Source organism: Cryptosporangium phraense, from assembly GCF_006912135.1.
GTDB classification, from domain to species: Bacteria; Actinomycetota; Actinomycetes; order Mycobacteriales; family Cryptosporangiaceae; genus Cryptosporangium; species Cryptosporangium phraense.
Map to the genome: position 1 here is coordinate 1 of NZ_VIRS01000038.1, position 57,069 is coordinate 57,069.

The 57,069-nt window shown below is 71.7% G+C and carries 53 protein-coding genes and 1 pseudogene (1 of these 54 only partly in view); 16 read left to right on the forward strand and 38 right to left on the reverse strand.

Annotated features, from left to right (window positions below):
* A partial coding sequence (locus FL583_RS33895) for a CHAT domain-containing protein (RefSeq protein WP_142708979.1) occupies positions 1-1,388 on the forward strand: 1,388 nt, incomplete at its 5' end.
* Here the strand turns inward: FL583_RS33895 and FL583_RS33900 are convergent.
* From FL583_RS33900 to FL583_RS33915, 4 genes are all read right to left on the reverse strand, one after another.
* Positions 1,320-2,420, reverse strand: coding sequence for an acyl-CoA dehydrogenase family protein (locus FL583_RS33900; RefSeq protein ID WP_142708980.1), 1,101 nt, complete (start codon positions 2,418-2,420; stop codon positions 1,320-1,322). The two genes, FL583_RS33895 and FL583_RS33900, sit on opposite strands and share 69 nt — an antisense overlap.
* Entirely contained in the window at positions 2,417-3,601 is a 1,185-nt protein-coding gene (locus FL583_RS33905; RefSeq protein WP_142708981.1) for an acyl-CoA dehydrogenase family protein, read from the reverse strand. Before FL583_RS33905 ends, FL583_RS33900 begins: the two co-directional genes overlap by 4 nt.
* Before the next feature lie 122 nt (positions 3,602-3,723).
* A complete protein-coding gene (locus tag FL583_RS33910) occupies positions 3,724-5,283 on the reverse strand; it encodes a DHA2 family efflux MFS transporter permease subunit (RefSeq protein WP_142708982.1) in 1,560 nt (519 codons plus the stop codon).
* 200 nt (positions 5,284-5,483) lie between these two features.
* A complete protein-coding gene (locus FL583_RS33915) occupies positions 5,484-6,389 on the reverse strand; it encodes a DMT family transporter (protein WP_142708983.1) in 906 nt (301 codons plus the stop codon).
* Between the two features lie 377 nt (positions 6,390-6,766).
* Here FL583_RS33915 and FL583_RS43210 point away from each other — a divergent pair.
* A pseudogene (locus FL583_RS43210) lies at positions 6,767-7,567 on the forward strand (Hsp70 family protein); the annotation flags it as partial.
* 335 nt (positions 7,568-7,902) lie between these two features.
* Here the strand turns inward: FL583_RS43210 and FL583_RS43215 are convergent.
* Positions 7,903-8,250, reverse strand: coding sequence for a pentapeptide repeat-containing protein (locus FL583_RS43215; protein ID WP_142709033.1), 348 nt, complete (start codon positions 8,248-8,250; stop codon positions 7,903-7,905).
* On the opposite strand from FL583_RS43215, the gene FL583_RS43220 reads away from it, so the two are divergent.
* Entirely contained in the window at positions 8,249-9,130 is an 882-nt protein-coding gene (locus FL583_RS43220) for a WD40 repeat domain-containing protein (RefSeq protein ID WP_240746908.1), read from the forward strand. The genes FL583_RS43215 and FL583_RS43220 overlap by 2 nt on opposite strands.
* A 69-nt stretch (positions 9,131-9,199) precedes the next feature.
* On the opposite strand, the gene FL583_RS33950 is transcribed toward FL583_RS43220, so the two are convergent.
* Positions 9,200-10,504, reverse strand: a complete 1,305-nt coding sequence (locus tag FL583_RS33950) for an MATE family efflux transporter (protein WP_142708984.1) — start codon at positions 10,502-10,504, stop codon at positions 9,200-9,202.
* Positions 10,501-11,340 (reverse strand): class I SAM-dependent methyltransferase, encoded by an 840-nt coding sequence (locus tag FL583_RS33955; protein WP_142708985.1) that lies wholly within the window; start codon positions 11,338-11,340, stop codon positions 10,501-10,503. Before FL583_RS33955 ends, FL583_RS33950 begins: the two co-directional genes overlap by 4 nt.
* A gap of 381 nt (positions 11,341-11,721) precedes the next feature.
* Here FL583_RS33955 and FL583_RS33960 point away from each other — a divergent pair, with 381 nt between their 5' ends.
* Entirely contained in the window at positions 11,722-12,357 is a 636-nt protein-coding gene (locus tag FL583_RS33960) for an alpha-ketoglutarate-dependent dioxygenase AlkB (protein WP_142708986.1), read from the forward strand.
* 1,029 nt (positions 12,358-13,386) lie between these two features.
* On the opposite strand, the gene FL583_RS33970 is transcribed toward FL583_RS33960, so the two are convergent.
* A complete protein-coding gene (locus FL583_RS33970) occupies positions 13,387-14,079 on the reverse strand; it encodes a hypothetical protein (protein ID WP_142708987.1) in 693 nt (230 codons plus the stop codon).
* 141 nt (positions 14,080-14,220) lie between these two features.
* Here FL583_RS33970 and FL583_RS33975 point away from each other — a divergent pair, with 141 nt between their 5' ends.
* Entirely contained in the window at positions 14,221-15,111 is an 891-nt protein-coding gene (locus tag FL583_RS33975; protein WP_142708988.1) for an HhH-GPD family protein, read from the forward strand.
* A gap of 100 nt (positions 15,112-15,211) precedes the next feature.
* Here the strand turns inward: FL583_RS33975 and FL583_RS33980 are convergent, their stop codons facing one another.
* The 9 genes from FL583_RS33980 to FL583_RS34020 form a co-directional block, all read right to left on the reverse strand.
* Positions 15,212-17,737: an ATP-dependent Clp protease ATP-binding subunit gene (locus FL583_RS33980; RefSeq protein ID WP_142708989.1), complete on the reverse strand. Its 2,526-nt coding sequence runs from the start codon at positions 17,735-17,737 to the stop codon at positions 15,212-15,214.
* Positions 17,738-18,047: 310 nt separating this feature from the next.
* Positions 18,048-18,401 (reverse strand): histone-like nucleoid-structuring protein Lsr2, encoded by a 354-nt coding sequence (locus tag FL583_RS33985; RefSeq protein ID WP_142709035.1) that lies wholly within the window; start codon positions 18,399-18,401, stop codon positions 18,048-18,050.
* A gap of 111 nt (positions 18,402-18,512) precedes the next feature.
* The gene (gene lysS, locus FL583_RS33990) at positions 18,513-20,030 is read right to left on the reverse strand and encodes a lysine--tRNA ligase (protein WP_142708990.1); all 1,518 of its coding nucleotides are present in this window, start codon (positions 20,028-20,030) and stop codon (positions 18,513-18,515) included.
* A 26-nt stretch (positions 20,031-20,056) separates the two neighbouring features.
* Complete coding sequence (locus FL583_RS33995; protein ID WP_142708991.1) at positions 20,057-20,692, reverse strand: TetR/AcrR family transcriptional regulator; 636 nt, start codon at positions 20,690-20,692, stop codon at positions 20,057-20,059.
* Positions 20,693-20,694: 2 nt separating this feature from the next.
* A complete protein-coding gene (locus FL583_RS34000) occupies positions 20,695-21,459 on the reverse strand; it encodes a type III pantothenate kinase (protein WP_142708992.1) in 765 nt (254 codons plus the stop codon).
* Between the two features lie 2 nt (positions 21,460-21,461).
* Positions 21,462-22,313 (reverse strand): carboxylating nicotinate-nucleotide diphosphorylase, encoded by an 852-nt coding sequence (nadC, locus tag FL583_RS34005; RefSeq protein WP_142708993.1) that lies wholly within the window; start codon positions 22,311-22,313, stop codon positions 21,462-21,464.
* A complete protein-coding gene (locus tag FL583_RS34010; protein ID WP_142708994.1) occupies positions 22,310-23,947 on the reverse strand; it encodes an L-aspartate oxidase in 1,638 nt (545 codons plus the stop codon). The genes nadC and FL583_RS34010 overlap by 4 nt, the downstream gene beginning before the upstream one ends.
* Positions 23,944-24,783 carry a pantoate--beta-alanine ligase gene (gene panC, locus FL583_RS34015; RefSeq protein ID WP_142708995.1) on the reverse strand — a complete coding sequence of 280 codons (840 nt, stop codon included), beginning with the start codon at positions 24,781-24,783 and terminating at the stop codon, positions 23,944-23,946. Before panC ends, FL583_RS34010 begins: the two co-directional genes overlap by 4 nt.
* 11 nt (positions 24,784-24,794) lie before the next feature.
* Positions 24,795-25,700 (reverse strand): Rossmann-like and DUF2520 domain-containing protein, encoded by a 906-nt coding sequence (locus FL583_RS34020; protein WP_142708996.1) that lies wholly within the window; start codon positions 25,698-25,700, stop codon positions 24,795-24,797.
* Between the two features lie 171 nt (positions 25,701-25,871).
* Here FL583_RS34020 and FL583_RS41260 point away from each other — a divergent pair, with 171 nt between their 5' ends.
* Positions 25,872-27,071: a DoxX family membrane protein gene (locus FL583_RS41260; RefSeq protein ID WP_205752710.1), complete on the forward strand. Its 1,200-nt coding sequence runs from the start codon at positions 25,872-25,874 to the stop codon at positions 27,069-27,071.
* 166 nt (positions 27,072-27,237) lie between these two features.
* Positions 27,238-28,110, forward strand: a complete 873-nt coding sequence (locus FL583_RS34035; RefSeq protein ID WP_142708997.1) for a hypothetical protein — start codon at positions 27,238-27,240, stop codon at positions 28,108-28,110.
* Between the two features lie 16 nt (positions 28,111-28,126).
* Here the strand turns inward: FL583_RS34035 and FL583_RS34040 are convergent, their stop codons facing one another.
* Complete coding sequence (locus FL583_RS34040) at positions 28,127-29,542, reverse strand: sensor histidine kinase (protein WP_142708998.1); 1,416 nt, start codon at positions 29,540-29,542, stop codon at positions 28,127-28,129.
* Positions 29,539-30,216 carry a response regulator transcription factor gene (locus tag FL583_RS34045; protein ID WP_142708999.1) on the reverse strand — a complete coding sequence of 226 codons (678 nt, stop codon included), beginning with the start codon at positions 30,214-30,216 and terminating at the stop codon, positions 29,539-29,541. Before FL583_RS34045 ends, FL583_RS34040 begins: the two co-directional genes overlap by 4 nt.
* 140 nt (positions 30,217-30,356) lie before the next feature.
* On the opposite strand from FL583_RS34045, the gene FL583_RS34050 reads away from it, so the two are divergent.
* From FL583_RS34050 to FL583_RS34065, 4 genes are read left to right on the forward strand one after another with little or no spacing between them, the layout of a single operon-like run.
* Positions 30,357-31,463: a LolA family protein gene (locus FL583_RS34050; protein ID WP_142709000.1), complete on the forward strand. Its 1,107-nt coding sequence runs from the start codon at positions 30,357-30,359 to the stop codon at positions 31,461-31,463.
* Complete coding sequence (locus FL583_RS34055; protein WP_142709001.1) at positions 31,460-32,443, forward strand: ABC transporter ATP-binding protein; 984 nt, start codon at positions 31,460-31,462, stop codon at positions 32,441-32,443. Before FL583_RS34050 ends, FL583_RS34055 begins: the two co-directional genes overlap by 4 nt.
* Before the next feature lie 58 nt (positions 32,444-32,501).
* On the forward strand, positions 32,502-33,350 hold the full coding sequence (locus tag FL583_RS34060) for an ABC transporter permease (RefSeq protein ID WP_142709037.1): 849 nt from the start codon (positions 32,502-32,504) through the stop codon (positions 33,348-33,350).
* Positions 33,314-34,303 (forward strand): SAM-dependent methyltransferase, encoded by a 990-nt coding sequence (locus FL583_RS34065; RefSeq protein ID WP_142709002.1) that lies wholly within the window; start codon positions 33,314-33,316, stop codon positions 34,301-34,303. The genes FL583_RS34060 and FL583_RS34065 overlap by 37 nt, the downstream gene beginning before the upstream one ends.
* Here the strand turns inward: FL583_RS34065 and FL583_RS42070 are convergent.
* Together FL583_RS42070 and FL583_RS34075 are read right to left on the reverse strand one after the other, a co-directional pair.
* Positions 34,271-35,617 carry a Rid family hydrolase gene (locus FL583_RS42070; protein ID WP_240746905.1) on the reverse strand — a complete coding sequence of 449 codons (1,347 nt, stop codon included), beginning with the start codon at positions 35,615-35,617 and terminating at the stop codon, positions 34,271-34,273. The genes FL583_RS34065 and FL583_RS42070 overlap by 33 nt on opposite strands.
* 238 nt (positions 35,618-35,855) lie before the next feature.
* Positions 35,856-37,085 carry a cytochrome P450 gene (locus FL583_RS34075; RefSeq protein ID WP_142709003.1) on the reverse strand — a complete coding sequence of 410 codons (1,230 nt, stop codon included), beginning with the start codon at positions 37,083-37,085 and terminating at the stop codon, positions 35,856-35,858.
* Positions 37,086-37,176: 91 nt separating this feature from the next.
* On the opposite strand from FL583_RS34075, the gene FL583_RS34080 reads away from it, so the two are divergent.
* Positions 37,177-38,268, forward strand: a complete 1,092-nt coding sequence (locus FL583_RS34080; protein ID WP_142709039.1) for an NADH-quinone oxidoreductase subunit D — start codon at positions 37,177-37,179, stop codon at positions 38,266-38,268.
* 6 nt (positions 38,269-38,274) lie between these two features.
* Here the strand turns inward: FL583_RS34080 and FL583_RS40530 are convergent, their stop codons facing one another.
* The 14 genes from FL583_RS40530 to dacB form a co-directional block, all read right to left on the reverse strand.
* Positions 38,275-40,113 (reverse strand): hypothetical protein, encoded by a 1,839-nt coding sequence (locus tag FL583_RS40530; RefSeq protein ID WP_170324011.1) that lies wholly within the window; start codon positions 40,111-40,113, stop codon positions 38,275-38,277.
* A 234-nt stretch (positions 40,114-40,347) separates the two neighbouring features.
* Complete coding sequence (locus FL583_RS34100) at positions 40,348-41,100, reverse strand: ATP-binding cassette domain-containing protein (protein WP_142709007.1); 753 nt, start codon at positions 41,098-41,100, stop codon at positions 40,348-40,350.
* Between the two features lie 105 nt (positions 41,101-41,205).
* On the reverse strand, positions 41,206-42,339 hold the full coding sequence (locus tag FL583_RS34105; RefSeq protein WP_142709008.1) for an ABC transporter permease: 1,134 nt from the start codon (positions 42,337-42,339) through the stop codon (positions 41,206-41,208).
* A 46-nt stretch (positions 42,340-42,385) separates the two neighbouring features.
* Complete coding sequence (locus FL583_RS34110; protein ID WP_170324012.1) at positions 42,386-42,670, reverse strand: hypothetical protein; 285 nt, start codon at positions 42,668-42,670, stop codon at positions 42,386-42,388.
* A 4-nt stretch (positions 42,671-42,674) separates the two neighbouring features.
* Complete coding sequence (locus FL583_RS34115; RefSeq protein WP_142709010.1) at positions 42,675-43,169, reverse strand: DUF3180 domain-containing protein; 495 nt, start codon at positions 43,167-43,169, stop codon at positions 42,675-42,677.
* Positions 43,170-43,175: 6 nt separating this feature from the next.
* Entirely contained in the window at positions 43,176-43,682 is a 507-nt protein-coding gene (gene folK / locus FL583_RS34120; protein ID WP_142709011.1) for a 2-amino-4-hydroxy-6-hydroxymethyldihydropteridine diphosphokinase, read from the reverse strand.
* The gene (gene folB / locus FL583_RS34125; RefSeq protein ID WP_142709012.1) at positions 43,679-44,038 is read right to left on the reverse strand and encodes a dihydroneopterin aldolase; all 360 of its coding nucleotides are present in this window, start codon (positions 44,036-44,038) and stop codon (positions 43,679-43,681) included. The genes folK and folB overlap by 4 nt, the downstream gene beginning before the upstream one ends.
* Positions 44,035-44,835, reverse strand: a complete 801-nt coding sequence (gene folP / locus FL583_RS34130) for a dihydropteroate synthase (RefSeq protein WP_142709040.1) — start codon at positions 44,833-44,835, stop codon at positions 44,035-44,037. The genes folB and folP overlap by 4 nt, the downstream gene beginning before the upstream one ends.
* Before the next feature lie 23 nt (positions 44,836-44,858).
* Entirely contained in the window at positions 44,859-45,470 is a 612-nt protein-coding gene (gene folE / locus FL583_RS34135) for a GTP cyclohydrolase I FolE (protein ID WP_170324015.1), read from the reverse strand.
* A gap of 26 nt (positions 45,471-45,496) precedes the next feature.
* A complete protein-coding gene (gene ftsH / locus FL583_RS34140) occupies positions 45,497-47,680 on the reverse strand; it encodes an ATP-dependent zinc metalloprotease FtsH (RefSeq protein ID WP_142709014.1) in 2,184 nt (727 codons plus the stop codon).
* Between the two features lie 183 nt (positions 47,681-47,863).
* Positions 47,864-48,430 (reverse strand): hypoxanthine phosphoribosyltransferase, encoded by a 567-nt coding sequence (hpt, locus tag FL583_RS41265; RefSeq protein ID WP_142709041.1) that lies wholly within the window; start codon positions 48,428-48,430, stop codon positions 47,864-47,866.
* 22 nt (positions 48,431-48,452) lie between these two features.
* Positions 48,453-49,427 (reverse strand): tRNA lysidine(34) synthetase TilS, encoded by a 975-nt coding sequence (tilS, locus tag FL583_RS41270; RefSeq protein ID WP_142709015.1) that lies wholly within the window; start codon positions 49,425-49,427, stop codon positions 48,453-48,455.
* Positions 49,428-49,434: 7 nt separating this feature from the next.
* Positions 49,435-50,514 (reverse strand): zinc-dependent metalloprotease, encoded by a 1,080-nt coding sequence (locus tag FL583_RS34155; RefSeq protein ID WP_142709016.1) that lies wholly within the window; start codon positions 50,512-50,514, stop codon positions 49,435-49,437.
* A 37-nt stretch (positions 50,515-50,551) separates the two neighbouring features.
* Positions 50,552-51,895 carry a D-alanyl-D-alanine carboxypeptidase/D-alanyl-D-alanine endopeptidase gene (gene dacB, locus FL583_RS34160; protein WP_170324014.1) on the reverse strand — a complete coding sequence of 448 codons (1,344 nt, stop codon included), beginning with the start codon at positions 51,893-51,895 and terminating at the stop codon, positions 50,552-50,554.
* Positions 51,896-52,028: 133 nt separating this feature from the next.
* Here dacB and FL583_RS34165 point away from each other — a divergent pair, with 133 nt between their 5' ends.
* Genes FL583_RS34165 through FL583_RS34175 form a run of 3 tightly spaced genes read left to right on the forward strand, consistent with a single transcriptional unit; the run spans position 52,029 to position 54,053 of the window.
* A complete protein-coding gene (locus FL583_RS34165; protein WP_142709018.1) occupies positions 52,029-52,556 on the forward strand; it encodes an inorganic diphosphatase in 528 nt (175 codons plus the stop codon).
* Between the two features lie 24 nt (positions 52,557-52,580).
* Positions 52,581-53,105 carry a GNAT family N-acetyltransferase gene (locus tag FL583_RS34170; protein ID WP_142709019.1) on the forward strand — a complete coding sequence of 175 codons (525 nt, stop codon included), beginning with the start codon at positions 52,581-52,583 and terminating at the stop codon, positions 53,103-53,105.
* Positions 53,106-53,156: 51 nt separating this feature from the next.
* Positions 53,157-54,053, forward strand: coding sequence for an endonuclease domain-containing protein (locus FL583_RS34175; protein ID WP_142709020.1), 897 nt, complete (start codon positions 53,157-53,159; stop codon positions 54,051-54,053).
* A gap of 46 nt (positions 54,054-54,099) precedes the next feature.
* Here the strand turns inward: FL583_RS34175 and FL583_RS34180 are convergent, their stop codons facing one another.
* Genes FL583_RS34180 through FL583_RS34190 form a run of 3 tightly spaced genes read right to left on the reverse strand, consistent with a single transcriptional unit; the run spans position 54,100 to position 56,606 of the window.
* Complete coding sequence (locus tag FL583_RS34180; RefSeq protein ID WP_142709021.1) at positions 54,100-54,852, reverse strand: SDR family oxidoreductase; 753 nt, start codon at positions 54,850-54,852, stop codon at positions 54,100-54,102.
* A gap of 12 nt (positions 54,853-54,864) precedes the next feature.
* A complete protein-coding gene (locus tag FL583_RS34185; RefSeq protein WP_142709022.1) occupies positions 54,865-55,815 on the reverse strand; it encodes a quinone oxidoreductase family protein in 951 nt (316 codons plus the stop codon).
* A complete protein-coding gene (locus tag FL583_RS34190; RefSeq protein ID WP_142709023.1) occupies positions 55,815-56,606 on the reverse strand; it encodes an SDR family oxidoreductase in 792 nt (263 codons plus the stop codon). The genes FL583_RS34185 and FL583_RS34190 overlap by 1 nt, the downstream gene beginning before the upstream one ends.
* 78 nt (positions 56,607-56,684) lie before the next feature.
* On the opposite strand from FL583_RS34190, the gene FL583_RS34195 reads away from it, so the two are divergent.
* Positions 56,685-57,069, forward strand: the 5' end (the start) of a protein-coding gene (locus tag FL583_RS34195) for an acyl-CoA dehydrogenase family protein (protein ID WP_142709024.1). The gene runs 827 nt beyond the window's last position; 385 of the gene's 1,212 nt are visible here — the first part of the coding sequence; the start codon lies at positions 56,685-56,687; its stop codon lies off the right edge, out of view.

A 57,069-nucleotide genomic window follows, 5' to 3' on the forward strand; every position in this document is an offset into this window, starting at 1 on the left:
GCGCCGGCCTCGGCGCCGCCGACCTCCGCGTCGGCGCCGGCCAGCACCGCATCGCGCTGGCCGGCCTCGGCCTGCGGATCGCGGTCGCGAGCGGACGACCGGCCCGCATCCTCACCTGGGCCGAACACAACCGCGCCTCCCACCTCCTGCTCCCCCCGCTCCGCCCCCCGGACGACGACGACTACGCCACCGACCTCGCGGCCTGGCGCGCCGCGGCGTCCGAAGTGAGCGCGGTTCGAACGGCGGGCGGCGACCCGGCCGCAGCGCTGAGACAGCAGGTGGCGGCCGAGCGCCGGATCCGGGACCGCACCCGGCGGCAGCCCGGCACCGTCGGCGGCGCGGCGCAGCCGGTCGCCCTCGACGCGCTCGGCGCGGCGCTCGGCGACGCGGCGCTGGTGGAGTACGTGGCCGTCGACGGCGAGTTGCACGCGCTCTGGGTGACCGCCGGCGCGGCCGGGTTCGTCCGGCTCGGGCCGGGCGCGCCGGTGCGCGACCTGGTCGACCGGCTGCCGTTCGCGCTGCACCGGATGACCGGCGGCCGCACCGCGTCCGCGGCCCGCCGGTTGCTCGACGACGCCGCCCGCCGTCTCGACGCCGCGCTCCTGGCGCCGCTGGCCGCCCGGATCGGCGACCGTCCGCTGGTCGTGGTGCCGATCGGCCGCCTCCAGTCGCTCCCCTGGGCGCTCCTCCCGTCGTGCGCCGGTCGTCCGGTGACCGTCGCCCCGTCCGCCACCACCTGGGTCAACGCGAGAGCCGATCGGCGCGGTGGCCACCGCGCCGTCGTCGCGGCCGGTCCCGGCCTGCCGGGCGCCCGGACCGAGGCGGACGCGGTAGCCGCGATCCACCGCACGACGGCCCTGTCCGGGCCGGCCGCGACCGCCGAAGCCGTCCTCGACGCGCTGGCCGGAGCCGACGTCGCCCACCTGGCCGCGCACGGACGCGTGCACCAGGAGCACCCGCTGTTCTCGTCGCTGCTGCTCACCGACGGCCCGCTGACCGGGTACGACCTCGAGCGGCTCCGGCCGGTGCCCCGGCTGGTCGTGCTGGCCGCCTGCGACACCGGGCGGCACGTCGTCCGGGCCGGGGACGAGCTGCTCGGGCTCACCGCGACCCTGCTCGGACGGGGGGCGCAGCAGGTCGTCGCGTCGGTCGTGCCGGTCGCCGACGCGCGCACCGGCCCGCTGATGGCCGCGCTGCACACCCGGCTGGTGGCCGGCGACACCGCGGCCGCGGCTCTGGCGTCGGCCCAGCAGGACGCCCGGGACGACGAAGCCCTGGCCGCGGCCGCGGGCTTCGTCTGTCTCGGCGGGGAGTTCTCCTTACAGACCGAAGCGCTGCGCGAGCAGCTCCCGGTGGGAGATCGGGTCACCGAACAGCAGCTCGGCTGACTTCGCGCGCTTGAAGTACAGGTGGGCCGGGTGCTCCCAGGTGAACCCGATCCCGCCGTGGACCTGAATGTTCTCGGCCGCGACCGAGAAGTACGCCTCGCTCACGTACGACTTGGCCAGCGACGCGATCACCGCGAGCTGACCGTCGCCGGTCGCCGCCACCGTGGCCGCGTGATAGGCCGCCGAACGCGATCCCTCGACCGCGACGAGCATGTCCGCGCACCGGTGCTTGATCGCCTGGAACGACCCGATCGGCCGCCCGAACTGCAGGCGCTCCTTGGCGTAGGTCGTGGCCTGCTCGAGCACCGCCCTGGCCCCGCCGACGCTCTCGTTCACCAGCGCGACGCAGGCCAACTGCAGCACTCTCTGCAGCACCTCGTCGGCCGAGCCCTCCGCGCCGATCAGGCGGGCCGGGGTGTCGTCGAACGTCAGGTCGGCCTGCTTGCGGGTGAGGTCCATCGTCGGGAGCCGGGTCGGGGTCAGCCCGTCCGCGCCCTTCTCGACCGCGAACAGCGACGGGCCGGCGTCGGCGCAGGCCACGACCAGGATCAGGTCGGCCAGCGCCCCGTCGAGGACGAAGTGCCTGCTGCCGTCGAGCGTGTAGCCGGCCGGAGTGCTGGTGGCGGTGACCGCGCCGTCGGGCTGGCCGGAGTCGTTCGAGTAGGCCAGCGTCGCGATCGTCTCGCCGCTCGCGATGCCCGGCAGCAGATCCTTCTTGGCCTCTTCGTCGTCGGACTCGAGCAGTGCGCTCGCCGCGAGCACGGCCGAGGCGAAGAACGGCGCGCAGAGCAGGCGCGCGCCCATCTCCTCGAGCACCAGGCACAGCTCGGCGAAGCTGAACCCGGACCCGCCGTACTCCTCCGGGATGTACAGGCCCTGCAGGCCGAGCTGGGTGCCCATCAGGTTCCACACGGCCGGGTCGTAGCCGTCGTCGGTCTCCATCAGGCGGCGCACGGCCGCCTCGTCGGAGTGACGGTCGAGGAAGCTCCGGACCGTGGCCCGCAGTTCCTCCTGTTCCGGGGAGAAGCTCATCGCGGCACGTCCTTCCAGGCGACGCCCTTGTCGACCCGGACGTCGCCGGGCAGGCCGAGCACTCGTTCACCGAGGATGTTGCGCAGGATCTCCGACGTCCCGCCCTCGATCGTGTTCGCGCGGGACCGGAGGAACGTCGTCTGCGTGGACGGGATCCCCATGCTGCCGTAGGGCAGCGTCGGACGGCGCATCTCGTGGGCGGGCAGCAGCGCACCGGCCGGGCCGAGCAGGTCGTTCTGGAACTCGGCCGCGCGCTGGTTGAACTCGGCGCTGGTGAGCTTCAGGACCGACCCCTCCGGCCCGGGCTTGCCGCGGTTGCCGCCGGCCGCGGCCCGGACCGCGGTGAGGTAGTTGACGTTCGCCTCGATCCAGAGCTGGATCGCCTGGTCGCGCCGGACCGGGTTGCCCTCGCCGCGGGCGGCGGCGACGCGGTAGCTCTCGAGAAGGCCGGCGCCGGGTTCCTCCCGGGTGGCGATCGCTCCGCCGAGCGAGACCCGCTCGTTCATCAGCGTCGTGGTGCCGACCCGCCAGCCCGCGCCGACGTCGCCGAGACGGTCGCCGTCGGGGATCCGGACCCCGTCGAAGAACACCTCGTTGAACTCGGCGTCCCCGGTCAGCTGGCGCAGCGGCCGGACGTCGACGCCCGGCGCGTGCATGTCGACGACGAACGCGGTGATGCCGTTGTGCTTGGGGACGGTCGGGTCGGTGCGGGCCAGGATCAGGCCGCGGTGCGAGAGGTGCGCGAAACTCGTCCATACCTTCTGGCCGTCGAGGATCCAGTCGTCGCCGTCGCGGCGGGCCCGGGCGGCCAGCCCGGCGACGTCGGAGCCGGCCGACGGCTCGCTGAACAGCTGGCACCAGATCTCTTCGCCAGTGTAGAGCGGGCGCAGGTAGCGGGCGCGCTGCTCGGGGGTGCCGTGGGTGAGCAGGGTCGGGCCGCACATCCCGATGCCGATCGGGTTGTACGCGCCCGGGACGGGTGCCCCGGCCTCGGTGAGCCGCTGCTCGACCAGCCCCTGTAACGCCGGTTCGGCGTTCGACCCGCCGTCGGACGGATCGACCCAGACCCAGGCCAGGCCGGCGTCGAAGCGGGCGGCGAAGAACTCGTGCGGATCGGTGGTGGCGGGGGGATGGTCGCGTAGTAAGGCGTCGATGGCGGCGGTGAGTTCCTCGGGGGACATCAACGTCTCCTCTCCCGGCTTGGCGGGTATGTACCCGTCCGCCCGAAGTTAACAGACGTTCCGCGTCTACCTATGCGAAAGGCCCCCGCGCATGCGCGCGGGGGCCTGTCCGACCGGGATGCCTAGTGGATCATCACGGGCGGGGCGCCTTCGGCTTCGGCGGCGTCGTCGTCGAGGTGCGACTCCTCGCGCTTGCGCGGGAGGAAGAGCGCGGCCACGACCGTCACCGCGATCAGCGCGAGCGCGACCCAGTAGACGTGCGCGAACGCCTCGGCCGCCTGGGCCAGACCCTTGGCGACGACCGACGGGCCACCGATCTGGTCGACGATCCGCGGGTCACGCTGCGAGGCGATCGCCGGCAGCGCCAGAGCGCGGTCCTTCAGACCGTTGGTCAGCAGCACCGACATCAGGGCGACGCCGACGGAGCTGGCGATCTGCTGGGTGATGTTCAGCAGCGTGGAGCCGCGCGCCACCTCGTGGTGGGTGAGCGTCTTCAGCGCGGACGTCATGATCGGCATCATCGTGAGGCCCATACCGAGACCCATGACGAACAGCCAGGCGATGAGCACGCCGTAGGACGTCGTCGACGTGATCTGGGTCAGGCCACCCATCGCGATCAGGATGAACAGCAGACCGAACGGAACGATCCGGCCGACCGGCATCTTGTCGGACAGCGTGCCGGCGATCGGCATCGTCACCATCGCGCCGAGACCCTGCGGAGCCACGAGCAGACCGGCCATCAGCACCGACTCGCCGCGGATCTGCTGGAAGTACGTCGGCACCAGCAGCAGGCCGCCGAAGAACGCGACCGCGAACAGGAACATCGTCAGGATGCTGACCGCGAGGTTCCGGTTCTTGAACAGCCGCAGGTCGAGCAGCGGGTGCTTCGGCTTGAACGAGTACGCGATGAACGACAGGATCAGCACGATGCCGACCAGGGCCGGGATCCACACCTTGGCCGCGGTGACCGTGCCCTTCTCCGGGATCGACGAGACGCCGTAGAGGAACAGGGCCAGACCCGGCGACATCATCAGCATGCCGAGGAAGTCGAACGACTCGGACGGCTGCGCGTTGTCCTTCGGCAGCACGACCTGCGAGTAGATCAGCGCGCCGATACCGATCGGGACGTTGATCAGGAAGATCCAGTGCCAGCTGGCGGCGTCGATCAGCCAGCCGCCGAGGATCGGGCCACCGATCGGGCCCAGCAGCATCGGCACACCGAGGATCGCCATCAGACGGCCCATGCGCTTCGGGCCGGCGGCCCGGGTCATGATCGTCATGCCCAGCGGCATCAGCATGCCGCCGCCCAGGCCCTGGAGCACCCGGAAGCCGATCAGCGCGTTGATGTCCCACGCGGCGGCGCAGAGCGCGGAGCCGATCGTGAACAGCGCGATCGCGGTCATGTACAGCCGCTTGGTGCCGAAGCGGTCGGCCGCCCACCCGGTGAGCGGGATGACGGTGGCGAGCGCCAGCGTGTAGCCGGTGACCGTCCAGGCCACCGTCGCGTAGCTGAGCGGCGCGTCCGCGCTACCGAACTCGGTCTGGAACGTCGGCAGTGCGACGTTCACGACCGTGATGTCGAGAATCGACATGATCGCGCCGAGGACGACGACCCCAGCGACCTTGAGTATGTCCGGTGTGATCTTGTCGTCGTTGGCCGAAGCCGTGGTGACGTCTGCCATGAGTAGTTCTTTCCCTCGAGCGGTCCGCAGGGCAGCTACAGAATTTTACGGTCGTTCAATTATTACTGCATCGATGCACTGAACGGAAATAGAATTAAGCCGCCGATGCGTACGGCAGGCGACCCAACCGTGAACCAACCGGGCCGGTCGGACGGCTATTCCGCAGCGTGAGCGTTCCTTGCATCACACAAGCAAAGACGCTACCCCACGGGTGTTTCGAGCGGGTTCCCGCCCCTGTGCACCTCGGGCGTCACTACGTCACGTGATGTCGCCAGCACCGACCCGACGAGGATCAGCCCGAACGCGACCACGATCAGCGCGTCCAGCGGCTCCCCCAGCACGAGGACGCCCGCCAGAACCGCGACCGCCGGGTTGACGTAGGTGAAGACCGTCGCCCGGGCCGGACCGACCTCCCGAATGAGTGCGAAGAAGACCAGGAACGCCAGCGCCGTGCAGATCAGGCCCAGTCCGGCGATCGCCCAGAGGACGTCCGCGTCCGGACGCTGCTGGGGCCACGTGACGATCGCGGCCGGGGTGTAGATGAGTGCGACGGTGCTCAGCGATATCGCTGTCATCGGCAGGCCGGGCACGTCGTTGAGGTATCGGGCCATGATCAGCGGCGCGATCGCGTAGCCGAGCGCGGTGAGCAACACCTCGACGATCGGCCAGGCGTCTCCCCCGCCGAGCTTCGGCGAGACCAGCACGGCGACGCCGGCCAGGCCGGTGACCAGGCCGATCCGCCGCTTCCAGGTGAGCCGCTCGGTGCCTCCGGTGAGCCGCACGACGATCGCCCCGATGACCGGCACCGTCGCGATGATCAGGCCGGCCAGCGAGCTCGGCAGCGTCCGCTCGGCGTCCGTGAGGAAGAACCAGGGACCGACCATCTCGCAGATCGTGAACGCGAGCAGCGGACGCCAGTGCACGGCGACGGCCCGCAGCGCGCCGTTGCGGAACGCGAACGGGAGCAGGAGCAGACCGCCGATGGCGGTCCGGGCGAAGACCAGGAACGGAACCGAGACGCCTTCGACCGCGACTTTGATCATCAGGTACGGAATGCCCCAGACGACGGCCATGATGACGAACAGAACCCAGCCACGTCGTGTCACCGGACGACGGTAGGTGCCGTTGGTCGCGCCGGCCAACCGTGTTCTCTGCCGAGTTCCGTCACTATCCGGACAGCGACCGCCCTCGCGGGAGCGCCTAGGGTTGCGGCGTGGCTGGCGGCTCTCGACTCGGCGTGGACTTCGGAACATCGAACACGGTGGCGGTACTCGCCCGGCCCGATGGACGGATCAACCCGGTTCTGGTCGACGGTCAGCCCCAGCTCCCGTCCGCGGTCTGCGCGTCCGACGCCGACCTGCTGGTCGGACGGGCCGCTCTGCACACCGCCCGGCTGCGCCCGGAGGCGTTCGAGCCGAACCCGAAGCGCCGGATCGACGACGGCGAGGTGCTGCTCGGGACGACCGGGTTCCCGGTCGTCGACGTGTTCGCGGCCGTGCTGGGCCGGGTCGCCGACGAGACCCGGCGAGTGACGGGTCTCTCCGCTCCGGACGAGGTCCGGATCACCCACCCGGCGGTGTGGGGCAGCGCCCGGCGGGACCTGCTGCGGCGGTCGGCGGTGGCGGCCGGATGGCCGTCCGGGTCGATCGGGCTGGTGCCCGAGCCGGTCGCCGCGGCGGCGGCGTTCGCCGAGGTCCACGGCGCGCGGCTGCCGGTCGGTGGCAACGCGCTGGTCTACGACCTGGGTGGCGGGACGTTCGACGCGACCGTGCTGCGCCGGTCCGCGTCGGGTTACGACGTGCGGGCGACGGACGGATTGCCGGACGCCGGTGGGCTGGACATCGACCACGCGATCCTGACGTACCTGGGCGCGGTCGTGGCCAGGCGGAACCCGGACGCGTGGCGGGCGCTGACGTCGCCCCGGACCGCGGCCGAGCGGCGGGCGCGCTGGCTACTGCACGACGACGTGCGGTCGGCGAAGGAGCTGCTGTCGTCGGCGTCGTCGACGTTGATCCCGGTTCCGCTGATCGACGACGAGGTGCCGCTGACCCGGAACGAGCTGGACCAGCTGACCCGGCCGCTGCTCGAGCGGACGATGGTGTCGGTGCAGGGGGTGCTGCGCGAGGCGGGGTTGACGCCGGGCGATCTGTCGGCGGTGTTCCTGGTCGGGGGGTCGACGAGGATTCCGCTGGTGGCGACGATGTTGCACCGGGCGTTGGGGGTGCCGGCGACCGTTCTGGAGCAGCCGGAACTGATCGTCGCCGAGGGAGCGCTCCAGGTCGGAACCCTCACCCCACCCGCGACCGGACCCCACGCTCCCGCGACCGCGCCACACGCTCCCGAGACCGGGCCCTACGCTCCGGCGACCGCGCCACACGGGCGTGGAGCCCCGCATGCGGGCGGGGCCGCGCCCCATGCGGCCGGGGCCGCGCCCCATGCGGCAGGGGCCGCGCCGCACCCGGCCGGGGCGGCGCCCGCCGGGCCGCCGTGGCCCGCCCATCACCAGCCTCCTGCACAGCAGCCGGGGCTTTCGCAGGCGGGGCAGCATCAGTACGGGCCGCCGAGCGGGTTCCATCCTCAGCCGAGCGGGTTCCATCCTCAGCCGAGCGGGTTCCATCCTCAGCCGCCCCGCCCCCAGCCGAGCGTCTTCCGCCGCCTGCGGCCCCAGCCGCATCCGGTGTTCCCGCCACCGGAGACCCAGGCCGCACCCGGCATCGCCCGCCACGAGCGCGACATCCGCGGCGCCGAGGCCGCCCCCGCCCCCGCCCCGACGCCGCCCACCGCCGCCGCCGGGCCGATCGACGCCCCACCCAGCGCCGCCCCACCCAGCGCCACACCCGTCAGCGCCGCACCCGTCAGCGCCACACCCGTCAGCGCCGCACCCGTCAGCGCGGCCCCGGTCAGCGCCGCCCCGGCAAGCGCCACCCCAACCGGCGCCGCCGGGTCCGGCGGCGCGTCGCGCACCATGCAATCCCCCGTCGAATTCCGCGGCCACGACGACGCGGTCTCCTCCGTCGCGATCAGTCCCGACGGCACCCGCCTGGCCACCGCGAGCGCCGACCGCACCGTCCGGATCTGGGAAACCCTCACCGGCCGCCAGATCGTCCGCCTCACCGGCCACACCGGCCGAATCAACGGCATCGTCTCGAGCCCCGACGGCACCCGCCTGATCAGCGTCGCCGACGACCACACCGCCCGAATCTGGGACCCGGCCACCGGCCGCGAGCTCAAGACCCTGGACGCCCACTCCGACATGGTCCGCGCCGTCGCCGCGCACCCGGACGGCCGCCGCATCGCCACCGGCAGCTTCGACCGCAGCGTCCGTATCTGGGACTACCGCACCGGAGAGCTGACCAGCACCCTCACCGGACACACGGACGTCGTCCGAGCCGTAGCGTTCCATCCGGACGGACGCCGGATCGCAACCGGGAGCTTCGACGAGACGGTCCGGATCTGGGACCTCGAGACCGGAAGGCAGCTCGCCGTCCTCACCGGGCACGGTCTCGTGCACGCGGTCACGTTCAGCCCCTTCGGACGCCTGCTAGCCACCGCCGGCGTCGACGGCACCGCCCGGCTCTGGCACGCCGACACCGGACGCCCGGCCGCCGACCGCCTGGCCGGGCACGACGGCGCGGTCACCGCGGTCGCGTTCAGCCCGGACGGCCGGCTGCTCGCCACGGCCGGTATCGACGGGACCGCCCGGCTCTGGAGCCCGGCGACCGGACGGGCCACCGCCCCACCGCTCACCGGCCACACCGCCGGCCTCACGACCGTGCTCATCGCCCCGGACGGCCGAGCCCTGGTCACCGCCAGCCACGACGGCACGGCCAAACTCTGGCCCCTCTGACCCGAGGCCCGGCCGCCCGAGGCCCGGCCGCCCGAGGCCCCGCGGCCCCGCGGCCCCGCGGCCCCGCGGTCAGAGCGTCGCTCCCACCCGGAGCCACCGCCCCGACCACGTCCGCCACACCATCCCGACGAACCGCACCGCGATGAACACCGCGAGCCCGGTCCACACCCCGGCCAGCCCCCACCCGTACACCGCCGCGGCCAGCGTCACCGGCACGAACCCCAGCAGCGCCGACCCGACCGTCACGTTCCGGATGTACGCGTTGTCCCCGGCCCCCAGCAGCACCCCGTCCAGCGCGAACACCACGCCCCCGACCGGCACCATCCCGACCAGGAACGGCCACAGCACCCCGAGCTGCTCCCGCACCGCAGCATCCGAAGTAAAGACCCCGGGCACGACGAACCACCCCAGCGCGAACACCACCGCGAACGCCAGCCCGGCCACGACCCCGAACCGGCTCACCCGCCAGGCCGTGCTCTTCGCCGCCCCGACGTCGCCGCCGCCCAGGGCCGCCCCGACCAGCGACTGCGCCGCGATCGCGAACGAGTCGAGCAGCAACGCGGCCAGGTTCCAGAGCTGCAGCCCGACCTGGTGTGCGGCGAGCTGGGCCGCACCGGCCCGCCCGGCCACCGCGGCCGCGGTGAGGAACGCGGCCTGGAACGCCGCCGACCGGACGATCAGGTCCCGGCTGACCACCAGCTGACGTCTCATCACCGACCAGCGCGGCCCGAGCGGCACCCGCTCGCGCACCAGCGCCCACAGGCACACGCCGCCGCCGAGCCACTGCGCCAGCACGTTGGCCCAGGCCGACCCGGCCAGCCCGAGTCCGAGCGGATACACGAACACCGGCGACGCGGCCGCCGACACGATGTTCGCGACCACCACGATCACGACCGGCGTCCGGGTGTTCTGCACCCCGCGCAGCCAGCCGTTGCCCGCGAACACCAGCAGGATCCCCGGCAGCCCCAGCACCGCGATGCGCAGCCACCCCTCGGCGGCCCCGGCCACGTCCGTATCGCCGGCGATGGCCCGGGTCACCCACGGCGCCAGCACCTGCCCGGCCACGATCCCGGCCCCGCCGATCAGCAACGCCAGCCACGACGCCTGCACGCCCTCGCCGACGGCGGCGTCCCGCTGCCCGGCGCCGAACCAGCGGGCCGCGCGCCCGGTGGTGCCGTAGGCCAGCGACGTGCCGACGATCGCCAGTAGACCCATCAGCGTCCCGCCGGCCCCCAGCCCGGCCAGCGCCACCCGACCCAGGTGACCAACCACCGCGGTGTCCACCAGCAGGAACAACGGTTCCGCGGCCAGCACGACGAACGCCGAAGCCGCCAGCCGGACGACCCGCCCCGCGCCGGGCTCCCCGCCGGTCATTCCGGCTTGCGCGCCTGCAAGGTGTAGGTGAGCGGCGCCCGCCACGGCCGGTCCGCCATCCGGCGCTCGTCCCCCTCGAGACGCTCCATCTTCCCCGGGAACGGCTCCCACGGCACCGAGTCGTGCTCGACCAGCTGCGTCAGCACCAGCCCCTGGTCCAGCAGAGCGGTGACCACCTCGCCCAACCCGTGGTTCCAGTTGTGCACCGTGTTGTGGGTGAACGTCGCGTCGGTCTGGACGTAGGTGTCGTCGTCGTGCCACACCAGCGGCTCTTCCCGCTCGAAGTAGGGGTACTCGAGCACGAGGGATCCGTCCGGCCTGGCGTCGTCCAGAGCCCAGAGGACCGGGTGGCCCTCCCGCATGAACAACCGTCCCCCGGGCCGGAGGAGCTCGGCCACGATGGCGGCCCACCGGCGCACGTCGGGGAGCCAGCAGAGCGCGCCGACGCCGGTGAAGACGAAGTCGAACCGCCCGGCGCCGAGCGCGGGAACCGCCTCGTACACATCGGACTGGACGAACTCGACCTTCGCGCCCGTCTCGGCGGCCAGCTCACGGGCCTGCGACAGCGACTCGCCGGAGAAGTCCAGGCCGGTCATGCGCGCGCCCAGGCGGGCCAGCGACAGCGTGTCGGTCCCGATGTGGCACTGCAGGTGCAGGCCGTCGAGACCGGAGAGGTCACCCAACCGGGGCAGGTCGAACTGAACGACGTGGCTCAGGAACGTCGGATCGACCCGGAAACGGTCGACGGAGTAGTCGTCCGAGGCCGCGTGCGCCGCCGCCCGGTCGTCCCAGCTGGCCCGATTGAGTGCGCGATAGTCCTCGCCGTTTGCTGTCACGACACGAAAATGTCACACCGGTCACAGCGTTTATCGGCCGGTACCCGGTAGACCCGCTTCGGTCGGCGCCGGCGCGAGCGTGGTGACCGCGGTCAGCGTCGGCACGATCGGCTTCTTCGCGCTGCGCGACCAACTGGTCCACTGGGGCCATTCGGCCGTGGCCGGCCCGCATCGTCGCCGCGGTCGCCCCGGTCGACGCCGCCGCCGGTACCGAGCTGCTGGCCCGCTGGTTCGCGGCCCAGGGACTCTGGCCGTCCGAGGCCCCGGAGGTGTTCCGGCTGGCCTTGGCCGGCGAAGGGTTGGAGGCTCCCGAGCTGCCCGGCTGGACGCCACAGCACTAACTTTCGCACCTGTGTTCGAAGATTGCAGTAGGCTGGGCTCATGACCGCGATTGCGTATCAGCCGTCGATCCTGGAACTCGCGGACACCGACGCGCGGCTCGGCCCGCTCGCCGGTCGGGTCCGGCGGCACGAACTCTCGGCCGGCGCCTGGGTCGACCATCTGCCCGGCTGGGTCCGCGGCTCCGACGCGGTGTTCCAGACGCTGCTGTCCGACGTCGAGTGGCGCGCCGAGCGTCGCGAGATGTACGACCGCGAGGTCGACGTCCCGCGCCTGCTCCGCTGGTACGACGGTCACGAGACGCTCCCGCACCCGCTGCTCACCGACGCCCGCGAAGCGCTCACCAAGTACTACGCGCCCGAACTGGGCGAGCCGTTCGTGACGGCGGGCATGTGCCTGTATCGAGACGGCCGAGACAGCGTCGCCTGGCACGGCGACACGCTGGGCCGCTCGGCGAGGCAAGACACGATGGTCGCCATAGTCTCGTTCGGCGCCCCGCGCCCGTTGATGCTCCGCCCGCGGGGCGGCGGCTCGAGTCTGCGCTTCCCGGTGGGGCACGGGGATCTGATCGTGATGGGCGGCTCGTGCCAGCGGACGTGGGAACACGCGGTCCCGAAGACCACGAGGGCCGCGGGCCCGCGGGTGAGCGTGCAGTTCAGGCCGGTAGACGTAGCGTAACCGCGGCCGCGGGCCGGGACGGGCGGCCGGGGCCGGGCGGGCCGGGGCGGCCGGGGCCGGGGCGGTCGAAGCCGGGGCGGTCGAAGCCGGGGCGGTCGAAGCCGGGGCGGTCGAAGCCGGGGCGGTCGAGGCCGGGGCGGTCGAGGCCGGCGGGTGCGGTGGGGCGGCGGGGTCTGTTGTGGGTGGCTGGGGTCGCGGGCCGGGACCAGGTGGGTCGGGGCTTGGGCAGCGGGTCTGGTCGTGGGTGGCTTGGGTCGGCGGCCGGGTTTCGGCTGGGGATCGGCTAGACACATGTCCGGGCCTCGGTAGCTGAACTCGGCCAGACCCTTGGTGTCACGCCCGCTACCGCGGGCCCGGGGCTGTCGCCAGGGTGCTCGCCGCTGGGCTCACCGTCTCTGGCCGAAGGGCCGGCCGGACTACACGACCGCTAAAGCAGACCCCGCAGCACCGCAACCATCCCTGCACGGGCACCATCTCGCACGGGTGTCGCCCCAGCACTGAGCCACGATTCTGACTGCGCACCAGGGGCCCGCACCGGGCCAGCCAATAGTTGCGCGCACACCGGCCTTCCGGGGCCGATCATGACCCGCACCCAACCCGCCAGCGTCTGCGGCCCGGTCCGCGCTGAACCCGTACACCCGGCGCTAACCCCAACCGAGCCACCCCACCCGACCACGCGAGACTGACAGCACCGCCCAGCCAGATCCATATCGACGCCAACAGGCTCGGATGGATCCCTGCCAGCGGCTGAAACCCACCCCCGCACAAATCCGCAGCCATCGGCTACGTCAACATCGCCGCCGCCGTAGACGGCCACTCCCATCACGCCGAAGCTCTCCGAGCAGAGAAGCCACCACTCGCACCGGACCCCTCAACTCGCCGACCAAGCCTCCGCCGGAAACCCGCGGCTTCCCCCACCGTTGCCACGGAACGGACCCACCGGCGGCCCTACGTCAGCAACTGGCACCGCCCCCCGGCGCTTGCCACTCGGCCAAAGCGCCATCATCAGGTCGTGGCGCAACAGCCCGCTCACGGGTTGACGGTGAACGTCACGGCTCTGCTTTCCAAGGTGCCCAGGCGCGCAACCAGCTGATATTTACCCGGGGCCACCGGAGCCCCGGTCACACAATTCTTCGAGGACGTCGTCCCGCCCCACTTGATGTAGTAATTCAGCGTCTCGCCGGGCACGATCTTGCGCTCGACCGTCGCGCCGGCGGCGTCGGCCCTCGAGCTGCAATCGTCGGACGACCAGACCTGCTTGGCCCCGGACAGGATCTTCAACTCCTGCTCATTCGAGCCGACATCCCGGCGGCACGCGGCCGTCGACGAGTTCTTCACCACCAGCCGCATCTGCGCGAACTCCCCGATCCGCACCGCCCCGTCCGACGGCACCGCGGTGAGCGTCAGGGCCGAGTCGGGGCACGCAGCCGAATCAGTCGCCGAGCCACCGGCCGCGGTGTCGGGCGCCGTCGTCGCCGAGTCGGGCGACTCCTCGCTCGGCGCCGAGCCGGCCGCGGACTCCCCCGGATCGGGCGAGCTGCCACCGGCCGCGGGCGCGGCACTCGTCGGATCAACGCCGGCGAGCTTCGCCTCGCCGCCGTCCGAACCGCGCACGACCAGGCACGACGCAAACGCGAGCAGGATGACGAGCAGCGGAACGAAGATCAGGAGGCGCCGGCGCCAGTAGACGCCCGAGGGGTGGGGTCCGACCGTCCAGTTCATGGTGGTGGAACGGTATCGCTCCGGGGCCGCTGATGCGTGACGGCACGCCGCAGGTCTCGACCCGACGTAGAGACCATCGCAGCATCGATGTCCAATTTGTCGGTTTCGTTGAGCGGAAGCGGTCTGGCACGATCACCAGTGATGTCAACGCTTCCCTTCGTTGCGCACGTCCTCGACTGGTACGACGAGAACGCCCGGGATCTCCCCTGGCGCACCGCGGACGCCAGCCCCTGGGGCGTCCTCGTCAGCGAGATCATGCTGCAGCAGACGCCCGTGTCGCGCGTCCTCCCGGCCTGGCAGGCATGGATGTCGCGCTGGCCCACGCCAACCGCGATGGCCGCCGACGAGCCCGGCGAGGCCGTCCGGATGTGGGGGCGGCTCGGCTACCCGCGACGAGCGCTGCGCCTGCACGAGTGCGCGGTAGCGATCACCACCCGGCACGACGGCGAACTACCGACCGACCTGGACGCGCTGCTGGCACTGCCCGGCGTCGGGGCGTACACGGCCCGGGCCATCGCCTCGTTCGCGTACGGGCAGCGGCACGCGGTCGTCGACACCAACGTCCGAAGGGTGCTGAGCAGGGTCGTCACCGGGGTCGCCGACACCGCGCCCGGGTCGGCCGCGCGCGACCTCGCCCTGGCCGAGCCGCTGGTGCCGGACGACCCCGCGGTGGCGGCCAAGTACGCGGTGGCGGTGATGGAGCTGGGCGCGCTGGTGTGCACGGCCCGGGCTCCCCGCTGCGCCGACTGCCCGGTCGTCGACGACTGCGCCTGGTTCCGGGCCGGCAAGCCGGCCTACGACGGGCCGGCCAAGCGTCCGCAGGGGTACGCGGGCACCGACCGCCAGGTGCGCGGACGCCTGCTCGCCGTGCTCCGGGACGCCACCGGCCCCGTACCCCAGGGAGCGCTAGACGTGGTGTGGAACGAGCCGGTCCAACGTGCCCGCGCCCTGGACGGCCTGGTCGCCGACGGCCTGGTCGACCCGCTCCCCGACGGCACCTACGCCCTGCCCGGAGCGGCCCGCGCCAATTGACGACTTTCCGGGGTTCTGGGCCGCCCCAGAACCCCGGAAAGTCGTCAAATGCCGGAGGGGCGGACCGCCTACGGCGGCCCGCCCCTCCGAAAAAGCAGCCTTACTCGGCGGCCGTCTCGCCCGAGGCGATCTCGGCGGTCACCGCGTCGGGCAGCGGAGCCGGCTTGTCGGCCCCACGGAACGTGAACTCGCCCTTGGTGCGGTCGGTCTCGTCCGTCCCCGTCACGTCGACGACCACGATCTGACCGGCCGACAGCTCGCCGAAGAGGATCTTCTCCGACAGCGTGTCCTCGATCTCGCGCTGGATCGTCCGGCGCAGCGGCCGAGCACCCAGCACCGGGTCGTAGCCCTTGGCGGCGAGAAGCTTCTTCGCGCCGTCGGTGAGCTCGAGCCCCATGTCCTTGTTCTTCAGAGCCGTGTCCACGCGGTTCAGCATGAGGTCGACGATCTCGACGATCTCGTCCTCGGTGAGCTGGTGGAAGACGATCGTGTCGTCGATACGGTTGAGGAACTCGGGCCGGAAGTGCTGCTTCAGCTCGTCCTGGACCTTGAGCTTCATCCGCTCGTAGTTGCTGGACGTGTCGTTGCCCGACTGGAAGCCGAGCGACACGGCCTTGGCGATGTCGCGGGTTCCCAGGTTCGAGGTCAGGATCAGCACCGTGTTCTTGAAGTCCACGATGCGGCCCTGGCCGTCGGTCAGGCGACCGTCTTCCAGGATCTGCAGGAGCGTGTTGAACACGTCCGGGTGAGCCTTCTCGACCTCGTCGAAGAGGACCACGGAGAACGGCTTGCGGCGGACCTTCTCGGTCAGCTGGCCACCCTCGTCGTAACCGACGTAGCCGGGAGGCGCACCGACGAGCCGGGACACCGTGTACCGGTCGTGGAACTCCGACATGTCGAGCTGGATCAGCGCGTCCTCGTCGCCGAACAGGAACTCGGCCAGCGCCTTCGAGAGCTCGGTCTTACCCACACCGGACGGGCCGGCGAAGATGAACGAACCACCGGGACGCTTCGGGTCCTTCAGGCCGGCCCGGGTACGCCGGATGGCCTGCGAGACCGCCTTGATCGCCTGCTCCTGGCCGACGACCCGCTTGTGCAGCTCGTCCTCCATGCGCAGGAGACGGCTGGTCTCCTCCTCGGTGAGCTTGAAGACGGGGATGCCGGTCCAGTTCGCCAGCACCTCGGCGATCTGCTCGTCGTCGACCTCGCTCACGACGTCGAGGTCACCGGCCTTCCACTCCTTCTCGCGCTGCGCCTTCTGGCCCAGCAGCTGCTTCTCCTTGTCGCGGAGCGACGCGGCCTTCTCGAAGTCCTGCGCGTCGATCGCGCTCTCCTTCTCGCGCCGGACGCCCGCGATGCGCTCGTCGAACTCCCGCAGGTCTGGCGGAGCGGTCATCCGCCGAATCCGCATCCGCGCGCCGGCCTCGTCGATCAGGTCGATCGCCTTGTCGGGCAGGAAGCGGTCGGAGATGTACCGGTCGGCCAGCGTCGCCGCGGCGACCAGGGCACCGTCGGTGATCGAGATGCGGTGGTGCGCCTCGTAGCGGTCACGCAGACCCTTGAGGATCTCGATCGTGTGCGCCAGCGACGGCTCGCCGACCTGGATCGGCTGGAACCGGCGCTCGAGAGCGGCGTCCTTCTCGACGTACTTGCGGTACTCGTCGAGCGTCGTGGCGCCGATCGTCTGCAGCTCGCCCCGGGCCAGCATCGGCTTCAGGATCGAGGCGGCGTCGATCGCGCCCTCGGCGGCACCCGCACCCACCAGGGTGTGGATCTCGTCGATGAACAGGATGATGTCGCCGCGGGTGCGGATCTCCTTGAGCACCTTCTTCAGGCGCTCCTCGAAGTCACCGCGGTAGCGCGAACCGGCAACCAACGCGCCCAGGTCGAGCGTGTAGAGCTGCTTGTCCTTCAGCGTCTCGGGCACCTCGCCCTTGACGATGGCCTGCGCCAGCCCCTCGACGACCGCCGTCTTGCCGACGCCGGGCTCGCCGATCAGCACCGGGTTGTTCTTGGTGCGGCGGGACAGCACCTGCATGACCCGCTCGATTTCCTTCTCCCGACCGATGACCGGGTCGAGCTTCTGCTCGCGCGCGGCCTGGGTCAGGTTGCGACCGAACTGGTCGAGGACGAGCGAGGTGGACGGCGTGCCTTCGGCCGGGGCACCGGAGCCGGCCGGCTCCTTGCCCTGGTAGCCCGACAGCAACTGGATCACCTGCTGACGAACCCGGTTGAGGTCCGCCCCCAGCTTCACCAGGACCTGAGCGGCTACGCCCTCGCCCTCGCGAATCAGGCCGAGCAGGATGTGCTCGGTACCGATGTAGTTGTGGCCCAGCTGCAGCGCCTCGCGGAGCGACAGCTCGAGCACCTTCTTGGCCCGCGGGGTGAACGGGATGTGCCCGCTCGGCGCCTGCTGGCCCTGCCCGATGATCTCCTCGACCTGCTGGCGGACACCCTCCAGCGAGATCCCCAGGGACTCGAGCGCCTTGGCCGCGACGCCCTCACCCTCGTGGATGAGGCCGAGCAGGATGTGCTCGGTGCCGATGTAGTTGTGGTTGAGCATCCGGGCTTCTTCTTGAGCCAGGACGACAACACGCCTCGCGCGGTCGGTAAACCTCTCGAACATCCCTCGTTAGCTCCTCACGTGCCAGTGGGCACCGTGTGGTCGCGAACACCTGATGGCGCCCGTCCCACCACTGTAGTCGGGTGATGACCTCCGGCCACCCGCCGTGGGGACCGGATCGGAGCCCCCTCGACTACTGCCTTCTATAACGGTGAGGTGGAAGGAGCACTTCCGACCAGCTGTCCGCTGAGAGCGAACGCCTGCCCCCGCTACCCGTACCTGCAGATTACGGACGTGACGCCCAGGGCGTTCAGCGGGGTGGGGGCCGCTCGGGAGGAGGGAAGGAAGCGGCCCCGGAGATCGACCGAACTGATTAGCTCGCGTGGAACTTCTTCACGATGTCGCTCGGGATACGGCCGCGGTCGGAAACCTTGAATCCGCGCTTCTTGGCCCATTCCCGGATGGCCTGGTTCTGCTCGCGATCAGCGGTCGCGGTGGAACCGGTGGAGCGGGTGCGGGTAGCAGCGGCGGCCACCTTCACCGCGGTGGCCCGACCGGCCTTACGGGCTGCCCCGACGTAAGGCGCAACCGCGTCCCGCAGTGTTGCCGCGTTCTTCGAAGACAGATCGATTTCGTAAGACACGCCGTCCAACGAGAACGTCACCGTCTCTTCTGCTTCCCCTCCGTCGATGTCATCGACGAGAAGCACCTGCACCTTCTGCGCCACGAATTCCTCCCGGATCACCAGAAAACCTGGGTACGGCTAAATACAATCATGGCACCGACCGAATTGCCAATACCCCGTATCCCCGAAACGCTCGGTAACCGGGCGATGTCCTTATACCGGCCGGACGAACGGGAAGAGAATCGTCTCCCGGATGCCCCTACCAGTGAACACCTGGAGCAAACGGTCCACCCCCATGCCCATTCCGCCGGAGGGCGGCATGCCGTATTCCAGCGCCCGGAGGAAGTCTTCGTCGAGCTGCATGGCCTCGTCGTCGCCCTTGGACGCGAGCACCGACTGGGCGACCAGTCGCTCACGCTGAATGACCGGATCGACCAACTCGGAGTAGGCGGTACCCCGCTCGACGCCCTCGATGTAGAGGTCCCACTTCTCCGCGACGCCGGGAAGCGAACGGTGCGGACGGGTGAGCGGGCTGGTGTCGAGCGGGTAGTCGCGCACGAAGATCGGGCCCACCAACCGCTCTTCACAGAGCGCTTCGAAGAGCTCCTCGACCAGCTTGCCGTGTACCCAAATAGGATTCACGGCCACACCGTGCTTCTCCGCGTACGCCCGCAACGTCTCGATCGGCGTCTCCGGCGTGACCTCTTCACCGACCGCCTCGGAGACCAGAGCGAACAGCGACGCGGTCTCCCATTCGCCGCTCAGGTCGAGCTCGGTCCCGTCGAAGCGCTCGACGACCGGGGAGCCGAACACCGCGGTCGCGGCCTCCTGGTACAGCTCCCTGGTCAGCCGGGCCATCGTGTCGTAGTCGCCGTAGGCTTCATACACCTCGAGCATGGTGAATTCCGGCGAGTGCGTGGAATCCGCCCCTTCGTTACGGAAGTTTCTATTGAGTTCGTAAACCTTCTCAATGCCACCGACCACGCAACGCTTCAAGAAGAGTTCGGGTGCGATCCGTAGGTACACATCGAGATCGAACGCGTTGAAATGCGTGATGAAGGGCCGCGCCGCGGCGCCGCCGTGCACGTTCTGCAACATCGGCGTCTCGACCTCGAGGAACTGCCGACGGTTCAGGGAATCCCGCAAAGCACGCACTGCTTCGGTACGCACTTCCACCATCCGGCGGGCCTCCGGCCGGACGATCAGATCGGCATACCGCTGCCGAATCCGCGTTTCTTCGCCCATCGGCCGATGGGCGACCGGAAGGGGCCGGAGCGCCTTTGCGGTGAGCACCCAGCGATCGGCCAGCACGCTCAACTCGCCTCGGCGGGAGGTGATCACTTCACCCTCGACGCCCACGTGGTCGCCGAGGTCGACCAGCGACTTCCAGCTCTCCAGCGATTCCTCGCCGACCTGGGCGAGGCTGAGCATCGCCTGCAGTTCGGTTCCGTCGCCCTCACGAAGGGTCGCGAAGCAGAGCTTGCCGGTGTTCCGCACGAAAATGACCCGGCCGGTGACGCTGACCCGCTCGCCGGTGTGCTCGTCCGGGCCGAGTTCGGGGTACCGATCGCGGATCGCGGCCAGCGTCGTCGTCCGCGGGAACCCGACCGGATAGGGCTCGAGGCCCTCGGCGAGCATCCGGGCCCGCTTCTCCAACCGCACCCGGACCTGCTCGGGCAGGTCGCCATCAACGTCTTCGGGTGCCTGCTGGTCGGCGGAGTTCTCGGTCACGGCTAGAGCCTATCGACCCCCGACCATCACTTTTGACCGGCGGCGCCCCGAAGTCGACGGCGCAGCGCCGCGCTCGCCACCGGACCGAGGTCGTCGGCGACCTCGAGCAGGACTCCGAGCTGGTCCAGGGCGTCCAGCGACCGGGCGCTGCCGTCCGGGTCGACGGCCTCGAACAGCTCCAGACCGACGAACGCGGCCGAGACCGCGGAGGCCAGCCCCTCGACGTCGACGACCGACTCGATCGGCGAGCCGGCGACGACCCGGCGCAGCACGCTCTCGATCTCGGCGACCCAGAGTGCGATCGCCTCGCTGGTCGCGGCGGCCAGGCGGTCGTCGCCCTGGGCGCCGGCCAGCATCTGCGCGAGCAGCCGGACGTTGCCCCGCTCGCGCTGGTCGACGTGCAGCTCGCGGCCGAGCGTCAGCAGTTCGCGCAGCGTCCGGACCGACGCGAAGCGGTCGCGGTAGCGGGCGACGTCCTCGGCGGTGGAGACCCGGCAGGCCTCGCTGAGCAGGTCGGCGACGCTGCCGAAGTGGTAGAAGACCAGGGCCTGGTTGACCCCGGCGGTGGCGGCGACGGTCCGGGCCGACGTCCCGGCGATGCCGTTGCGGCGAACCGTCTCGATCGCGCCGTCGATCAGCCGCCGCCTGGTGTCTTCCGCCATCCTCAGCGCGCCACGACCCGCTCGAACGCCAGACGGAGCCCGATCAGCGTGAGGTTGGGCTCGTGCTTGGTGATCTCCCGGGACTCGCCGATGACCAGCGGCGCCAGCCCCCCGGTGGCGACCACCGCGGTCACCCCGCCGAGCTCGTCGACCATCCGCCGGGCGATTCCGTCGACCTGCCCGGCGAACCCGAAGATGATCCCGGACTGCAGCGCCTCGACCGTGTTCTTCCCGATCACCGACCGCGGCCGTACCAGCTCGACCTTGCGCAGCTGCGCGGCCCTCGCCGCCAGCGCGTCGACCGAGATGTCGATGCCCGGCGCCAGCGCGCCGCCGAGGAACTCGCCGTCCTTGCCGACGACGTCGAAGTTCGTCGACGTGCCGAAGTCGACGACGACCGCTGGGCCGCCGTACAGGTGATGCGTGGCCAGCGTGTTCATGATCCGGTCGGACCCGACCTCCTTCGGGTTGTCCATGATGATCGACACCCCGGTGCGGACGCCCGGCTCGATGATCATCGTCGGGATGTCCCCGTAGTACTTGTCGAGCATCGTGCGCAGCTCGCGCAGCGTCGACGGCACGGTCGAGCAGGCCGAGACGCCGGTGATCTGCACGGCTTCGCTCTCCAGCAGCCCCCGGAACTGGAGCGCGAGCTCGTCCGCGGTCATCCGGCTGTCGGTGCGGATCCGCCAGGAATGCACGAGCTTCTCGTCCGCGAACGTCGCGAGCACGATGTTCGTGTTACCGACGTCGATGGTCAGCAGCACCGTTACGCCTTCCGAGGTCGCAGGTCGAGGGCGATGTCGAGGATCGGGGACGAATGCGTCAACGCCCCCACGGAGAGGTAGTCGACGCCGGTTTCGGCGAATTCGCGGGCCCGCTCGAGCGTCAGGCCACCGGTGGCCTCGAGCTCGGCCTTGCCGCCGACGGCGGCCACGACCTCGCGCAGGAGCGGCGGCTCCATGTTGTCCAGCAGCAGGAAGGTGGCGCCCGCCGTCACTGCCTCGACCGCCTCGGCCACCGTCGTGACTTCCACTTGCACGGGGACGTCCGGGAACGTGGCCCGGACCGCCTCGTAAGCAGCTGTGATCGAACCGGCCGCGAGCTTGTGGTTGTCCTTGATCATCGCGACGTCGTAGAGGCCCATCCGCTTGTTGGTGCCCCCGCCGGCCCGGACCGCGTACTTCTCCAACGGACGCAGGCCCGGCGTCGTCTTGCGGGTGTCGAGCACCTGGGCGCCGGTGCCGTCGATCGCGTCGGCCCAACGCCGGGTGTGGGTCGCGATTCCGGAGGCCCGCGAGATGAGGTTCAGCGCGGTGCGCTCGGCGGTGAGCAGGGCCCGGGTCGGCCCGGTGATCGTCGCCAGCACGTCCCCGCGCTCCACGCCGTCACCGTCGGCGACCAGCGCCTCGAAGTCGGGCGCTCCGGCGGCCTCGAACACGGCCTGGGCCACCGACAGCCCGGCCACCACACCGGACGCCCGCGCCACCAGGTCCACGACGTCGACCTGGTCGGCCGGGATCGTCGCCACGCTCGTCACGTCGACGCCGTCCGGGCCGCCGAGGTCCTCGGCCAGCGCCCGGGCCACCAGGTCGGCCACCCAGGCCGGGTCGATACTCATGACATCGCCTCGTACGTCTCGGTCAGGGCGCCGGTCGGCGCGATCGCGGCCAGCAGGTGTCCGCGCCAGGCGTCGGACGCGTCCGGGAAGTCCTCGCGCCAGTGGCAGCCCCGCGTCTCCTCGCGGGTCAGCGCGGCTGCGACCAGCGCGGTCGCGACCGTGTGGAGGTTCGTGACCTCCCAGTTCGCCGGGCGCGGGTCGACCGAGTGCTTCCCGCCGAGCTGCGCCAGCGTCTCCGCCGTCGAGGTCAGCGACTCCGCCGAGCGGAGGACTCCGGCCCCGCGGACCATCGCGTGCTGCAGGTCCTCCCGCACCGTCGACGAGACCACGTAGTGGTCGAGGCCGCTGCCCTCGATGTCGACCGGTTCCGCCTGCGGCGGCAGGTCCCGCGCGAGGTCCCGGCCGATCCGTCCGGCGAACACCAACCCTTCCAACAACGAGTTGGACGCGAGGCGGTTGGCGCCGTGCACGCCGGTGCACGCGACCTCACCGCACGCGTACAGCCCGGGCACGCTGGTCCGTCCGTTCAGATCGGTTCGGACGCCACCCGAGGCGTAGTGCGCGGCCGGCGCGACCGGGACGAGCTCGGTGACCGGGTCGATCCCGGCCTGCCGAGCCCGGGCCAGGATCGACGGGAACCGATGCTCGAGGAAGTCTCTGCCCAGGTGGCGGGCGTCCAGCCAGACGTGCTCCTGTTTCGACGCCAGCATCTCGCGGGTGATGTTCTTGGCGACGATGTCCCGCGGGGCGAGCTCGGCCAGCTCGTGCCGCCCCACCATGAACCGCTCGCCGGCGCTGTTGCGCAGGTAGGCGCCCTCGCCGCGCATCGCCTCGCTGACCAGCGGCTGCTGGCCGGCCGGAGCGTTCGCGCCGAGGTAGAGCGCGGTCGGGTGGAACTGGACGAACTCGAGGTCGGTGACGGTGGCGCCGGCCCGCAGCGCGAGCGCGACCCCGTCGCCGGTGGAGACGGCCGGGTTCGTCGTCGACGCGAAGACCTGGCCGAGTCCGCCGGTGGCGAGCACGACCGCCCGGGCCAGCACCGCACCGACGCCGTCCTCCGAGCCCTCGCCGAGGACGTGCAGGCTGACGCCGGCGGCCCGGCCGTCGGCGCCGGTGAGCAGGTCGAGCACGAGCGCGTGCTCGATCAGCCGGATGCCCGGGTCGCGGTGGATGGCCGCGTGCAGCGCGCGTTGCACCTCGGCCCCGGTGGCGTCGCCGCCGGCATGGACGATGCGGTTCGCGTGGTGGCCGCCCTCGCGGGTGAGCATCAGCGAGCCGTCGGGGTTGCGGTCGAACTCGGCGCCGATCGCGATCAGCTCGTGCAGCCGGCCCGGCCCCTCCTCGGTGAGGACGTCGACGGCTGCCGGGTCGCACAGCCCGACGCCGGCGACCAGCGTGTCCTTCGCGTGCTCGGCCGGGGTGTCGAGCGGATCGAGCACGGCGGCGATGCCGCCCTGCGCCCAGCGCGTCGACCCGTCGTCGATGTTGACCTTGGTGACGACGACGACCGAGAGCCCGGCCTCGCGCGCGTGCAGCGCGGCGCAGAGTCCGGCGACGCCGGACCCGATCACGCAGACGTCCGCGGTGACGGTCCAACCGGGCGACGCGGCGAGCAACCGCCGGGGCAGGGTCACAGGGTGACCGGGCCGTTGTCGATGAGCCGGGTCGTGCCGACTTTCGCGGCGAGCAGCAGGCGGGCCGGACCGCTCGCGGGCGCGGGCCCGAGGTCGGGCGCGGTCACGACGCCGTAGTCCAGCTCGAGCCCGTCGGCCTGCTCGAGCACGCTGCGCGCCGCCTCCTCCACCGCGGCCGCCCCGCCGGGAGCGGCGGCGCCGGCCCGCAGCGCGGCCGCGAGGGCCAGCGCGGTCGTGCGCTCGGAGTCGGAGAGGTAGCGGTTGCGGCTGGACAGCGCGAGGCCGTCGGGCTCGCGCACGGTCGGCACGCCGACGACCTCGATGTCCAGGTCGAGATCACGCACCATCTGCCGGACGAGTGCGACCTGCTGGTAGTCCTTCTCCCCGAAGAACACCACGTCGGGCCGGGTCAGGTTGATCAGCTTCAGGACGACCGTGAGCACGCCGTGGAAGAACCCCGGGCGGCTCGCGCCCTCGAGGATCTCGCCGAGCGGCCCCGGGTTGACGCGGGTGTTCGGCTGCCCGTCCGGATACATGACGGCGGGCGTCGGAGCGAACACGACGTCGACCTCTTCGCGGGCACAGATCTCCAGGTCGCCCTCGAGCGTCCGCGGGTAGCGGTCGAAGTCCTCGTTCGGGCCGAACTGGAGCGGGTTGACGAACACGGTCGCGATCACGGTCGCCGCCCGGGCCCGGGCCTGACGCAGCAGAGCGGCATGCCCGTCGTGCAGCGCGCCCATCGTCATGACGACCGCGACCGGCCTGTCGGCCCGGTCCCGGACCCTCGCCAGCGCCTCACGGTCGGTGACGACGGTCGGCGTGCGCAGCGCGGTCATTTCGGACTCCTTCACACTGAGTCGACTCCCAGTACGTCCAGCAGGCCCTCGGCCGAGGCGGCGTCCAGGCGGCCGGCGGCGATGGCCCGGTCGGCCGTGCGGCGGGCCATCGCCAGGTAGCCGGCGACCGCGCTGGGCTGGCGGCCCCGGAGCGCGTCGAGGTGGCCCGCGACGGTGCCGGCGTCCCCGCGGGAGACCGGGCCGGTCAGGGCCGCGTCGCCGGACCGGAGCGCGTTGTCGAGCGCGGCCCCGGCCAGCGGCGCCAGCGCGAGCCCCGGCCGCTCGACCCCGGCCGCCCGGAGCAGGTCGGCGGCGTCGTTGATGAGCGTCACCAGGTGGTTCGCGGCCACGACGAGGGCCGCGTGGTACAGCGGGCGCTGCTCGTCGGCGATCCAGAGCGGCTCGCCGCCCATCTCCAGGACCAGCGCCTCGCCCACCGGGCGCAGTTCGTCGGGCGTGGTGACGCCCCAGGCGACGCCGGCCAGGCGGCTCTCGTCCTCGTCTCGGCCGGTGAACGTCATGATCGGGTGCAGAGCCAGTGGCAGCGCGCCGGCTCGGGTGGCCGGGTCCAGAGCCTCGAGGCCGTGGGCGCCGGAGATGTGCAGCACCAGCTGACCCGGACGGAAGGCGCCGACCTCGGCGAGCCCGGTGACCAGCGGTTCCAGGGCGTCGTCGGGGACGGCCAGCAGCGCGAGGTCGGCGGCGGCGACGACGGAGTCCGGCGGGACGATCGGGGTGCCGGGGAGGCGGCGGGCGGCTCGGTCGAGCGAGTCGCTGCTCACCGCGGAGGCCGCGACGGTGCGGTGGCCCGCTCGGGCCAGCGCGGCGGCCAGCACCGACCCGGCCCGGCCGGCGCCGACGAGACCGACTGCGAGCCGTCCCGGCCGGTCAGCCGGGTTGCCGTGCGTGTGATCCATGATCCAGTCCTCGAATCGGGTACCGGTCGGCCCAAGTATGCGTGGGTCGCTCGCGCTCAGGTAGCTCATGTCAGCGGTGTCACAACCCCATTACAACGTTCGAATTACACCTCTTGCCGTAATTGTCGTATTCATCTATTAATGGGATGAAGGCGACTAAGAGGAGACTGCATGGCTCGCGCGCGGACGATGCCCCGCCACACGGCCGCACCGGCCGAGACCGAACACCACTCGCTGTTCGAGGATCGGTCGGTGCTGGACGCCCTCTGGAGCGCGGTGGTAGCGGCCCCCACGAGTGTGATGCCCCCGACGCCCCCGAGCGCGGAAGACGCCCCCGAGGACGAGGGCCCCGCCCAGCCAGAGGCCGCTGCAACCCCAGCCCACGCGCAGCCCGCCGACCCGGCGCCCGAGACCGCGGCGTCGCCCGCGCACTCCGCGCCCGCGCCCGCGGCCACCCCCACGCATTCGGCGCCGGCGCCGGCGGCGGGGGTTCCGGCGGCGGAGGCATTCGAGCCGGTCCTCGGTCGGCCGGTCTTCCCGGCCGGCATGCCGGGCGGAGCCCCGCCCAACCGCCCGACCCCGGCCCCGGCCACGGCCCCGGCCACGGCCCCGGCCCCGGCCACGGCCACGGCCCCGGCCCCGGCCCCGGCGGCACCCACGCCCACCGGCCCCGCCGCCTCGACGCCCCCGCCCGGCTCCGCCGAGCACAACGCGCACACCGAACACCCCGCACACACCGAACACCCGCCCCGCGTCACCGGGCCGTTCGACCTGAGCTACGCCGCCCCGCCCGTCACCAACCGCACGATCTGGGCGGGCCCGCGCCACGCCGCCCCGCACGACTGGAACTCGCTCTCCGCGCTGCTCACGATCGAGACCCCGGCCGCCGTCACCGACGCCGGCCTGCTCGTCCTGCGCCTGGTCGTGGGGCTCACCATGGCCGCCCACGGCGCCCAGAAAGCCTTCGGCGCGTTCGGCGGCGACGGCTTCACCGCGACCGCGGACGGCTTCTCCGCGCTGGGCTACCAGCCCGGCGCCCTGTTCGCGCTGGCCGCGATCGTCGGCGAGCTCTTCGGCGGCCTGTTCCTCGCCGCCGGGCTGCTCACCCCGCTGGCGGCGGGCGGCATCATCGGGGTCACGATCAACGCGATGGTCGCGGTGAACCTCGGCAACGGCTTCTTCGCGACGCACGACGGCATCGAGCTACCGCTCATCCTCAGCGGAGCCGCGCTCGGCCTGCTGCTCGCCGGCCCGGGCCGCTACTCGGCCGACGCCCGGATCCCGTTCTTCAACGGCGCCGCCGTACAGACCGCCGCCGCCGGCATCGCCCTGGTGGCCCTGCTAGCCAGTCTGGGCGCTCACCTCGCCTGAGGGAGCGACCGCACCGTGGCGCCTTGATGGCTCTGTTCAGGCCCGAACAGAGCCGTCAAGGCGCCATCCTGTCCCGGGGGCCACACCGGAGGCGGGGGACATGGCGCGCTACGACGCATTCGTCTTGCAGTGGTACGGCGCAACCGGAAGTTGCGATCAGCGCTCGATGGACAACCAGGTGGTCGCGGCCGGTACTGGGCTCACCGTGCAGGTCCGGCAGACCGCGGCGGCCCAGATGCTCCGGCCGGACACCGTTCATGTCTTCGAGCGGTACGAACGACGCGTGCAGCAGGCGCTGCTCTGGATGCAGCGTAAGTCCCCGCACCTGCACATCGCCGCGCTCGGGCTGGAGAGGTCCGAGCAACCAGGCACGCTGCACAGCGAGATCTGGCCGCTGAAGCCGCCGAGCAAGATCCGCGGCCGGTTACGCGTCTTCTGCTCGCTCGACCCGGCCGGTCAGTACGCGGGGCCGGAAGTCACCTCGCTCAGCCACGCCACCGTGCGGACCGCGGAAGTCACGCAGAAGCCGACCTTCCGCGGCGCGGTGGACATCGCCGGCGTCGGCCCGGAGATCGAGGTGTCGCCGAGGCGCTCGTACCAGGCCACGTTCACGGCCACGGTCGCGCTCGATCCCCGCGTCCGGGCGGAGGCCCTGGTCGCCGGGACGCCGGAATTCAACCGCTACCTCGACGTCTACCTGGCCGAGATCGCAGCCGACCAGAACCTCGACCCGGCAACGCTCCGAGCGGCCTTCCGGGCCGCGAACCCCGACATCGAGCAGGGCTTGAACGATCCGCCGATCCTGGTGACCGTCGAGCCCGACGTCTTCGACGTCGATACGCCGAACGAGCCCCGGACGATCAAGTACTCGGTGCACGCCCGTCACACGTTCACCCGCACCGCGTTCGTCCTCCAGCTCACCGACCTCGACACCGGAGTCCGCAGCACGTCGGACTTCATCCTCGTCCGCGGCGGGCGCGGAGGCGGTTTCGGGAGCGGCGGCGGCCGAGGGGGCGGTGGCGCCAACGCGCAAGGCTGATCCCACTCGCCGGGGGCTAACTCTCCTCGTCCGGCGACGCGAGCGGCAGCGACACCGTCGCCACCAAGCCGTGCGGGGACTCCTCCCCGAGCGTGATCGTGCCGTCGTGGCGGCGGACTATCTCGCGGGCGATGGCCAGGCCCAGGCCCGATCCGCCGCTGTCGCGGTCCCGGGCGTCGTCGCGGCGGGTGAAGCGCGCGAACACCCGCTCGCGGTCGGCGGCCGGAATGCCGGGACCGTCGTCGACGACCTCCAGCGTCGCCCGGCCGCCGTCCGAGCCGAGCCGCACCTCGACCCCGCTGTCGGCATACCGCACCGCGTTCTCCACCAGGTTCGTGACGACCCTGGTCAGCCCGTCCTCGTCCCCCTCGACGACGGCCGAGGCCGCACCCGGCCGGTCGACCCGCACCACCGGAACGCGGGCCCCGGCCGACCGGGCGACGGCCGCGTCCGCGACGACGGCCAGTTCGACGGGCTCCGGCGGCCGGTGCCGGACCGGGCCGTCGTCCATCCGGGCGAGCAGCAGCAGGTCGTCGACGAGCCTGGTCAACCGGGAAACGTCGGCCAGCAACTCGGCCGGTTCGGCCGGGGTCGACGTCACCTCGGCCACCTCGATCTGCGTCCGCAGGCTGGCCAGCGGGCTGCGCAGCTCGTGGGCGGCGTCGGCGACGAACGCCCTCTGCCGGGCCCGGGCCGCGTCCAGCCGGGCCAGCATCGAATTCAGCGTCACGGTCAGCCGGAAGATCTCGTCGTGCGCCCGAGGCAACGGAAGGCGCTCGGCACCTCCCCCATCCCTCACGCTCCCCCGGCCGACGGCGATCGCCTCGGCGCCCGTCCGCAGCTCCTCGACCGCGTGCAGGGCCGCCCCGACCATCCGCCAGGCCATGATCACCAGCAGGACCAGCAGGATCGCGTACCCGGTCAGCAGCACGACCCGCACCACCCGGACCGACTCGTGCACCTCGCTGGCCGGCACCGCGACCAGCACCGTCTTCGGATCCGACGCGGTGCCCGCCGACACCGCCACCACCCGGACGACGCCCTCGACGCCGAACCGGTACCCCGGCTCGTAGCGTTCCTCGTCGCGCAGGACCAGCGCCACCTCGCTGGCCGGCAGCATCGGCACCAGCCGGTCGGCCCCGGCCGACGCGGCCAGCACCCGCCCGTTCCGGTCGATCACCTGCACGACCGTGGTGCCGCCGGCCGGGATCGGGTCGGGCAGCCGGTCGGCGTCCACCAGCGCGGCGACGTCCTGACCGGTCTGCCGCGCGGCCCCGTCCAGCGCCCGCTCGAGCGACGCCCGCAGCACCACCACGAGCACGACCAGCGAGAGCGCCAGCGCGACGACCAGCGCGGCCGCGGCCAGCGCCACCAGCCGCGTCCGCAACCGTGCCCGGTGCCACGATCGCACCGGCCAGGACACCAGCCTCATCCGCCGTCGGGCTCCAGCCGGTACCCGGCGCCCCGCACGGTCGTGACCGCCCGACGCCCGAACGGCTGGTCGATCTTGCGCCGCAGGTACCCGACGTACACCTCGACGACGTTGGCCTCACCGGTGTCGTAGAGGTCCCAGACGTGCTCCAGCAACTCGACCTTGCTGACGACCTCACCGGCGTGCCGCATCAGGTACTCCAGCAGCGCGAACTCCCGAGCCGTCAACGTGACTTCGACCTCACCCCGGGTGACCCGCTTGGACGCCGGGTCGAGCACCAGGTCGCCCGCGGTCAGCACCGTCGGCCGCTCCGGCGCGCCCCGACGCAGCAGCGCCCGCAGCTTCGCCACCAGCACGACGTACGAGAACGGCTTGGTCAGGTAGTCGTCGGCGCCGGCGTCCAGACCGTCGGCCTGGTCGTACTCACCGTCCTTGGCCGAGAGCATCAGCACCGGGACCCAGTTCTTGTCGGCGCGCAGCGCCTGCACCACCCGGTAGCCGGAGAGCTTGGGCAGCATCACGTCGAGGATGACCGCGTCGTACTCGTTCTGGCGCGTCCGCTCGAGGCCGTCGACCCCGTCGTGGGCCACGTCGACGACGAACCCCTCGGTCTGCAGGCCGCGCTTGAGCGCCCCCGCCAGCCGCACTTCGTCCTCGACAACCAGTACCCGCACGTGCGTCCCTTCGTTGTGCAGCCGGGCCAGCCTCCGGCATGGGCACTGTGAGAAGGCTGAGCGAACCACCATCTCAGCCCGATCTCAGCATGCACCGAGCAGCATCGGCATGTACTGAAGCTCACCGGGAGGTGTTCGCCATGGATCCAGCGCAGTCTCCGCACGACGCCGAAGTGCTCTCGTCAGCGTCCGCACCCCGGCCGCTGCTGGTCCGTCGCCCGTCGTTGCGCTGGGCCGTGCCGGCCGCCGTCCTCGTCCTCGCGCTCATCGTCGGCGGCGTCAGCCGCATGCTCACCGCCGATGCCTCCCCCTCGCTGCCGCCACGGACGGCGTCCGCGCTGCTCGTCGATCTGCAGTCGGCGCTCCCCCAGGGCTTCTCCGGCACCGTGGTGCAGAAGTCCGATCTCGGTCTGCCCAGCTTCCCGACGTCCGGCTCCCCGGCCCAGGGCAGTTCGGACTTCCTGTCGATGCTGACCGGCACCCACACGCTGCGCGTCTGGTACGGAGGTGAAGACAAGCAGCGCGTCGCGCTGCTCGGTTCCCTCGGTGAGTCGGACGTCGTCCGGAACGGCACCGACCTCTGGACGTGGTCGAGCACGAAGAACACCGCGACCCACACGAAGCTGAACCCGGACGACTTCAAGGGCGGCACGCCGTCGGCGGCCCCGTCGACGCCCCAGGACGCCGCGAACTGGCTGCTGAAGGCCCTCGGCCCGACGACCGACGTCTCGACCGACGGAACCGCGCAGGTCGCCGGCCGGGCCGCGTACGAGCTGGTGCTGAAGCCGAAGGACCACGCGTCCCGGGTCGGACAGGTACGGGTCGCGGTCGACTCCGAGAAGAAGATGCCGCTCCGGGTGCAGGTGTTCGCCCGCGGCGCGTCCACCCCGGCGTTCGAGGTCGGCTTCACCCAGGTCTCGTTCGACGCCCCCGACGCGGCCCAGTTCACGTTCACCCCGCCGCCCGGCGCCACGGTGACCGAGGAGCAGCCGACCGACCCGCACGAGAAGCTGCCCAAGGACAAGATCACGACGGTCGGCTCGGGCTGGACCCGCGTCGGCATCGTGAACGACGTCTCGGCGCCCGGCGACAACGGGATGCTGAACGCGCTCCCGAAGGTCAGCGGCTCCTGGGGTAGCGGGCGGCTGTTCGAGTCCGACCTGGTCTGTGCGGTACTGACCGACGACGGCCGGCTCGTGTTCGGAGCCGTCGATCCGGCCAAGCTCTACGAGGCGGCGGCGCGATGACCGCGCCTGCGGTCGAGCGTCGGCAAGAGCTCGACCGTGGTGAAGGCAGTGCACTCGCGGTCAGCACCGCGGGGTTGACCAAGCGGTTCCGCGGCGGCCAGGTCGCGGTCGACCGGCTGGACCTGGCCGTGCCGACCGGGTCGGTGTACGGGTTCCTCGGCCCGAACGGGTCGGGGAAGACGACGACGATCCGGATGCTGCTGGGCCTGGCCCGGCCGACCGCGGGCACCGCGCGTCTGCTCGGCGGCCGGATGCCGGACGACGCGGCGACCGTGCTGCCGCGGGTCGGGGCGCTGGTCGAGGGACCCGCGTTCTATCCGCACCTGTCGGGGCCGGAGAACCTCCGGCGGGTCGACTCGGTCGACCGGACCGCGGACCCGACGACGTCGGCCGAGCGGATCGCGAGCGCGCTGGACCGGGTCGGGCTCACCGCCGCGGGCCGGAAGAAGTACCGCGCGTACTCGCTGGGCATGCGCCAGCGGCTCGGGCTGGCCGCGTCCCTGCTGCGCCCCCGCGACCTGCTCGTGCTCGACGAGCCGACGAACGGCCTGGACCCGCAGGGCACCCGCGAGGTCCGCACGCTGATCGCCGAGCTGGCCGCGGCCGGCACGACCGTGATGCTGTCGACTCATCTGCTGGCCGAGGTCGAACAGATCTGCACGCACGTCGGCGTGATGAACGTCGGCCGGCTGGTCGCGCAGGCGCCGCTGGACGAGCTGCGCGCGGGAACCGCGCCGAAGGTCGAGGTCGAGAGCGACCGGCCGCTGGACGCGGTCGAGACGCTTCGCCGTCTCGGGTTGACCGAGATCGACGTGGACGGGAACCGGGTCCGCGCGCGGTTCCACGACCTCCCGCCCGACCGGGTGGTGGCCGCGCTGGTCTACGACGGCGTGCCGGTGCAGGGTTTCGGGGTGTTGTCGCCGACGCTGGAAGAGGTATTCGTCGGGCTCACCGGGGAGGGCTTCGATGTCAGCGCCTAAGGCCTACGCGGCCGTACCGGGGGCGTTCTTTCCCGTGCGGTTGTCCGAGCCCACCACAATGGTGCACGTGCCAGCGGCCTTGACCGCCGGTTTTCCGACCGGCCGACTCTTCCTCTCCGAGCTGCGGCTCGTGTTCGGGCGGCGGCGGAACCAGGCGGCGCTGGCGATGCTGGCCGCGGTGCCGGTCGTGATCGCGGTCGCGGTGCGGTTCGCGGGGTCTTCCGAGGGGCGCGGACCGGCGTTCCTGGCCCTGGTCAACGGCAACGGGCTGTTCGTCGCGCTGACCGCGCTGGCGGTGGCGCTGCCGCTGTTCCTGCCGCTGGCCGTGTCGGCGATCGCGGCCGACTCGATCGCCGGCGAGGCGAACCTCGGCACGCTCCGGTACCTGCTGACCGTCCCGGTCGGGCGCACCCGGCTGCTGCTGGTGAAGTTCGCCGCGGTGATCGCGTACACGATGGCCGGCATCGCGCTGATCGGCGCGGTCGGGGCGGCGGTCGGCTTCGGGCTGTTCGGCGGCGGCGGTTCGACCGCGCTGCTGTCCGGTACCCAGGTCGGGCCGGCCGAGGCGCTGGCCCGGCTCGGGCTCGTGTGCCTGTACCTGTCGGCCTGCCTGGTGGCGCTGGCCGCGGTCGGCCTGTTCGCGTCGACGCTCACCGAGCAGCCGATCGGCGCGACGATCGGCGTCGTCGCGGTGACCGTGACTTTCCAGATCCTGGAGGCCGTGCCGCAGCTCGCGTTCCTGCACCCGTTCCTGCTGACGCACTACTGGACGGACTTCGGGGAACTGCTGCGTGATCCGATCGGGTTCGGCGCGCTGGTGCCCGGGCTGATCAGCGCGCTGGTGTACACGACGGTGTTCGCGTCGGCGGCGTGGGCGCGGTTCGGGTCGAAGGACGTCACGTCGTAGCGACGTGGCGGCAGGCTACGGCGGAGGCCCTGTACGGCGCTGGGGGCTTCTACCGGAAGCATCGGCCGGGGGATCATTTCCGCACGTCGGTGCACGCGGCGCCGGACCTGTTCGCGGATGCGGTCGGGGAGTTGTTCTCGCGGGTCGATCGGGCGCTGGGGCATCCGGATCCGGTGGATCTCGTGGACGTGGGCGCCGGGGGCGGTGAGCTGGTCTCGTCGTTGTCGTCGTCGTTGGGGCGACGGGTGCGGGTGACCGCGGTGGAGCGGGGGGCCCGGCCGGCTTCGGTGCCTGCGGCCGTGTCGTGGGTCGGTGAGGTGCCGCCGCTGACCGGGTTGCTGATGGCCAACGAGTGGCTCGACAACGTGCCGGTCGACGTGGTGGAGCGGGATTCGGCCGGGGTGGATCGGGTCGTGCTGGTCTCGCCGTCGGGGGTGGAATCGCTGGGGGACCCGGTCTCGGGTTCCGATGCGGCGTGGCTCGCGCGGTGGTGGCCGCTGCGCGCGGTCGGCGACCGCGCCGAGGTCGGTTCCGCGCGGGACGCGGCCTGGGCGGCCGCGGTCGGGCGCGTGCGGCGCGGTCTCGCCGTCGCGGTCGACTACGGCCACACTGCGGACGCCCGCCCGCCGGGCGGGACGCTGACCGGTTATCGGGACGGACGGCAAGTGGCGCCGGTGCCCGACGGGTCGTGTGACATCACCGCGCACGTGGCGATGGATTCACTGGCTGATGGCGGTGTGCTGAGGCGGCAGCGATCGGTGCTGCGGGCTCTGGGGGTATCGGGCGAGCTGCCGGCGAGGGAGTTGGCGTCTCGAGACCCGGCGGGGTACCTGAGGGCGCTGTCCCGGGCGTCGCGGGCGGCCGAGCTGACTGCCGTGCCCGGGCTGGGCAGTTTCTTCTGGCTGGTTCAGGCGGTGGGGCTAGGGGATGACGGCGTGGCCGGAGACTTGTAGGACGGCTTCGGGGTCCCAGAGGCGGCGAACTTCGGCGACGGTGAGGGCCGGGGCGGCGCCGCCGAGGAGGGACCGCCAGATGTTGCCGATCGCTCGGGACGCGCCCTTGTAGTCGTCGATCGAGGTCACCTGGATCTCGATGCGGGTGAGGTGCTCGGGGGTGCCGCCGGCTGCGGCCAGGGCGACCAGCAGGTTCTGGACCGCGCGGTCGAACTGGGCGACGAGGCCGCCGTCGACGATCCGGGCGTCGCGGTCGGCGCCGGTCTGGGCGGCGAGGAAGACGAGTTGGCCGGTGGCGATCGTGGCGTGTGAGTAGCCGCGGGGTTTGGGCAGTTCGAAGGGGTTCACTCGGCGGACGGGGTCGCTCTCGGCGGCTCGCCGGCCGGCGCGCGTGCGCCCGTCCACCGCCGCCATCCGAGGCCGCGCCTCAGCCTCCGCCGCTGCCGCTCGGGGGCGGGCCTCGACCACGGCGCGGGGCCGGGCGTCGGCCTCCGCGGCCGACCGCAGCCGGCCCTCAGCCTCCGCGGCAGGCCGTAGCCGAGCCTCGGCCTCCGCAGCCGGCCGTAGCCGGCCCTCGGCCGCCCCGCGGGACCGGCCGTCGGCCGGCGCGCCGGCCCGCGGACGGGTGTCTTCGGCGGGCACCCCGGAGCGCGAGCGCAAGTCCTCCGCCGGCACCCCAGAGCGCGGACGTAAGTCCTCGGCCGGTACCCCGGAGCGCGGACGCAAGTCCTCCGCCGGTACCCCAGAGCGCGAACGCATGTCCTCGGCCGGTACCCCGGAGCGCGAACGCATGTCTTCGGCCGGCGCGCCGGAGCGCGGGCGGATGTCTGCCGGAGCGCCGGGGCGGCCGAGGGGATCGCCGGCGGTTTCTCCCGGAGCGCGGCGGAGCGCCTCGGGCGCCCGCCGAGCCGGGTCGCCGACCACCGCACGCCCGGACACGGCCGCCGCACCACGAGGCCGGTCCCCCGTGTCCACGAGACCGCGCAACCGGTCACCCGTGTCGGCGACAGCGGGACGACGGAGACGGTCTCCGGTGTCCGCGACCCCACGCAAGCGATCACCCGTGTCGACGCGCGGGTCCACCTCGACGTCGGCCCGGCGGGACAGCACCCGCCCGCGGTACTCATCCGGCTCTCCGCGCCGCTGCTGCGGCACCCGACGGTCGTCGTCGCGGGACTGCTCCCGAGCCGCCCGAGCCGCCACCCGCGCCGGATCCTCCCGACGCAGCAACGAACGGCCCGGCGACATCTCGTCCACCGTCCCGAACTCGCGAAGATCCCCGCCCGCCGACGGCTCCTCGAGTGGATCGGTCAACGGATCGAACTGCCGAGCCTCCCGACGGGAACGCCGACGAGGCTGGTCAGCAAGATCCGCCTCGCGAGCGTGATGCCGTCCCCCGAACTCGTCGGTCACTCCGTAGCTCACGCCACAACCGTCCCAGCGTCGTCGGTTCCTCTCACCCGTTCGCGGCGGCACCGGGCAAACGAGTTGGCAGCCACTTTACGATGCCTCACCGACCCCGGGTGACCAAATCGGACGACGCTGAGTCAACTCATCGCACCGTCACCTGCAACGACTCCAACCCTCGAATGATGAACCCGGGCTTCCACCGCGGGGTCTCGGCCAACGCCAGCCCCGGAACCCGCCGGATCATCGTCTCGAACGACGCCCCCAACTCCACCCGCGCCAACGGCGCCCCGAGGCAGAAGTGGATCCCGGCCCCGAACGAGATGTGCGGGTTCGGGAACCGTCCCAGGTCGAGGCGGGCCGCGTCCGGGAAGACCGCGGAGTCCCGGTTCGCCGACCCGAACAGCAGCCCGATCTCGGTGCCCCGGGGAATCCGCACCCCGTGCACCTCAATGTCCTCCAGCACCCACCGCTCGAACATCTGCAGCGGCGTGTCCCACCGCATCAGCTCCTCGATCGCGGTGCCGACCCCCACCTCACCGGCCCGCAGCCGCGCCAGCTCCGACGGGTTCCGGAACAGCGACCACCACCCGTTCCCGGTCACGTTCACCGTCGCCTCGTGCCCCGCGTTCAGCAGCAGCACGCACGTCCCGACCAGCTCGCCGTCGGTGAGCTGGTCCCCCGCGTCGACGACCGACGCCAGCGCGCTGATCAGGTCGTCGCCCGGCGACGAACGCCGCTCGGACGCCAGCGATACCAGATAGTCCGTGAACTCGATGCTGGCCCGGACCGCGGTCGCCTGCGCCGACGCCGACGGGTTCAGCTCGTACATCCCGCAGATGTCCGCCGACCACGGCCGCAGCAGGTGCCGGTCCGACTCCGGGATCCCCAGCATCTCGGCGATCACCGCGACCGGCAGCGGCTCGGCCACCGTCGAGATCAGGTCGACCGGCGAGCCGTCCGACCCGGCGTCCAGCAACTCGGAGACCAGGTCCGACGCGAACTCCTGCACCCGGGGAGTCAGTCGCTGGACGGTCCGCGGAGTGAACGCCTTCGAGACCAGCCGACGCAGCCGGGTGTGGTCCGGCGGCTCGACGTCGAGCATGCCGTTACGGATCAGCGTCCAGAACGGCTCCAGGTGCGGCGCGTCCGGCTCGTGACCCATCTCCTCGTGCGTGGCCAGGTGCAGGTACGACCGGCCCAGGCGACGGTCGCGCAGCAGCGCGTCAACGTCGGCGTGACGGGAGAACAAGTACTGCCCGGTACCGGGAAACTGCCAGACCGGCGAGTTCTCCCGCAGCTCGGCATAGGCGTCGTACGGCCAAGCCACGAACGAAGGCGACCACGGGTCGAAGGCCACAACTGAACCGGTCATCCCACCACGCTAACTCCCGTTCTGGAACGATGAGCACGTGGAGCTCACCGTCGGCCTCGGCAGCGGCGCCCGCGAGCTCGCGACCGCCGACATGGTGCTCAACATCGGCCCCCAGCACCCGTCCACGCACGGGGTTCTCCGGCTGCGCCTAGTCGTCGACGGCGAACGGGTCGTCGAGGCCGAGCCGATCATCGGGTACATGCACCGCGGGGCCGAGAAGCTGTTCGAGGTCCGCGACTACCGCCAGATCCTGATGCTGGCCAACCGGCACGACTGGCTTTCCGGGTTCTCCAACGAGCTGGGCGTCGCGCTGGCCGTCGAGCGCATGATGGGCATCGAGGTCCCCGAGCGGGCCACCTGGCTCCGGACCCTGCTCGCCGAGCTCAACCGCGTCCTCAATCATTTGATGTTCCTGGGGTCGTATCCCCTGGAGATCGGCGCGATCACGCCGATGTTCTACGCGTTCCGGGAGCGTGAAACGCTCCAAGCGGTGATGGAGGAAGCCTCCGGCGGCCGGATGCACTACATGTTCAACCGCATCGGTGGGGTCAAGGAGGAGGTCCCGGCCGGCTGGACCGCGCGCGCCCGACAGGCGGTCGCGGACGTCCGGCGGCGGATGTCCGACCTGGAGAGCATCATCCGGACCAACGACATCTTCCTGGCCCGCACGGTCGGCATCGGGGTCCTCGGGCCGGAGAAGGCCGCCGCCTACGGCGTCAGCGGTCCGGTGGCCCGCGCCTCCGGCCTCGACATCGACCTCCGCCGCGACGAGCCCTACCTCGCCTACGGCGAGCTCACCGACGTGTTGGACGTCGTCACGCGCACCGCGGGTGACTGCCACGCCCGGTTCGAGGTGCTCCTCGACCAGGTCCACGTCTCCCTCAATTTGGCCGACGCCTGCCTGGACCGGCTCTCGACGGTGAGCGGGCCGGTGAACGTGCGGCTCCCGAAGGTCGTGCGGGCGCCGGAGGGCCACACCTACGCGTGGACCGAGAACCCGCTCGGCATCAACGGCTACTACCTGGTGTCCCGGGGCGAGAAGACGCCGTGGCGGCTGAAGCTGCGCACCGCGTCGTACGCGAACGTGCAGGCGCTGGCCACGCTGCTGCCGGGCACGTTGCTGCCCGACCTGGTGGCGATCCTCGGCTCGATGTTCTTCGTCGTCGGCGACGTCGACAAGTAGGGCGGCCTACCAGCTGCGGTAGGTGCCGGTGTCGTCCTTGGCGTGCCGGGCGCGCCGTCCGCCGGCGTTCTCCGACGGGGGCGTGCCCCCGGCCTGGGGCAGGTGGTCCAGGCTGGGCAGCTCGAACTCGGCCGACCGCTCGTCGACCGGCCCGCGTTCCGAGGTGGCCTGCCAGGTCGGGGCCGGCTGGACGTCCGGCAGCTCGTCCCAGCGCTGCTGCGCAGCGCCGGAACCGAACCCGTTGCCCGACCCGAAGCCGTTGCCTGCGCCGAAGCCGTTGCCGGAGCCGAACTCCGGCTCGGAGAGCGACTGCCCGCCGACGGTGTAGGGGACGTCGAAGACGTCGCCGGTGATCGCGCCGGTGATCACCTGGGGGTCGTCGCGGTCGTAGCGCTGCGAGCCGGTGTCCCAGGCGCTGCCGTTGCCGCGCTCGCGCCAGGAGGACCACTCGCTGGCCGAGCTCTGGTCGTCGCTGCGGTCGGTGGGGTCGCGGTGCGGTTCGTTGCCGTTCGCGTTCCCGGACCGGGACTGGGCCTGGGACGCCGAGCGGGCCCAGAACTCCTGGTAGTCGACCGTGCCGGATTCGCCGGAGGGCTGCTCGTGGAACTGCCCGGAGTCCTCGTCGGCGCTGCGGGAGCCGTAGACCCCGGTGTCGAGGCGGCGGGCGGTGTAGACCGGTGGGGCGTCGTCGTAGTCGATCATCTCGTAGGAGCCGGAGTCTTCCTCGGCCCGGCGGCGGCCGCCACGGCGGCGGTTCACGTCGCCGTCGCTCGACTCGGAGTCGTAGGCGCCGGAGGTGTAGGTGCCCGCCTGGTAGGTCTGGTAGCGGCCGGCCTGCTCGGCGTCGTCGGCCTCGCGCCGCCGGCCGTACTCGGTGCCGGTAGGCGCGTCGTCCCGCCATCGCCCGCCGCCGTTGCGCCCGTCGGAACCGCGGCCGTCCGGGCCGCGGCCGTCAGGACCGCGGCCGTCAGGACCGCGGCCGTCAGGACCGCCGCCGTCAGGACCGCGGCCGTCCGGGCCCCGGCCGTCGGGACCGCGGCCGTCGGGGTCGAAGCGGCCGGCGGCCTCGGGGCGGCGGGGCCAGTTGCCCGCGGCCGGTGTCGGTACCGCCTCGGGCGCCTCCGCGCCCGCGCGCGCCGAGCCGTACGTGCCCGCCCCGTACGTGCCCGCCCCGTACCGGATCGGTTCCGGCCTCTGCGCGTCCCCGGGCCTCGGAACCTCACCGGGCCGGGGAACCTCACCGGGCCGCGGCGCCTCGCCGGGCGGCGCGTCCGGATCGGCCTGACCGAACCAGTCGTAGCCGGGCTCTCCCGACGCCGCCCCCTGCGCCTCGGCCCGGGCCGTGATCGCCCGCCGCTCACCCCGGGCCCCGGTACCGGCGTAGCGACCGTCGTAGTCCTCGTCGGCCGCCGGTAACGCACCGGTTAAGCGATTGAGCCGGGTCGCGTCGGCCCGGAGCACATTGTCTCGCCGGGTGGCCTCGAGCTCGCGATGAACCCGCTCGAGCTCGCGGTGGACCGAGACCTCCACGCCCCGGCGCAACGAGTCGATGTCGTTGCGCAGCCGGTCGACCTCGGTGCGCAGCTGCTCCTCGACGTCGTCCTTGACCATCGCGGCGTCGTCCCGCAGGACGACGCTCAGACCGATGATGACGACGGAGAAGACCGCGAGAACGGCGGCCGCGCGCAGCGGGCCGACGCCACTGCCGAGCACCAACAGCAATGCCGCGATCGGAGCAATGGCGACGCCGACCCAGAACAGCTTGCCGACGTGTCGGCGAATACCCGGAGTCGACGCGGTCGGAGTCTCCGCACGCTCCGGGGGCGGTAGGTGAGGCGGCGGCATGGATCCGAGGTTAGCGAGTCCCTCACGCGGTGTCCGGGTTCTGGGTGATCCAGACGGGTCAGATGATGACTGTTCACCCGACTTGCCCGTTCCGTTCTGCTCCACACCGGACGGTTCGCCCGATCCGCCTCCGCCGTTCGACGGATGTTCGTTCGGTTGCGCACTGTCCGGATCCACCACATCACGGTAACCGGGCAGGCTGAGCCCATCGACGATCCGATGCCCGTAGTGTCGCTAATCACCCGTATCGAGCGGCACGACTCGATCGGCCGCGGACTTCGCGAACGCGTCCTCGGCCGTCGTCAGCAACACCGCGCACCCGGATCCCCCGGGCACCTCGCGCACCAGCGCGGCCAGCGCGGCCGCCTCGTCCGGGCCCAGGCCGGACGTCGGGTCGTCGAGCACCAGCAGCTCGGAGCCGGCCAGCAGCGCCCGGGCGAGCACGACCGCCCCGTGCCGCTCGACCGGGACCGCGGCCAGGTCGGCGTCCAGGTAGGCGCCGAGCCCGAGCCGGGTCAGCCGGTCGACGGCCAGCTCCCGGAGCGCCGGACCCTGCTCGGGGAACCGGAGACCGCCGACCAGCGCGGCCCCGACGCCGGCCCGGCGCCCCGGCGGCACGGCCGGTACCCGCGGCACGCCGACGGCCCCGACCAGCACGTTCTCCAGCACGGTGAGACCCCCGTACAGGCCGACGCCCTGCAGCGTCCGGGTCAGCCCGAGGGTCGTCAGCCGGTGCGGCCGCGGACGTAACGCAACCCCGTGCCAGGCCAGCACCCCGGACTCCGGGCGGACGAACCCGCACACGGTGTTGAAGACCGTCGACTTGCCGGTACCGGGGCCTCCGGTGACCGCCACCACCTCGCCCGGTTCGACGGCCAGCGTCAGGCCGTCGAGCGCCACCGTGGTGCCCAGCCGGACGCGCACGTCCGACAGGCTCAGCACCGCGTGTTCGGTGGCCACCGTCTGATCCGAAGACCCCAGAGCCATCCGTGTCTCCTCGGGCTGCGCTACACGTCAGCTGCCGAGTATGTGGTAACCGTCACATCATCTGCAAGACATGCGGCAGCAACCAAGATCGCCCAAACCGGACGATCATCGCCGGCCGAACCGCTCCATTCCCCGGGTGACCGCGAGCCCGAGCAGGATCGTGCCACCGGAGATCACCGCCCCGACCCAGGCGTGGGCCCCGAGCAGGTCGAGGTGCAGCCGCACCAACCCCAGCAGCGCGGCCGCGAGGACGACGCCGAAGACGCCACCCCGCCGACCGTGGGCACTGACTCCACCCAGCAGCGCGACGCTGAACCCGATCATCGCCAGCTCGGCCATGCCGGTGTACCCGGCGGCACTGCTGCCGCGGTTCGCCGTGTCGAGCAGCCCGGCGCCGGCGGCGAGCGCGCCGGACCCGGCCAGCGCCAGCGCAGCCGCGATCGACGCAACAAAACCGACGCGCCTGGCCGGGTCGCCGGTCGGACGGGAGCGGCCGACGAACCCCCGGAACCGGGGGACCGCGAGCGCCAGCCCGCCGAGCACCGACAGCGCGGCCGCACCGGCCAGCCACCACCCGGCCGACGCGTGCACGTCCGGCGTCACGCTCCCGGCCGAACGCGACGCGCTCCCGGCCAGCGCGGGCACCAGCCCGGACAGCAGCCCGGCGACGCCGAGGCTCACCGCCCAGCTCGGGACGCCGAAGACCGTGCTGAACAGCGCGATCACCAGACCGGCCAGCGCGCCACCGGCCAGGGCCATCGCCAGCGCGGTGCCGAACGGGCGCCCCTCGCTGACCAGCCAGGCGTAGTCCGCACCGGCGCCGATCGCGATCGCTCCGATCGCGATGTTCGGCATCCCGGCCCGGAGCGAGAGGGCCGCCCCGCTGCCGAGCAGGATCGCGGTCGCCACCCAGAGCATCAGCGCCGAGTCGGCCCCGTTCGCGAACGCCTTGTCGTCCTGGGCCAGGATCAGCAGCACCTCGGTGACGCAGGCCGCGACGAGGACGATCTCCCACACGAGGTGCGGCCACAGCCGGTCCCGTGGCGGGCGGTCCGCGACCGGCGGCTCGAAGACGGGCACCCCGTACGGCGGGGTGTTGCCCCCGAGCATCTCGGTCGGAGTGTCCTGGTCGGCGACGCGGAAGTCGTAGTCCGGCGGTGGCTCCTCGTACGAGCCGGGCAGCGTCAGCGTTCCGCCGTCCCGGTCGTCGATCCCCGGGTCGTCCTCATGTCTGCGCACCGTCTACCTCCTCGGTCCCCGTGGACCCGAGAGTAGACGCACCTACCTACTCTGCGTGCTTCAGCAGATAGTCGATGAAAGCCGCCCGAAAGAGCGGCTCCTGGTCGCCGTAGTCGTGGCCGGTCAGCTCGCGCCAGAGCCCGATCACCTCTTCGATCGAGCTGCCCACGGTGCCGAGGCTCTCGTCGTTCGACTCGGTCTCGCGCGAGGCGGGCAGCCGCTCGATCAGGTTCCAGAAGAAGCCGATGTCGCCGTGCTTGCGGGCCCGGGAGAACGCGCGGTCGCGCAGCTCCTCGGTGGACAGCGCGTCGAGGGTGGCCAGGTCACTCATGGGATCAGTTTTCCTCATCGTCCGGCGGGTCCGGGATTCGGCACGACCGCTCCAGCCACAGCGCGGCGGCGACCAGCAGGGCCGCCGCGACCAGGCCGCCGGCGCATTCTGGCAGGTCGTCGGCCGCGGCGGCGAGGCGGTCACGCTCGGAGAGCAGGAAGACCAGCAGCCCGGCGTAGAACCCGACGAACAGGGCCCCACCGAGCGAGGACGCCTTGGCCAGCGCCGCGAACCGGGCCACCGCGAGCGGCTCGACCGGGCCGGCGTCTTCCTGCCGCTCGATCTTCGCCTTCGTCGCCCTGGCCACGATCACCTCGAACACCGCCAGCAGCGCGATCGTCAGCGCCGGGAACCAGGTGAACGTCGGCAGGTCACCGTAGAACCGGTTCGCCAGCGCCCAGGCCGCGACGCACGCGACCAGGGCCACCAGAGCCAGGCTGCCGGGGCGGGTCGGGGTCAACCGCGGGGTCGGCGTGGGCGGGCTGGGGGGCGGAGTCACTCCGGGTCACCTCTCCAGGCTCAGATCATCGCGGCGACGGACGCTCTTGCGTTCATCATCCGGTAGCGACTCGATCAGCTCACGCACCGAGCCACGCCCGGCCAGCACCGCGTCGGGTTCCACCGCGAACCACGGCACGAGGACGAACGCGCGCTCGTGGGTCCGCGGGTGGGGCAAGGTCAGCGTGGGGTCGTCGGAAACCACCGGGTTCCCGGCCGAATCGTGCACCTGCACGACGTCCACATCGAGCGTTCGAGGGCCCCAGCGCACGTCGCGCACCCGACCGGCAGCGGTCTCGGCCCGGCGCACGAAGGCGAGCCAGCCGGCCGCGTCGCGGTCGGGGTCGTCGGCCACGACGATCGCGTTCAGGTAGTCGTCCTGGGCCACCGGGCCCCAGGGGTCGGTCTCGTAGACCGGCGAGACGCGCGCGTCCGGCAGCGCGGACACCACCGAGGCCAGGTTGGCCAGCCGGTCACCGAGGTTCGAGCCGATCGACAGCACCGCGCGGGTCATCGCGACCGCCGGATCGTCACGGCCACGTCGGCAAACTCGAGCGGGATCGGCGCCTTCGGCTTGTGCACGGTGACCTCGGCCGCGCTGACCCGCGGGTCTTCCAGGCAGACGTCGGCGAGCCGCGCGACGAGCTTCTCCAGCAGGTTCACCGGCTCGCCGGCCACGACCGCGGCCAGCTTCTGGGCCAGCTCGCCGTAGTGCACGGTGTCGGCGACGTCGTCGGTGGCCGCAGCCTTCGCGGTGTCGAGTTCGAGCGTCACGTCGACGACGAACGGCTGCCCGTCGCGTCGCTCGTGGTCGTAGACGCCGTGGTAGCCGGTGACGTTCAGCCCGGTGAGCGTGATCCGGTCGTTCACCGCGCCGCCTCCCGGTACGCCTCCACGACCGCGATCGCGTCGACGCTCGCGCGCACTTCGTGCACGCGCACACCCCAGGCTCGGGCCTGCGCGGAGAGAACGGTGATCGCCAGCGTCGCGTCCTCCCGTTCGTCGACCGGCCGCGGTTTGCCTTCCGCGTCGGCCAGCAGACGGCCGAGGAACGACTTCCGGCTCGCGCCGACCAAGACCGGGAAGCCCAGGTCCTGCAGGACGCTCAGCTTGGCCAGCAACTGCCAGTTGTGGACGCCGGTCTTCGCGAAGCCGAGCCCCGGATCGAGGATCAGCGACTCCTCGCCGACCCCGGCCCGCATCGCGGCCTCGGCCCGGGCCGAGAGCTCGTCGCGGACCTCGGTGACCACGTCGTCGTAGTGGGCGAGCTGTTGCATGTCCCGGCTGTGCCCACGCCAGTGCATCAGAATCCACGGACAGCCGGCGTTCGCGACGACGGCGCCCATGCCGGCGTCGGCCAGGCCACCGGACACGTCGTTGACGACCGACGCCCCCGCGGCCAGGGCGGCCTCGGCCACCGCCGCCCGGGTCGTGTCGATGCTGACGCGGACGCCCGAGGCGGCCAGCTCGCGGACCACCGGGACGACCCGGGCGATCTCGACGTCGGCCTCGACGCGCTCGGCACCGGGCCGGGTCGACTCGCCCCCGACGTCGATCAGGTCGGCGCCCTGGGCGACGAGCTCCAGCGCGTGCGAGACGGCCGCGTCGATGCCCTCGTAGCGGCCGCCGTCGGAGAACGAGTCGGGCGTCACGTTGAGCACGCCCATCACGCGGCAACGGTCTGGTGCGTTCACCGACCTGATCCGAGGATCAGGCTCATCGCCTCGGCCCGCGCCGCCTGGGAGCGCTGGAACCAGCCCCGGACGGCCGAGGTCACCGTGCGCGCCCCGGGCTTCCGGATACCGCGCATCGACATGCAGAGGTGCTCGCACTCCACGACGACGATGACCCCGCGCGGCTCGAGCTGGGTCATCAGCGTGTCGGCGATCTGCGACGTCAGCCGCTCCTGCACCTGCGGACGCCGGGCGTACGCCTCGACGAGCCGGGCGAGCTTGGACAGGCCGGTGATGCGCCCGTCCTCGCCCGGGATGTAGCCGACGTGCGCGACGCCGTGGAACGGCACCAGGTGGTGCTCACAGGTCGAGTAGAGCTCGATGTCCTTCACCAGGACGAGCTCCTCGTGGTCTTCCTCGAAGACCGTGGTGAGCACCTCGGCCGGGTCCACGTGCAGCCCGGAGAAGATCTCGGCGTAGGCCCTGGCGACCCGGGCCGGCGTCTGCTTGAGCCCGTCGCGGTCGGGGTCTTCCCCGACCGCGATCAGGATCTCGCGCACCGCCCGCTGGATCCGGGGCAGGTCGACGGCTTCCGCCGCCGACTTGCCCGGTTCACCAGCGGGCGTCAGCGCGTCTGACGCAACCGCTTCCGTGCTCAATTCATCGGTCCCGTATGGCCGCCGGGGTTGCCGGGCCAGCCCGGCTGACCGGGAACCGGCGGCCCGCCGAGCGTGTCGCTCTGCGGGGGCACCGGGTCGTTCAGCGGGTCACCCGGAGCCGGCACCGACGAGTCGCTGCCGGGCGCGATCGTGACGCCGGAGTCGTCGTCCGGAGCCGCGTGCGAGCCGCCGTTGGTGCGGATGCCGTGGTTGCCGTTCGCCAGCCGCGCGGTCGCCTCGTCGGCGGCCTTCTTCTGCAGCTCGGCGATCTCGGCCGGCGTCATGATCGGCGGCTTGTCGCTGGGCGTGCGCTTGCCGAACCCGTTGAACGGCGACATCGGCGGACGCTTCTGCACCCGGGCACAGATCCGGGCCATGTCGTCCTTGCTCAGCGTCTCTTTCTCGAGTAGCTCGAGCACCATGTTGTCGAGCACGTCGCGGTACTCGGACAGGATCTCGTAGGCCTCGTCGTGGGCCAGCTCGATCAGAGCCCGCACCTCGCCGTCGATCTCGGCCGCGATCGAGTCCGAGTAGTCGCGCTGGTGGCCCATGTCGCGGCCCAGGAACGGCTCCGAGTCACTGGTGCCGTACTTGATCGCCCCGAGCTTGGCGCTCATGCCGTACTCGGTGACCATCGCCCTGGCCATGCCGGTGGCCTTCTCGATGTCGTTGCCCGCACCGGTGGTCGGCTCGTGGTAGACGAGCTCCTCCGCCGCGCGTCCGCCGAGCGCGTAGGCCAGCGTGTCGATCATCTCGGACCGGGTCTGGGTGTACTTGTCTTCCGTCGGAAGGATCAAGGTGTGCCCCAGCGACCGGCCGCGCGGGACGATCGTCAGCTTGTGCACCGGCGCCGAGTGCGGAAGCGCCCAGGCCACCAGCGCGTGCCCACCCTCGTGGTACGCGGTGACCTTGAGTTCCTTCGCGCTCATCGCCCTTGTCTTGCGCTCCGGACCCGCGATCACCCGGTCGATCGCCTCTTCCAGCGAGTCGTTGGTGATCGCCTTCTTGTCCTGACGCGCGGTGAGCAGTGCGGCCTCGTTGATCACGTTCGCGAGGTCGGCACCGGTGAAGCCCGGCGTCCGGCGCGCGATCGTGTCGAGGTCGACGTCCGGCGAGAACGGCTTGCCCTTGGCGTGCACCCGCAGGACGGCCTTGCGGCCCTCCAGGTCGGGGCGGTCGACCGCGATCTGCCGGTCGAACCGGCCGGGACGCAGCAGCGCCGGGTCGAGGATGTCGGGCCGGTTCGTCGCGGCGATCATGATGATGCCGCCCTTGACGTCGAAGCCGTCCATCTCGACGAGCATCTGGTTCAGGGTCTGCTCGCGCTCGTCGTGCCCACCGCCGAGGCCGGCACCACGGTGGCGGCCGACCGCGTCGATCTCGTCGACGAAGATGATCGCCGGTGCGTTCTGCTTGGCCTGCTCGAACAGGTCGCGGACGCGACTGGCGCCGACACCGACGAACATCTCGACGAAGTCGGAACCGGAGATCGAGTAGAACGGCACCCCGGCCTCACCGGCGACGGCCCTGGCGAGCAGCGTCTTACCGGTACCGGGCGGGCCGTAGAGCAGGACGCCCTTCGGGATCTTCGCGCCGATCGCCTGGAACTTGGCCGGGTTCTGCAGGAACTCCTTGATCTCGTGGAGTTCCTCGATGGCCTCGTCGGCGCCGGCGACGTCCGCGAACGTCGTCTTGGGGGTGTCTTTACTGACCAGCTTGGCCTTGGACTTGCCGAAGTTCATGACTCGGCTGCCGCCGCCCTGCATCTGGCTCATGAACAGGAACAGCAGAACGACGACGACCAGGATCGGGAGGACCGTGATCAGCAGCGTGACGAAGATCGATTCCTGGGTGACCTTCGTGTCGAACGCGAGTCCGGTGTCGGCCTGCGCTTTCGCCTGCAGCTGCTCGAATACGTTGTCCGCGGCCTGGGCCGGGAACGAGGCCTCGATCTTGTTCGAGCCTCGATAGTCGTTCTTCAGCTGGAGACGGAGCACCTGCTCCTTGTCTTCCAGCTGGGCCTTGCTGTAGTTCCCGTCGCGCACCTGAGCGAGGGCGACCGAGGTATCGACCTTCTTGTAGTCGCCATCACCGGTGAACAATGAGCCCAGCAACAGGGCGACCAGGATCATCAGAATGATCCAGACCAAGGGCCTGCGGATGAAGCGGGTACGTTCCATGCTGCGTCCGGGTTGCTCTGGAGTCCAGAGTCCCCGACCCTCCCGATTCTCAGGCTATTAGGCGCGTGTCGGTTGTTTCTTACCTAGTCTTGGAAGAGTACTCCGCACCTACCTACGGTGCAGGTCGCCGGTTGGCGATCCTCCGGGACAACGGGTGAAGCACGGTGACCGTTCCCTGACCGGTCAGGCAGCGCCGTAAACCTGAGGCTTCAGTACCCCGACAAAAGGCAATCCACGGTACTGCTCGGCGTAGTCGAGGCCATATCCGACGACGAATTCGTTCGGGATGTCGAAACCCACGTAGGGCACCTCGACCGGCACCTTGACCGCGTCCGGTTTGCGCAGCAGGGCGACGACCCGCACCGACGCCGGGTTGCGGCTGGCCAGGTTCTTCAGCAGCCAGGACAGCGTCAGGCCGGAGTCGATGATGTCCTCGACCACGAGAACGTGCCGTCCGGCGATGTCACGGTCGAGGTCCTTGAGGATCCGCACGACGCCGGAGGACGTCGTCGAGGAGCCGTAGGACGAGACCGCCATGAACTCGATCTCGGTCGGGTGCCGCAGCTCGCGCGCGAAGTCGGCCATGAACACGAACGCGCCCTTGAGAACCCCGACGAGCAGCAACGGGCTCGACGCGTCGGCCTGGAAGTCGGCTTCGACCTTCCGGGCCAGCTCGGAGATCTTTTCCTGGATGTCGGTGGCCGAGACGACCACCCGTTCGATGTCGGCCGCGTACGGGCCGTCCTGGATCTGGTCCGTCACCCCGCTCACATTACGGAAGTGAGTCGAACCGGCGCAGGGCGCCCTGCGCCCGGACGATCCGGATGCCGGTGGGCAGATGCACGGGGCCCTGGCCCTTCCAGCGGGTGACCAGCGCGTCCAGGGCGTCGACGTGGGACGACGCCAGGGTTCCGGCCGGCGCTCCGAGCTCGATCGCCCAGCGGCGCAGTACCCGTCCGCGTAGCGCTCGGTGAGCGTCCGCCAGAGGCTGAACGTGCAGCCCGTCGCCGTCGGAGGCCTTCTCGAGAAGCTCGACGGCGAGTTCGTCGAGCAGGTCGGCATCCGCACGGAGCAGGTCCGCGCTGCGGGCCAGGCCGGCCACCAGGCCGCCGCCGGCCGCCTCCTCGAGCGCGGGAAGCACGGCGCGGATCCGCGACCGGGCGTAGGCCGGGTCGACGTTGTGCGGGTCGTCCCAGGTCGGGAGCGACTCCGCGGCGCAGGCCGCGCGCAGGGTCGCGCGGGGCAGGCCCAGCAGCGGACGGCGGTAGATCCCCCGCTCGGGGGCCATCCCGGCCGCCGACCGGCTCCCGGAGCCGCGGGCCAGCCCCAGCAGGACGGTCTCGGCCTGGTCGTCGGCGGTGTGCCCGAGCAGCACGGCTTCCGCACCGTGTCTCTCGGCCGCGGAGGCCAGCGCCGCGTAGCGCGCGCCGCGGGCCGCGGCCTCCGGGCCACCCCCGGCCCCGACCACCACCCGCACCGGCTCCGACGGGTCGAGCCCCAGCTTCGCGCCCCAGGCGGCGACGTCGGCCGCGCGCGCGTCCGACCCTCCCTGCAACCCATGATCGACGCTGATCAGCCCGGCTTTTCGACCGGCGCGCGGAGCCTCGAACGCGGCCGCGGCGGCCAGCGCGGACGAATCCGGGCCACCCGAGCACGCGACCAGCACCAGCGCGCCCGGCGGCAACGACCGCAGCACCGCGCGCACCGCCACCCGGACCGCGGCTACGGCCGGTGGCGGCCCGACCATCCGAAACTCAGGCCGCCGCGCCGACGACCCGGGCCACCCAGGCGTCGGGGTCCTGGATCTCGGCGGCCAGCGGCAGCGTCTCGGGCGAGGTCCAGATCTGGTTGAAGCCGGTCATGCCGACCTTCTCGACGACCGCGGCGACGAACCGGCGCCCCTCCGCGTACTGGCGCATCTTCACCTCGATGCCGAGCAGCCGCCGGAGCAGCCGGTCGAGCGGGTTCCGCGCGCCGCGCCGGGCGTTGAACCGGGCCCGGATGCTCTCGACCGTCGGCACCACGTCCGGCCCGACGCCGTCCATCACGAACTCGGCGTGGCCCTCGACCAGCGTCATCAGCGCGGTGAGGCGCTCGACGACGGCCCGCTGCGCGGGCGTCTGCACGAGGTCGAGCACCGACGCCTTGGAATCCGGGTTACGGACCGCCTCGGCCAGCGCCGAGATGCCGTTGCGGACGCGGTCGGCGAGCGCGTCCGGGTCGAGGTCGGTGGCGTCGACGAACGCGTTGACCTCGGACAGGAAGTGGTCACGCAGCCAGGGCACAGCGGTGAACTGGGTGCGGTGGGTGACCTCGTGCAGGGCCACCCAGAGCCGGAAGTCGGTCGGGTCGACGCCGAGCTTGCGCTCGACCTCCAGCACGTTCGGAGCGACGAGCAGCAGCCGGCCGGGCGTGCCGGAGAAGACCTCGTACTGGCCGAGCACCTTGCTCGAGAAGAAGCCCAGGATCGTCCCGACCTGGATGCCGGTCGCCTTCGAGCCGACCGCCTTGGCGACGGTGCCGACCGCCCCGCCCAGCGGCGAGGGCTTGGGCGGCGACGCGGCCTGGATCTTCTCGATGACCGGATCCATGACGAGCTGCAGGCCCTCGACGTTCGACCGCACCCAATCGGGCCGGTCGACGACCTGGACCGGCGGATGGTCGATCCGGGCGCTCAGGCCGGTGTAGGCGGCCACGTGCTGCTCGGCGACGTCGGTCAGCCGGCGCAACTCGTTGACGACGTCGGCCGCATCGGTGATGCTCACCCGCGGGCCGCCCGCGGTCAGCGTCGCGGCGGTGGAGACCGCCAGATCCCAGTCCACCATCTGCGTCATCTCTTCACGGTACGGGTGAATCGCACCCACTGCCCACCTATCGACAGCCGCACTTGGCCAGGGTGGCCGCGATCTGGTCGAGAGCCGCCTCGGCGCCCTCGGTGCCCCCGGCCGGGACGCCGTTGGCCACCGCGGCGAACGTCAGGATCCGGCCGTCGGTCGTGACCGTCATCCCGGCCAGCGAGCTGACTCCGGACAGCGTCCCGGTCTTGGCCCGGACGAGCCCGACGCCGGCGATCGCCGACGTGCCCTCGAAGCGGTCGGCCAGCGTGCCGCTGTAGCTGGCCACCGGCAGTCCGGCCAGCAGCGTCCGGAGCTGCGGGTGCTTGGTGCCGACGGCGGCCGCGAGCAGCCCGGTGAGCAGGTTCGGCGTCACCCGGTTGAGCCGGGACAGCCCGCTACCGTCGACCATGCCGTAGCCGCTGGTGTCGATGCCGGCCTCGTCCAGCACGGTCTTGAGCTCGGCGCTGCCGTTGGCGAACGTCCCCGGGACGCCCTTCTTGACCGCGATCAGCCGGAGCATCGACTCGGCGATCACGTTGTCGGACTCCTGCAGCATCGCGTCGACGATGTGCGAGAGCGGCGGCGACTTGAGCTCGGCGAGCTGCTGGGCCTGGCCGGGGGCTTTGCCGCGCACGACGTCGGCGTCCCCGGCGCCCAGGAGTTCCGCGAACCGCTGCCCGGCGAACAGGTCGGGGGTGCTCGTGCGTGGGGTCACGTGCTTGGGGATCGCGTCGGTCCGGCCGCCGTTCACCGTGAGTGCGTTCACCGGGGCCGCGTACCCGCCCGAGACGATGTCGGAGTCCCAGCCCAGCCCGGTCTCGTCGCCTTGGAACAGGCTGCTGTCGACGACGATCTTCGTGACCTTCTCGCCCTTGAGCGCCGTCCGGACGGCGCCGGCCAGCGTGTCGAGCCGGGCCGCACCGGGGTAGCTGTTCCGCTCGTCGAACGCGAGGGTCGGGTCGCCGCCGCCGACCAGCACGATCTCGCCGGGCGCGCTGCCCCTCAGCACCTTCGTCGTCAGCCGGTAGGAGGGCCCGTAGGCGAGCAGCACGCCGGCGGCGGTGACCGTTTTGGCCGTTGAGGCGGGAGTGACCGGGGTGTCGGAGTTCCGGCTGAACAAGGCCGTCCCGGTCTCCGCGTCACGGACCGAGACGGCTACGCTTGTCCCGAGCCGGTTATCGGTGAGAAGGCTGGTCAACGCGGTAGTCAGCCCGGCCTCGGTGGGGGGCTCGGCGGAGTCGTCGTCGGGGTCGAGGACTACCGGCGGGTCGGTGAACACCGGACCCGCGGCAACGGCGGGGACGAGCACCCCGACGCGCGCGTCGTCCACTTCTCTCGCGCCGCCTCGCACGAACCACAGCACGTCCGTGACCAGCACGACGGCGAGGAGCCAACAGAGCGTGAGCCACAGCACAGGGTGGCGGCCGTTCTGCATATCCTCCCCAAGGGCCGGTTCCGACCTGCGAGAGACTAGTAGCAATCAGTGCCCGACCCGGTGAGGAGTCCTACCCGTGGAGTTCGACGTCACGATCGAGATCCCCAAGGGTCAGCGAAACAAATACGAGGTCGACCACGAAACCGGGCGTATCCGGCTCGACCGCATTCTCTTCACCGCGACCCAGTACCCGGCTGACTACGGGTTCATCGAGGAGACGCTGGGCCAGGACGGCGACCCGCTGGACGCGCTCGTGCTGCTCCAGGAGCCGACGTTCCCGGGTTGCCTGATCCGCGCCCGCGCGATCGGCATGTTCCGGATGAAGGACGAGAAGGGCCCGGACGACAAGGTCCTGTGCGTCCACGCGAACGACCCGCGCCAGGAGCACCTACGCGACATCCACCACCTGCCGGAGTTCGACCGGCTCGAGATCCAGCACTTCTTCACGGTGTACAAGGACCTCGAGCCCGGTAAGTCGGTCGAGGGCGCGCAGTGGGTCGGGCGGGCCGAAGCCGAGCTCGAGATCGAGCGCTCCCGCAAGCGGGCGATCGAGGCGCACGGCGACTTCACCGGCACGGGCGACGCGCACCCACCGACGGAGTAACCGACCGCGCGGGATACTGCTCGGATGAGCGCTATCGACGGGGCGGCCTCCGTACGACCGGCCGCCGATGAGGAGCTGGCAGGTCTCGCGGAGGTCGAGAAGGCCTCCGAGGTGCCGTTCATCGAGGCCGGCATGGACCTGCCGGGCGAGTACATGCAGGCCGACACGCTGCGGAAATGCGCGATCGTCCTGGTCGCGCCCGGCCCCACCGGGGTGCCGATCGGCTTCGCCGCGGTCGACGTGGTCGACGGGGCGGCGCACCTGACCCAGCTGTCGGTGGACGCCGAGTTCGGCCGTCGGGGCATCGGCCGGGGGTTGCTCGCGGCGGTGATCGGCTGGGCCCGGCGGGGCGGCTTACCGGCGGTGACGCTGACGACGTTCCGGGACGTGCCCTGGAACGGTCCGTTCTACCGTCGGTACGGCTTCGTGGACCTCGACGAGGGTGAGCTGACCCCGGGCCTCCGCGAGACCCGGGCCCACGAGATCGCCGCCGGCCTCGACGAGTTCGGCCCCCGCTGCGCCATGCGCCGTGCCCTACGAGCGTCCTGAGGCTGTGGACAGCGCCGACGGGCGCGCCTGACGCTTCGCCACGCTGGGGGGATGCGTTCGCCTCTCCCTGACGAGTTGCTCGGTCGGCCGTTCCTCGGCTCCCAGGCCGTTCGAACCGGCCTACTCACGCCCGGCCAGTTGCGCGGGCCGGCCTGGCGACGGCTGTACCGGGACGTTTACGTCGACGCGCGGGTGCCGGTCGATCATCGGCTGCGCGGTCGCGCAGCCGGGTTGGTCCTCCCGCCGGGCGCCGCACTCGGTGGACGCTCGGCCGCGTGCGCGGAAGGCCTGCCGCTCGGCGACGATCGGGCCGCGGTGCTGGTGCTGGTGCCGCGCGGCGTGCGGTTCAGCCGGCGAGGCTGCGAAGTCCGCCAGGTCTTCCTCCCCCGGACGCACGTGCGCGAAGGGGTCCCGGGCACGCTGCCCCCGGTCACCGTGCCGCAGCGCACGGCGTGGGACATCGCGTCCGAACCGGACCTGGTCGAGGCGGTCGCCGCCCTCGACGTGCTGTTCCACCACCACTATCTGCAGCCCCGTCACCTCGACGCGTGGATCGCGGCGGCCCCGGACGCGCCCGCCGCGAAGGCGCTCGCCCTCGCGGACGGCCGAGCGGAATCCAGGCCCGAATCGAGGGTGCGAGTGCGGCTGATTCTCGCGGGGCTTCCCCAGCCGGTACCCCAATACGAGGTGTGGCTGGGCCGAACGTTCGCCGGGCGCGTCGACCTGGCCTGGCCCGCCGCGAAGGTCGCCTTGGAGTACGACGGAGCCCACCACGCCGAGTACGGGCAGTTCACCCGCGACCGTGCCCGCCTCAACCGGCTGGTGGAAGCCGGCTGGACCGTACTCCACATGACCGCCCGAGACCTTCGCGAAAAGATCCTCTTCGCCCAAATCGTCCACCAGCTCCGGGTGGCGCTGGCGTCCGGAGGCATGGCGGACAGCATCTAAATGTAGTTCGAGGCCACCCCGAACTACATTTAGATGCAGGTCAGCCTCAGCTGAACGCCCCGCCCAGGGACCCGCCTCCGTCGATCACGAACAGGCCCCCCGTCACCCACGACGACGCGTCGCTGGCCAGGAACAGGGCCGCGTTGGCGATGTCTTCGGGCTTGCCCAGGCGCTGGAGCGGCCAGGGGTACTTGGCGTCCTCGCCGGCCCCCTCCCAGAGCGCCCGCGCGAAGTCGGTCTTCACCAGGCCCGGCGCCAGCACGTTCACGCGCACTCCCGGCCCCACCTCGGTCGCGAGCTGCTGCGTCAGGAAGATCAGCGCCGACTTCGTCACCCCGTACACCGCGAGCGGGCCGCCGGCGCTCAGGCCGTCGATGCTCGAGATGTTGATGATCGAGCCGCCGTGCTCCTTCATCCAGCCCCGGTACGCGGCCTGCGTCCAGATCAGCGGCCCGCGCAGGTTCACCTCGAACGTCTTGTCCCACGCGGGCAGCGAAGCGTCGATCAACGGCCCCATGTACGGGTTCGTCGCCGCGTTGTTGACCAGGATGTCCAGCCGGCCGAACTTCTCCAGAGTCTCGTCGACGACCCGCGCCGCGTCCTCTTCCTTCCCGGCGTGCGCGGCGATCGCGTGCACCCCGGACCCGATCTCGGCCGCCGCCTTGGCCAGCCCGTCGGGTTTGCGCGCGGTGATCACGACCTGGGCACCGGCCTGTACGTAAGCCGCAGCGATCGCGGCACCGATGCCGCGGGAGGCGCCGGTGACGACCGCCACGCGCCCTTCGAGGTTGATGTCCACTAAATCTCCTGGTCAGCGGGACGGGTCGAGAACGAGCTTGCCCACGGTTCCCCGGGAACGCAGCGCTTCGTGGGCCTTGGACGCCTCGGAGAGAGCGAACTCACCCCCGGGAACGGCTCGCAGGGAGCCGGCCAGCACCATGTCGAACAGCTCGGCGATCGCCGGGCGCAGCACGTCGCCGGGCAGCAGGAACGCGTGCGCGAGCCACATGCCGGCCACCGTGGTCGAGTGCGACAGCAGGTTGTTCAGCCCGATCGGGCTCGGCCGCTCCCGGCTGGCCATTCCGTAGAACGCCAGCCGTCCGAACGGGGCCAGCGCGCGCAGGCTCTGGTCGGTGACCCGTCCGCCGGTCATGTCGAGCACGATGTCGACGCGCTTCCCGCCGTTGGCTTCGCGCAGCGCCGCGGTCATGTCCTCGGCCCGCGAGTCGATGGCGACGTCCGCCCCCAGCGACAACGCCAGCTCGCGCTTCGACTCCGACGACGCCGTCGCGATGATCCGCCCGGCCCCCCAGGCCCTGGCCAACTGCACGGCCAGCGACCCCACGCCCCCGGCCGCCGCGTGCACCACCACCGACTCGCCGGCGTTCAGGACCGCCGACCGCCGCAGCAGCAACCACGCCGACGCGCCCTGCACCACCATGGCCAGCGCGGTCGTGTCGTCGATCCCGTCCGGGACGTCGAACGAGAGCCCGGGCTCGATCAGCGCCTTCTCGGCGTACCCGCCGCCCCCGGCGAGCAGCGAGACGATCCGGCGCCCGTCGGCCAGCGTGCCCACCACCTCGGCGCCCGGCACCATCGGCAACGACGACGCCGACAGGTACGAGTTCTCGGCCTGATGCGTGTCCGCGTAGTTGACGCCGGCTCGGGAGACGTCCAGAACGTGGTCTCCGACCGGATCGGGCAGCTCCGTCGGGACCAACACCTCCGGCCCGCCGAACGACGTGATCTGGATCGCCTTCATCAGCCCTCCCGGAACGCGGCTTGAACGGACGTGTCGGCCGACGGGGCCTTGTCTCCGGCGTCGGTGCGCGGGCCGGGGACGTTGCGGAACGCGAACGGTTCCGGAGTACGTCCGACCTGCACGAACCAGGCCTCACCGGTACCGGAGCCGGCCAGGATCGAGTCGAACGCGGCCACCACGTCGGAGACCTCGAGCAGCGGGACCCCGGCCCCGAGCAACGCGTCCCGGACGTCGGCGATGATCGCGGTCTCGGCGAACGAGGGGCACAGCGCGTTCACCCGGATGCCGTCCCCGGCGTAGAGCGGCCCCAGCGCACGCACCAGCCCGACGACCGCGGCCTTGTTGGCGCCGTAGATCGGGTCGAACGGCACCGCGGTGAGCCCGGCCAGGCTCGCGGTCGCGACGATGTTGCCGCCGCCGCGCGCCTTCAGCGCGGGCAGCGCCGCGTGCACGCCGTAGACGACCCCGTCGAGGTTGATCGACATGACCCGGCGGTAGGCCTCGGGCGAGAACCCCTCCTCGAGCCCGAATCCGGTGGCGACGCCCGCGTTGAGGAACGCGAGGTCGAGCCCCCCGAACGCGTCGGTGGCCGCGGCGACGGCGGCGAGGCTGTCGGCCGGGTCGGTGACGTCGCACCGCCGGAACACCCCGCCGACCTCGTCCGCGACCGCCGAGCCCCGGTCGACGTCCACGTCGGTGACCAGCACGCGATAGCCCTGCGCGGCCAGCCGGCGCGCGACCGCGGCACCGATCCCGCCCGCCCCTCCGGTGACCCAGGCTGCCTTTGCCATCCGAACCTCCTCCGCGTCCCTATCTAACTTACTGACTCGTCGGTTACTTTAGGGAGCACTTCGAGGGGAGAGCACCCGATGGATTTCGAGCCGAGCGCCAAAGCGCACGAGTACATCGACCGCCTGACCGCCTTCATGGACTCGCACGTCTACCCCGCCGAACCCGTCTACGAGACCCAGCGGGCCGAGCTGATCGCGGCCGGGCAGCCGCACGAGGTGCCGCCGATCGTCCAGGACCTGAAGCGCGAGGCTCGCTCCCGCGGGCTGTGGAATCTGTTCCTGCCGTCCGAGTCGGGCCTCACCCAGCTCGAATACGCGCCGCTGGCCGAGATCACCGGCCGCTCGCCCCAGCTGGCCCCCGAGGCGATCAACTGCGCCGCGCCGGACACCGGCAACATGGAGCTCCTGCATCTGTTCGGCACCGACGAGCAGAAGAAGACCTGGCTGGAGCCGCTGCTGGCCG

Bases quoted from the DNA above. Each gene is read 5' to 3' on its own strand.
- FL583_RS33995 (WP_142708991.1), bottom strand. From the start codon at position 20,692: ATGGCGGAAGACACCAGGCGGCGGCTGATCGACGGCGCGATCGAGACG.
- FL583_RS34190 (WP_142709023.1), bottom strand. From the start codon at position 56,606: ATGGCAAAGGCAGCCTGGGTCACCGGAGGGGCGGGCGGGATCGGTGCC.
- FL583_RS34020 (WP_142708996.1), bottom strand. From the start codon at position 25,700: ATGGATCACACGCACGGCAACCCGGCTGACCGGCCGGGACGGCTCGCA.
- FL583_RS34110 (WP_170324012.1), bottom strand. From the start codon at position 42,670: ATGAGTGACCTGGCCACCCTCGACGCGCTGTCCACCGAGGAGCTGCGC.
- FL583_RS33950 (WP_142708984.1), bottom strand. From the start codon at position 10,504: ATGACCGGCGGGGAGCCCGGCGCGGGGCGGGTCGTCCGGCTGGCGGCT.
- FL583_RS43220 (WP_240746908.1), top strand. From the start codon at position 8,249: ATGCAATCCCCCGTCGAATTCCGCGGCCACGACGACGCGGTCTCCTCC.
- FL583_RS33900 (WP_142708980.1), bottom strand. From the start codon at position 2,420: ATGAGCTTCTCCCCGGAACAGGAGGAACTGCGGGCCACGGTCCGGAGC.
- FL583_RS34035 (WP_142708997.1), top strand. From the start codon at position 27,238: ATGGACAACCAGGTGGTCGCGGCCGGTACTGGGCTCACCGTGCAGGTC.
- ftsH (WP_142709014.1), bottom strand. From the start codon at position 47,680: ATGGAACGTACCCGCTTCATCCGCAGGCCCTTGGTCTGGATCATTCTG.
- FL583_RS34040 (WP_142708998.1), bottom strand. From the start codon at position 29,542: ATGAGGCTGGTGTCCTGGCCGGTGCGATCGTGGCACCGGGCACGGTTG.
- FL583_RS33975 (WP_142708988.1), top strand. From the start codon at position 14,221: ATGTCAACGCTTCCCTTCGTTGCGCACGTCCTCGACTGGTACGACGAG.
- FL583_RS34080 (WP_142709039.1), top strand. From the start codon at position 37,177: ATGGTGCTCAACATCGGCCCCCAGCACCCGTCCACGCACGGGGTTCTC.
- FL583_RS34175 (WP_142709020.1), top strand. From the start codon at position 53,157: ATGCGTTCGCCTCTCCCTGACGAGTTGCTCGGTCGGCCGTTCCTCGGC.
- folP (WP_142709040.1), bottom strand. From the start codon at position 44,835: ATGGGCGTGCTCAACGTGACGCCCGACTCGTTCTCCGACGGCGGCCGC.
- FL583_RS34060 (WP_142709037.1), top strand. From the start codon at position 32,502: ATGGTGCACGTGCCAGCGGCCTTGACCGCCGGTTTTCCGACCGGCCGA.
- panC (WP_142708995.1), bottom strand. From the start codon at position 24,783: ATGACCGCGCTGCGCACGCCGACCGTCGTCACCGACCGTGAGGCGCTG.
- folK (WP_142709011.1), bottom strand. From the start codon at position 43,682: ATGACCCGCGCGGTGCTGTCGATCGGCTCGAACCTCGGTGACCGGCTG.
- FL583_RS34155 (WP_142709016.1), bottom strand. From the start codon at position 50,514: ATGACGCAGATGGTGGACTGGGATCTGGCGGTCTCCACCGCCGCGACG.
- FL583_RS34100 (WP_142709007.1), bottom strand. From the start codon at position 41,100: ATGGCTCTGGGGTCTTCGGATCAGACGGTGGCCACCGAACACGCGGTG.
- FL583_RS33905 (WP_142708981.1), bottom strand. From the start codon at position 3,601: ATGTCCCCCGAGGAACTCACCGCCGCCATCGACGCCTTACTACGCGAC.
- nadC (WP_142708993.1), bottom strand. From the start codon at position 22,313: ATGAGTATCGACCCGGCCTGGGTGGCCGACCTGGTGGCCCGGGCGCTG.
- tilS (WP_142709015.1), bottom strand. From the start codon at position 49,427: ATGGTCGGGCCGCCACCGGCCGTAGCCGCGGTCCGGGTGGCGGTGCGC.
- FL583_RS40530 (WP_170324011.1), bottom strand. From the start codon at position 40,113: ATGCCGCCGCCTCACCTACCGCCCCCGGAGCGTGCGGAGACTCCGACC.
- FL583_RS33910 (WP_142708982.1), bottom strand. From the start codon at position 5,283: ATGGCAGACGTCACCACGGCTTCGGCCAACGACGACAAGATCACACCG.
- FL583_RS33980 (WP_142708989.1), bottom strand. From the start codon at position 17,737: ATGTTCGAGAGGTTTACCGACCGCGCGAGGCGTGTTGTCGTCCTGGCT.
- FL583_RS43215 (WP_142709033.1), bottom strand. From the start codon at position 8,250: ATGGTGCGCGACGCGCCGCCGGACCCGGCGGCGCCGGTTGGGGTGGCG.
- FL583_RS41260 (WP_205752710.1), top strand. From the start codon at position 25,872: ATGGCTCGCGCGCGGACGATGCCCCGCCACACGGCCGCACCGGCCGAG.
- FL583_RS34075 (WP_142709003.1), bottom strand. From the start codon at position 37,085: ATGACCGGTTCAGTTGTGGCCTTCGACCCGTGGTCGCCTTCGTTCGTG.
- FL583_RS34185 (WP_142709022.1), bottom strand. From the start codon at position 55,815: ATGAAGGCGATCCAGATCACGTCGTTCGGCGGGCCGGAGGTGTTGGTC.
- FL583_RS33970 (WP_142708987.1), bottom strand. From the start codon at position 14,079: ATGAACTGGACGGTCGGACCCCACCCCTCGGGCGTCTACTGGCGCCGG.
- FL583_RS34050 (WP_142709000.1), top strand. From the start codon at position 30,357: ATGGATCCAGCGCAGTCTCCGCACGACGCCGAAGTGCTCTCGTCAGCG.
- FL583_RS34055 (WP_142709001.1), top strand. From the start codon at position 31,460: ATGACCGCGCCTGCGGTCGAGCGTCGGCAAGAGCTCGACCGTGGTGAA.
- FL583_RS33960 (WP_142708986.1), top strand. From the start codon at position 11,722: ATGACCGCGATTGCGTATCAGCCGTCGATCCTGGAACTCGCGGACACC.
- FL583_RS34170 (WP_142709019.1), top strand. From the start codon at position 52,581: ATGAGCGCTATCGACGGGGCGGCCTCCGTACGACCGGCCGCCGATGAG.